Source organism: Enterococcus sp. GPZ-007 (assembly GCF_059374735.1).
On sequence record NZ_JCAFYN010000021.1, the window covers coordinates 1 to 57,671 of the forward strand.

At 41.4% G+C, this 57,671-nt stretch carries 61 protein-coding genes and 3 riboswitches (1 of these 64 running past the window's edge); of the genes, 55 read left to right on the top strand and 6 right to left on the bottom strand.

Annotation, left to right across the window (positions count from 1 at the left end; translation table 11 throughout):
- From AC4J95_RS11835 to grdD, 10 genes are all read left to right on the top strand, one after another.
- Positions 1-624: GNAT family N-acetyltransferase (locus AC4J95_RS11835; RefSeq protein WP_494550059.1), on the top strand; the 624-nt coding region annotated here is incomplete at its 5' end.
- Positions 617-1,552: a phosphotransferase family protein gene (locus AC4J95_RS11840; protein ID WP_494550060.1), complete on the top strand. Its 936-nt coding sequence runs from the start codon at positions 617-619 to the stop codon at positions 1,550-1,552. The genes AC4J95_RS11835 and AC4J95_RS11840, both read left to right, overlap by 8 nt.
- A gap of 1,015 nt (positions 1,553-2,567) precedes the next feature.
- Positions 2,568-2,673, top strand: a riboswitch (glycine riboswitch).
- Between the two features lie 391 nt (positions 2,674-3,064).
- Positions 3,065-3,451 (top strand): GrdX family protein, encoded by a 387-nt coding sequence (locus AC4J95_RS11845; RefSeq protein ID WP_494550061.1) that lies wholly within the window; start codon positions 3,065-3,067, stop codon positions 3,449-3,451.
- Between the two features lie 40 nt (positions 3,452-3,491).
- On the top strand, positions 3,492-4,778 hold the full coding sequence (locus AC4J95_RS11850) for a glycine/sarcosine/betaine reductase component B subunit (protein WP_494550062.1): 1,287 nt from the start codon (positions 3,492-3,494) through the stop codon (positions 4,776-4,778).
- Between the two features lie 23 nt (positions 4,779-4,801).
- Entirely contained in the window at positions 4,802-5,275 is a 474-nt protein-coding gene (gene grdA / locus AC4J95_RS11855) for a glycine/sarcosine/betaine reductase complex selenoprotein A (protein ID WP_494550063.1), read from the top strand.
- 18 nt (positions 5,276-5,293) lie between these two features.
- On the top strand, positions 5,294-6,595 hold the full coding sequence (gene grdB, locus AC4J95_RS11860; RefSeq protein ID WP_494550064.1) for a glycine reductase complex selenoprotein B: 1,302 nt from the start codon (positions 5,294-5,296) through the stop codon (positions 6,593-6,595).
- 59 nt (positions 6,596-6,654) lie between these two features.
- Positions 6,655-7,623: an NAD(P)/FAD-dependent oxidoreductase gene (locus AC4J95_RS11865; RefSeq protein ID WP_494550065.1), complete on the top strand. Its 969-nt coding sequence runs from the start codon at positions 6,655-6,657 to the stop codon at positions 7,621-7,623.
- The gene (gene trxA / locus AC4J95_RS11870; RefSeq protein WP_494550066.1) at positions 7,620-7,943 is read left to right on the top strand and encodes a thioredoxin TrxA; all 324 of its coding nucleotides are present in this window, start codon (positions 7,620-7,622) and stop codon (positions 7,941-7,943) included. The genes AC4J95_RS11865 and trxA overlap by 4 nt, the downstream gene beginning before the upstream one ends.
- A gap of 176 nt (positions 7,944-8,119) precedes the next feature.
- Positions 8,120-9,655: a glycine/sarcosine/betaine reductase complex component C subunit beta gene (gene grdC / locus AC4J95_RS11875; RefSeq protein ID WP_494550067.1), complete on the top strand. Its 1,536-nt coding sequence runs from the start codon at positions 8,120-8,122 to the stop codon at positions 9,653-9,655.
- A gap of 11 nt (positions 9,656-9,666) precedes the next feature.
- The gene (grdD, locus tag AC4J95_RS11880; RefSeq protein WP_494550068.1) at positions 9,667-10,827 is read left to right on the top strand and encodes a glycine/sarcosine/betaine reductase complex component C subunit alpha; all 1,161 of its coding nucleotides are present in this window, start codon (positions 9,667-9,669) and stop codon (positions 10,825-10,827) included.
- 33 nt (positions 10,828-10,860) lie between these two features.
- Here the strand turns inward: grdD and AC4J95_RS11885 are convergent, their stop codons facing one another.
- On the bottom strand, positions 10,861-11,316 hold the full coding sequence (locus AC4J95_RS11885; RefSeq protein ID WP_494550069.1) for a hypothetical protein: 456 nt from the start codon (positions 11,314-11,316) through the stop codon (positions 10,861-10,863).
- A 207-nt stretch (positions 11,317-11,523) separates the two neighbouring features.
- On the opposite strand from AC4J95_RS11885, the gene AC4J95_RS11890 reads away from it, so the two are divergent.
- From AC4J95_RS11890 to AC4J95_RS11905, 4 genes are all read left to right on the top strand, one after another.
- Positions 11,524-13,794: an ATP-binding cassette domain-containing protein gene (locus AC4J95_RS11890; protein ID WP_494550070.1), complete on the top strand. Its 2,271-nt coding sequence runs from the start codon at positions 11,524-11,526 to the stop codon at positions 13,792-13,794.
- Positions 13,795-13,992: 198 nt separating this feature from the next.
- Positions 13,993-14,268 (top strand): hypothetical protein, encoded by a 276-nt coding sequence (locus AC4J95_RS11895; RefSeq protein ID WP_494550071.1) that lies wholly within the window; start codon positions 13,993-13,995, stop codon positions 14,266-14,268.
- On the top strand, positions 14,249-14,467 hold the full coding sequence (locus AC4J95_RS11900; RefSeq protein WP_494550072.1) for a hypothetical protein: 219 nt from the start codon (positions 14,249-14,251) through the stop codon (positions 14,465-14,467). The genes AC4J95_RS11895 and AC4J95_RS11900 overlap by 20 nt, the downstream gene beginning before the upstream one ends.
- Before the next feature lie 108 nt (positions 14,468-14,575).
- Positions 14,576-15,442, top strand: a complete 867-nt coding sequence (locus tag AC4J95_RS11905; protein WP_494550073.1) for an arginase family protein — start codon at positions 14,576-14,578, stop codon at positions 15,440-15,442.
- A gap of 30 nt (positions 15,443-15,472) precedes the next feature.
- Here AC4J95_RS11905 and AC4J95_RS11910 read toward each other — a convergent pair whose 3' ends face one another.
- Positions 15,473-15,910: a VOC family protein gene (locus tag AC4J95_RS11910; RefSeq protein ID WP_494550074.1), complete on the bottom strand. Its 438-nt coding sequence runs from the start codon at positions 15,908-15,910 to the stop codon at positions 15,473-15,475.
- Between the two features lie 24 nt (positions 15,911-15,934).
- On the bottom strand, positions 15,935-16,663 hold the full coding sequence (locus AC4J95_RS11915) for a DUF2087 domain-containing protein (protein ID WP_494550075.1): 729 nt from the start codon (positions 16,661-16,663) through the stop codon (positions 15,935-15,937).
- 132 nt (positions 16,664-16,795) lie between these two features.
- Here AC4J95_RS11915 and AC4J95_RS11920 point away from each other — a divergent pair, with 132 nt between their 5' ends.
- The 5 genes from AC4J95_RS11920 (at position 16,796) to AC4J95_RS11940 (ending at position 21,539) form a co-directional block, all read left to right on the top strand.
- On the top strand, positions 16,796-17,704 hold the full coding sequence (locus AC4J95_RS11920; protein WP_494550076.1) for a DUF2268 domain-containing putative Zn-dependent protease: 909 nt from the start codon (positions 16,796-16,798) through the stop codon (positions 17,702-17,704).
- A gap of 62 nt (positions 17,705-17,766) precedes the next feature.
- A riboswitch (TPP riboswitch) is annotated at positions 17,767-17,858 on the top strand.
- Between the two features lie 156 nt (positions 17,859-18,014).
- Positions 18,015-18,671, top strand: coding sequence for a thiaminase II (tenA, locus tag AC4J95_RS11925; protein WP_494550077.1), 657 nt, complete (start codon positions 18,015-18,017; stop codon positions 18,669-18,671).
- Between the two features lie 114 nt (positions 18,672-18,785).
- Positions 18,786-20,471, top strand: a complete 1,686-nt coding sequence (ilvB, locus tag AC4J95_RS11930) for a biosynthetic-type acetolactate synthase large subunit (protein WP_494550078.1) — start codon at positions 18,786-18,788, stop codon at positions 20,469-20,471.
- A complete protein-coding gene (gene ilvN / locus AC4J95_RS11935; protein ID WP_494550079.1) occupies positions 20,458-20,958 on the top strand; it encodes an acetolactate synthase small subunit in 501 nt (166 codons plus the stop codon). The genes ilvB and ilvN overlap by 14 nt, the downstream gene beginning before the upstream one ends.
- Before the next feature lie 8 nt (positions 20,959-20,966).
- Positions 20,967-21,539, top strand: coding sequence for a TetR/AcrR family transcriptional regulator (locus AC4J95_RS11940; protein WP_494550080.1), 573 nt, complete (start codon positions 20,967-20,969; stop codon positions 21,537-21,539).
- 47 nt (positions 21,540-21,586) lie between these two features.
- On the opposite strand, the gene AC4J95_RS11945 is transcribed toward AC4J95_RS11940, so the two are convergent.
- Entirely contained in the window at positions 21,587-22,039 is a 453-nt protein-coding gene (locus AC4J95_RS11945; RefSeq protein WP_494550081.1) for a precorrin-2 dehydrogenase/sirohydrochlorin ferrochelatase family protein, read from the bottom strand.
- Positions 22,040-22,065: 26 nt separating this feature from the next.
- Positions 22,066-23,577, bottom strand: coding sequence for an amino acid permease (locus AC4J95_RS11950; protein ID WP_494550082.1), 1,512 nt, complete (start codon positions 23,575-23,577; stop codon positions 22,066-22,068).
- A gap of 581 nt (positions 23,578-24,158) precedes the next feature.
- Positions 24,159-24,330, top strand: a riboswitch (cobalamin riboswitch).
- Between the two features lie 115 nt (positions 24,331-24,445).
- Between AC4J95_RS11950 and AC4J95_RS11955 the strand changes: the two genes are divergently transcribed.
- The 36 genes from AC4J95_RS11955 to AC4J95_RS12130 all read left to right on the top strand — a co-directional run bounded on the left by AC4J95_RS11955 (position 24,446) and on the right by AC4J95_RS12130 (position 56,910).
- On the top strand, positions 24,446-24,946 hold the full coding sequence (locus tag AC4J95_RS11955; RefSeq protein ID WP_494550083.1) for an ECF transporter S component: 501 nt from the start codon (positions 24,446-24,448) through the stop codon (positions 24,944-24,946).
- 21 nt (positions 24,947-24,967) lie between these two features.
- Entirely contained in the window at positions 24,968-26,038 is a 1,071-nt protein-coding gene (gene cobD / locus AC4J95_RS11960) for a threonine-phosphate decarboxylase CobD (RefSeq protein WP_494550084.1), read from the top strand.
- Positions 26,029-27,018, top strand: coding sequence for a GHMP family kinase ATP-binding protein (locus AC4J95_RS11965; RefSeq protein ID WP_494550085.1), 990 nt, complete (start codon positions 26,029-26,031; stop codon positions 27,016-27,018). Before cobD ends, AC4J95_RS11965 begins: the two co-directional genes overlap by 10 nt.
- Positions 26,909-28,264, top strand: a complete 1,356-nt coding sequence (locus AC4J95_RS11970; protein WP_494550086.1) for a cobyrinic acid a,c-diamide synthase CobB — start codon at positions 26,909-26,911, stop codon at positions 28,262-28,264. Before AC4J95_RS11965 ends, AC4J95_RS11970 begins: the two co-directional genes overlap by 110 nt.
- Positions 28,261-29,214 (top strand): adenosylcobinamide-phosphate synthase CbiB, encoded by a 954-nt coding sequence (cbiB, locus tag AC4J95_RS11975; protein WP_494550087.1) that lies wholly within the window; start codon positions 28,261-28,263, stop codon positions 29,212-29,214. The genes AC4J95_RS11970 and cbiB overlap by 4 nt, the downstream gene beginning before the upstream one ends.
- A gap of 16 nt (positions 29,215-29,230) precedes the next feature.
- On the top strand, positions 29,231-29,881 hold the full coding sequence (locus tag AC4J95_RS11980) for a cobalt-precorrin-8 methylmutase (protein WP_316401747.1): 651 nt from the start codon (positions 29,231-29,233) through the stop codon (positions 29,879-29,881).
- Positions 29,881-31,002 (top strand): cobalt-precorrin-5B (C(1))-methyltransferase CbiD, encoded by a 1,122-nt coding sequence (gene cbiD, locus AC4J95_RS11985; RefSeq protein ID WP_494550088.1) that lies wholly within the window; start codon positions 29,881-29,883, stop codon positions 31,000-31,002. The genes AC4J95_RS11980 and cbiD overlap by 1 nt, the downstream gene beginning before the upstream one ends.
- Entirely contained in the window at positions 30,993-31,610 is a 618-nt protein-coding gene (locus tag AC4J95_RS11990) for a cobalt-precorrin-7 (C(5))-methyltransferase (RefSeq protein WP_494550089.1), read from the top strand. The genes cbiD and AC4J95_RS11990 overlap by 10 nt, the downstream gene beginning before the upstream one ends.
- Positions 31,600-32,154, top strand: a complete 555-nt coding sequence (locus tag AC4J95_RS11995) for a decarboxylating cobalt-precorrin-6B (C(15))-methyltransferase (RefSeq protein ID WP_494550090.1) — start codon at positions 31,600-31,602, stop codon at positions 32,152-32,154. Before AC4J95_RS11990 ends, AC4J95_RS11995 begins: the two co-directional genes overlap by 11 nt.
- A gap of 4 nt (positions 32,155-32,158) precedes the next feature.
- On the top strand, positions 32,159-32,926 hold the full coding sequence (locus AC4J95_RS12000) for a cobalt-precorrin-4 methyltransferase (protein ID WP_494550091.1): 768 nt from the start codon (positions 32,159-32,161) through the stop codon (positions 32,924-32,926).
- Positions 32,919-33,971: a cobalt-precorrin 5A hydrolase gene (locus AC4J95_RS12005; protein WP_494550092.1), complete on the top strand. Its 1,053-nt coding sequence runs from the start codon at positions 32,919-32,921 to the stop codon at positions 33,969-33,971. Before AC4J95_RS12000 ends, AC4J95_RS12005 begins: the two co-directional genes overlap by 8 nt.
- Positions 33,956-34,681, top strand: a complete 726-nt coding sequence (gene cobJ / locus AC4J95_RS12010; protein ID WP_494550093.1) for a precorrin-3B C(17)-methyltransferase — start codon at positions 33,956-33,958, stop codon at positions 34,679-34,681. Before AC4J95_RS12005 ends, cobJ begins: the two co-directional genes overlap by 16 nt.
- Complete coding sequence (gene cobK, locus AC4J95_RS12015) at positions 34,678-35,418, top strand: precorrin-6A reductase (RefSeq protein WP_494550094.1); 741 nt, start codon at positions 34,678-34,680, stop codon at positions 35,416-35,418. The genes cobJ and cobK overlap by 4 nt, the downstream gene beginning before the upstream one ends.
- A 4-nt stretch (positions 35,419-35,422) precedes the next feature.
- A complete protein-coding gene (cobA, locus tag AC4J95_RS12020; protein ID WP_494550095.1) occupies positions 35,423-36,844 on the top strand; it encodes a uroporphyrinogen-III C-methyltransferase in 1,422 nt (473 codons plus the stop codon).
- 4 nt (positions 36,845-36,848) lie between these two features.
- On the top strand, positions 36,849-37,631 hold the full coding sequence (locus AC4J95_RS12025; RefSeq protein ID WP_494550096.1) for a sirohydrochlorin cobaltochelatase: 783 nt from the start codon (positions 36,849-36,851) through the stop codon (positions 37,629-37,631).
- Entirely contained in the window at positions 37,624-38,346 is a 723-nt protein-coding gene (locus tag AC4J95_RS12030) for a cobalt-factor II C(20)-methyltransferase (protein ID WP_494550097.1), read from the top strand. The genes AC4J95_RS12025 and AC4J95_RS12030 overlap by 8 nt, the downstream gene beginning before the upstream one ends.
- Positions 38,343-39,092: an energy-coupling factor ABC transporter permease gene (locus tag AC4J95_RS12035; protein WP_316401735.1), complete on the top strand. Its 750-nt coding sequence runs from the start codon at positions 38,343-38,345 to the stop codon at positions 39,090-39,092. Before AC4J95_RS12030 ends, AC4J95_RS12035 begins: the two co-directional genes overlap by 4 nt.
- Positions 39,079-39,378 carry an energy-coupling factor ABC transporter substrate-binding protein gene (locus AC4J95_RS12040; RefSeq protein WP_316401734.1) on the top strand — a complete coding sequence of 100 codons (300 nt, stop codon included), beginning with the start codon at positions 39,079-39,081 and terminating at the stop codon, positions 39,376-39,378. Before AC4J95_RS12035 ends, AC4J95_RS12040 begins: the two co-directional genes overlap by 14 nt.
- Complete coding sequence (gene cbiQ / locus AC4J95_RS12045) at positions 39,365-40,042, top strand: cobalt ECF transporter T component CbiQ (RefSeq protein WP_494550098.1); 678 nt, start codon at positions 39,365-39,367, stop codon at positions 40,040-40,042. The genes AC4J95_RS12040 and cbiQ overlap by 14 nt, the downstream gene beginning before the upstream one ends.
- 21 nt (positions 40,043-40,063) lie before the next feature.
- A complete protein-coding gene (locus AC4J95_RS12050) occupies positions 40,064-40,888 on the top strand; it encodes an ATP-binding cassette domain-containing protein (RefSeq protein ID WP_494550099.1) in 825 nt (274 codons plus the stop codon).
- Positions 40,888-42,375 (top strand): cobyric acid synthase, encoded by a 1,488-nt coding sequence (locus AC4J95_RS12055; protein WP_494550116.1) that lies wholly within the window; start codon positions 40,888-40,890, stop codon positions 42,373-42,375. The genes AC4J95_RS12050 and AC4J95_RS12055 overlap by 1 nt, the downstream gene beginning before the upstream one ends.
- Positions 42,372-42,938, top strand: a complete 567-nt coding sequence (locus tag AC4J95_RS12060) for a cob(I)yrinic acid a,c-diamide adenosyltransferase (protein WP_494550100.1) — start codon at positions 42,372-42,374, stop codon at positions 42,936-42,938. The genes AC4J95_RS12055 and AC4J95_RS12060 overlap by 4 nt, the downstream gene beginning before the upstream one ends.
- 27 nt (positions 42,939-42,965) lie before the next feature.
- On the top strand, positions 42,966-43,910 hold the full coding sequence (gene hemC / locus AC4J95_RS12065; protein ID WP_494550101.1) for a hydroxymethylbilane synthase: 945 nt from the start codon (positions 42,966-42,968) through the stop codon (positions 43,908-43,910).
- Between the two features lie 10 nt (positions 43,911-43,920).
- The gene (locus AC4J95_RS12070) at positions 43,921-44,604 is read left to right on the top strand and encodes a uroporphyrinogen-III synthase (RefSeq protein ID WP_494550102.1); all 684 of its coding nucleotides are present in this window, start codon (positions 43,921-43,923) and stop codon (positions 44,602-44,604) included.
- 66 nt (positions 44,605-44,670) lie between these two features.
- Entirely contained in the window at positions 44,671-45,402 is a 732-nt protein-coding gene (locus AC4J95_RS12075; RefSeq protein ID WP_494550103.1) for an AIR synthase related protein, read from the top strand.
- A 6-nt stretch (positions 45,403-45,408) separates the two neighbouring features.
- Positions 45,409-45,996, top strand: coding sequence for a bifunctional adenosylcobinamide kinase/adenosylcobinamide-phosphate guanylyltransferase (gene cobU, locus AC4J95_RS12080; protein WP_494550104.1), 588 nt, complete (start codon positions 45,409-45,411; stop codon positions 45,994-45,996).
- Positions 45,993-46,754 (top strand): adenosylcobinamide-GDP ribazoletransferase, encoded by a 762-nt coding sequence (cobS, locus tag AC4J95_RS12085; RefSeq protein ID WP_494550105.1) that lies wholly within the window; start codon positions 45,993-45,995, stop codon positions 46,752-46,754. The genes cobU and cobS overlap by 4 nt, the downstream gene beginning before the upstream one ends.
- Positions 46,751-47,323 (top strand): histidine phosphatase family protein, encoded by a 573-nt coding sequence (locus AC4J95_RS12090; protein WP_494550106.1) that lies wholly within the window; start codon positions 46,751-46,753, stop codon positions 47,321-47,323. Before cobS ends, AC4J95_RS12090 begins: the two co-directional genes overlap by 4 nt.
- 298 nt (positions 47,324-47,621) lie before the next feature.
- The gene (locus AC4J95_RS12095) at positions 47,622-48,515 is read left to right on the top strand and encodes an LCP family protein (protein ID WP_494550107.1); all 894 of its coding nucleotides are present in this window, start codon (positions 47,622-47,624) and stop codon (positions 48,513-48,515) included.
- 171 nt (positions 48,516-48,686) lie between these two features.
- Positions 48,687-49,553: an LPXTG cell wall anchor domain-containing protein gene (locus AC4J95_RS12100; protein WP_494550108.1), complete on the top strand. Its 867-nt coding sequence runs from the start codon at positions 48,687-48,689 to the stop codon at positions 49,551-49,553.
- Positions 49,554-49,739: 186 nt separating this feature from the next.
- Positions 49,740-50,888, top strand: a complete 1,149-nt coding sequence (gene hemW / locus AC4J95_RS12105) for a radical SAM family heme chaperone HemW (RefSeq protein ID WP_494550109.1) — start codon at positions 49,740-49,742, stop codon at positions 50,886-50,888.
- 121 nt (positions 50,889-51,009) lie between these two features.
- The gene (hrcA, locus tag AC4J95_RS12110) at positions 51,010-52,050 is read left to right on the top strand and encodes a heat-inducible transcriptional repressor HrcA (protein WP_316401720.1); all 1,041 of its coding nucleotides are present in this window, start codon (positions 51,010-51,012) and stop codon (positions 52,048-52,050) included.
- A 33-nt stretch (positions 52,051-52,083) separates the two neighbouring features.
- Positions 52,084-52,641, top strand: a complete 558-nt coding sequence (gene grpE, locus AC4J95_RS12115; RefSeq protein WP_316401719.1) for a nucleotide exchange factor GrpE — start codon at positions 52,084-52,086, stop codon at positions 52,639-52,641.
- 50 nt (positions 52,642-52,691) lie between these two features.
- The gene (gene dnaK, locus AC4J95_RS12120; RefSeq protein WP_494550110.1) at positions 52,692-54,521 is read left to right on the top strand and encodes a molecular chaperone DnaK; all 1,830 of its coding nucleotides are present in this window, start codon (positions 52,692-52,694) and stop codon (positions 54,519-54,521) included.
- 149 nt (positions 54,522-54,670) lie between these two features.
- Entirely contained in the window at positions 54,671-55,831 is a 1,161-nt protein-coding gene (dnaJ, locus tag AC4J95_RS12125; protein ID WP_494550111.1) for a molecular chaperone DnaJ, read from the top strand.
- Between the two features lie 89 nt (positions 55,832-55,920).
- A complete protein-coding gene (locus tag AC4J95_RS12130) occupies positions 55,921-56,910 on the top strand; it encodes a plasmid pRiA4b ORF-3 family protein (protein WP_494550112.1) in 990 nt (329 codons plus the stop codon).
- A 101-nt stretch (positions 56,911-57,011) separates the two neighbouring features.
- Here AC4J95_RS12130 and mprF read toward each other — a convergent pair whose 3' ends face one another.
- A protein-coding gene (gene mprF, locus AC4J95_RS12135) for a bifunctional lysylphosphatidylglycerol flippase/synthetase MprF (RefSeq protein ID WP_494550113.1) crosses the window boundary here: on the bottom strand, positions 57,012-57,671 show its final stretch. It continues 1,920 nt past the right edge of the window; 660 of the gene's 2,580 nt are visible here — the last part of the coding sequence; its start codon lies beyond the right edge, outside the window; the stop codon is at positions 57,012-57,014.

The window sequence follows — 57,671 nt, forward strand, 5'->3', positions numbered from 1 at the left end:
AATCGTTCACCTAAACGGATGGTAATCGCCAAGGAGATTCCGGATTCAGCAACGATCTTGAGAGGAGTGATTATTTTGGCAGACTTGGTTTTATTTAATAGTGAGCAGCTATTTCCAAAAAAAATAACAATTCAGCGCTTGGTAGATGTTGATTTAGAGATTGCAGCGCAGGTGATCCGAGAAAGCTTTGCGACTGTCGCCGATGATTTTGATTTAACGATCGATAAATGTCCAACTAATGGCGCCTTTACGCAAGCCAAATATTTAAAAATTGATTTGGAAAAGGGCAATCAACTTTTTGGTCTTTATTTAGGGAAGAAAATGATCGGCTTTTTTGAGTTAGTTTACAGCGAGGGGAACCAAGCGACATTGGAAAAGGTCGCCATTATCCCGCCGGAACGTGGCAAAAAATATGGCGAATTCATATTGGATAAGGTTCGGGAAATTGCCAAAAACGACCACATGGAACGAATTGATATCGGTATTATCAAAGAGAATATCCGCTTAAAGGAATGGTATCAAAGGAACGGCTATCAAATTGTTCGTTCCCAAAATTTTGCACATCTGCCTTTTGAGGTATTGTATATGCAGCTAAACTTAAATAACGAGGTGTCTAGTGGATAAATTAGAAGTGAAAACTAAAATAAAGCAGGTGTATCCTGATTTGACGATCAACTCATTGGAATTTCTAGGAGCAGGGTTTGATAGTGAAGCATTCTTACTCAATCAAACCTATGTTTTTAAATTTCCTCGTCATACAAGAGCAGCTAGAAATCTTTATAAAGAAGCGCTCATTTTAAAAGAAATTAAAGATCAGTTACCGCTTAAGGTTCCAGAAGTTTGCTTTATCGGAAAATCAAGTAAACCTAATCAATTAGAATTTGTCGGACATGAAAAAATCGCGGGCGTTCCTTTGGATGCTGAAATTTTAGCGACCTTATCCGAAGAACGTAAAGATGAATTGGCTCATGAACTGGCTGACTTTTTTAAAGCATTGCACAGTATTAACTTAGCGACCACTATCGACGATCTTCAGGTGAATAAAAAAGCTAAGGCGGCCCACGAATATGACGTAATTAAACAGGCGGCGTATCCTCTTTTGAAGGAAGCAGTCCAACAGGAAATTGATGATGTTTATCAAAGAATATTACGCCATGACTTTCACTATAAAAAATGTTTGATCCACAATGACTTTGGTGCCAGCAATGTCTATTATGACCAAGAGACGAATCGCATTTGCGGATTGATCGACTTTGGGGATATTGCGATTTATGATCGTGACATGGAATTCATTTGCCTTTTATTCGATTACGAGGAAGGCTTTGATCAGGACTTCGTTAAAAAAATGATGGAGTATTATGGAATTGATGCTGTAGAGCTACAAAACAAGTTAGACTTCGTTGATTTTTATAATCAGCTTGAAAATGTATATTTGGGCAAGGAATTTGGCATGGAGGATTTGTTTGAAGAAGGCATTGCTGAGATTCAGAATGGTTTGAAAGGCTTCAAAGAGAATATCCTTCTTGAAGACAAGACGATCTATTATATTTGATTCGTTCTTTTCATGCTCTCCGAAAAATTAAGTATCGTTTTGTCATTAAATAAAAAACTAGAGTGTACGTATTAAGTATAATAGGTTGCTAAACTTTTTTGATCAAAGAAAAAGTTCAGCAGCCTATTTTTGTTCACTTATTGTAGAAGTTCGAATTGTACCTGCTGTAGCTCGAATAATTGCTGCTATTTGGATTCTATTAAGTAATCATTTTTTATTATGAAGAAATTGGTTCTCAACTTCAGATTTTACATTAACCTCATAATTGTTGTCATCTTCAACACGAACACGATTAGTTTGACGAATTTTGCTAGTTTAAATGATTGCAACCAAGCAGAACAATGCTAAATTTAGCAGATGGTATGGAAATACTTCGAATGGTTCGAAAAACTCCAGTAGTTAATAAAAAGATGATACGCAATTTAGGTATCAGAATTTTTTTATTTTTCATTGATCTAGTTCAAAAAGAAAATAGTCAAATTTTTTTTCGCTAAGCTCCTTTTTGGGAGCGCAATTTGTTCATTTGTGAAACCGCCCATTAATAAAATAGGGCCTTTGACAATAGGTATTTGGGAAATTATAGTTAAAGGGTATTAAAACTGATAGACGAAGATCACCTTCAAAACCTCATTGATAAGACTTGAACTATATCCGCATAAGAATCTTTTTAAGGATTAATAATCAGGTGGCAAAATTGACTCTCTAGTTTTTTCTAAAGAACAAGCTGTAAATCTAACTAAAGGGCTCATTTTCGCTAAATAAGTTTTAGGATAACTGAAAAAAATGATTTTAGATGACTAAGATTTTTGTTATTCAATGATTTGAATCTTCAATAGAATTACTAATGATAGGTCTAAAACAAGACAACCACGGCAAAACAACTAGCGTTATGTTTTTTGCTAGATTAGCAACCATTGAATGGTTGTCATTTTTCTCGAAAATACAAAAAATCTCGGCTTGTAATCCTGGGAATAACTTGTTACCATCTAATTGAAGTAAGCGTTTGCATCTTAATAAGAAGATTGCGGGAGAGTGCAGAAATTACTGCCACCGAAGGTATAAGCTATGAAACAAGCTGATCTCATAGTGAACATCTCAGGTAAATGGACCGTAATTGGATCAAACTCTGAAGAGCAGAAATGCGCCGAAGAAGCAACCTCTGAACGGAGGGAATCTTTCAGGCTAGTGACAGGGGACAATGGCACAAGGTGTCGTTGTTCCCTTTTTTTGCGAGTTTCACTTTTCGCAGTAATTATTGCAGCTACACATTCATAAAGATTTAGGTTGTCTAAGATACTGAGCGCTTTAGTGAAATCGTATGCGAAACGAGAATCTACTTCATTTTTCACGGTTTTTGAAAAATGAAGTCCATACCTTCGAGGTAGCTGCGAGTTGCCTTTTATACCTTTTCGCAGTGGCTATTGCAGCTACACATTATTAGGAAATTTGGTTGTCCAAGGCACAATAAACACATCTCATGTGAAAAACATTACAAAAGGTTCGGTGACGAAAATGAACGTAATAACAAATAACCCGATGGTACAAGAAAAAATCGAAAATCTCTGCTCTATTTGTTTTGTAGAAGGGTCATACGGAGCGGTATTGGATCAGGTCAAGCAGCAAATCGTTAACGATCATGTTTGTTTGTTATCCCATCCGTTAAGCGGAAGTATCAAGCCAAATGAAACCTATTATAAGACGATTTTTGTAACAGAGACCACCTCTCAGTACATCGATATTGAGAGTTTAGAATATATCGAATCAGCGATAGCCGTCTATGAAAAATTTATCAAAAATAAGCAGCGCCCTGATTGGTCCTTAGCGGTGCTCAAAGATTTTGCTTTTGTAGATTTTTATATCGCGCAGAGTACGTTGGAAAGGATGGGGGTGAAAGGATAGTATTCAACGATCTGCAACCAATTTGAACTGAGGTGAATAAATGAAACTCGAAATTGGAAACATCGAAATCAAAGAAGTCATTTTAGGCGAAGAAGAAAAAATTGAAAATGGCACGTTAATGCTTGATCCTGCGAAAATTAAAGAACTCGTATTGGAAGATGATCGTTTAGCGAGCTGTGAAATCGAAATCGCCAAACCGGGTGACAGCGTTCGCATCACACCAGTAAAGGATGTGATCGATCCAAGATGCAAGGTTGATTCAGAGACAGGGATCTTTCCGGGGGTCATCAATAAAGTTGATGTCGTCGGCAGCGGTCGTACCCATGTATTAAAAGGCTGCGGGGTCATGACAGTTGGTAAAATCGTCGGCTTCCAAGAAGGAATCGTCGATATGCAAGGGCCTGGTTCTGAGCTGACGCCATTTTCACAGTTGATCGAAATTTGTTTAGTATTAAAACCACAAGAAGAGTTAGATCCTCATTTATACGAAGAAGCGGCACGTTTTGCCGGACTAAAAACGGCTGATTATATCGGCAAGCTGGGCGAAAAAGTCGAGCCCGATAGCATTGAAACGTTTGAAACGTTGCCGTTGTTAGAACAGATCCAACAATATCCTGATCTGCCAAAAATCGGTTATGTGTACATGCTGCAAACACAGGGGCTACTTCATGACACTTATGTTTATGGAACGGATGCGAAGCACATCGTACCAACGATCCTCTATCCAACAGAAGTGATGGATGGCGCAATCATCAGCGGAAATTGTGTGTCTGCATGTGACAAGAATACAACCTATCATCATTTGAATAATCCAGTCATTGCTGATCTATACAAACAGCATGGCAAGGAGATCAATTTTGTCGGTGTGATTGTAACAAATGAAACCGTTTATTTAAAAGACAAACATCGTTCGAGTGATTTTGTCGCGAAATTGACTGAATACATCGGTTTAGATGGTGTCATTATTTCGCAAGAAGGCTTTGGAAATCCTGATACAGATTTGATCATGAACTGTAAGAAAGTCGAAGAAAAAGGAATCAAAACAGTTATTGTAACAGATGAATATGCTGGAAGAGACGGTGCTAGCCAGTCCTTAGCAGATGCGGATAAATTAGCCACTGCAGTAGTCACTGGCGGAAACGCAAATGAAACGATCCAATTACCAAAAATGGATCGTTTGATCGGACAATTAGATTATGTGGATGTTATCGCAGGCGGCTTTGACGGCAGCTTGAAGGATGATGGCACGATTGAAGTTGAAATCCAGGCAATTACCGGTGCAACCAATGAATTAGGTTTTAACAAAATGTCTGCAAAAGGCGTTTAAATCATACTAGGGAGGAAATACTAATGACTTTAGATTTAAAAAACAAAAAAGTCTTAGTGATCGGCGATCGAGACGGTATCCCGGGACAAGCGATTGAAGCTTGTATCGAAGGTACTGGGTCAGAGGTAATATTCTCATCAACAGAATGTTTCGTCTGAACGGCCGCTGGGGCAATGGACTTAGAAAATCAACGTAGAGTAAAAGAAGCAGCAGAAAACTTCGGAGCAGAGAACGTGGTCGTTCTGATCGGTGCTGCCGAAGGAGAAGCAGCAGGATTAGCTGCTGAAACTGTGACTAACGGAGACCCTACGTACGCAGGTCCATTAACCAATGAACAGCTAGGTTTAGCTGTATATCACGCTGTAGAGCCAGAATTTAAAGAAGTTGTCGACTCAGATGTTTTCGAAGAGCAGATCGGCATGATGGAAATGGTTTTAGATGTTGATGACATCATTGAAGAAGTATCTGAAATGAGGAATCAATACGGGAAATACTAATTAGTAAAGGAGCGTCTTATGACTAAGTTTAAAGTTGTTCACTACATCAACCAGTTCTACGCTGGTATCGGTGGTGAAGAAAAGGCGGATATCCAACCATTCTCCAAAGCCGAAGTAGTAGGACCAGGTCTTGCTTTCATGAATTCATTTGGCGATGAAGCAGAGATAGTCGGCACCGTAGTGTGTGGCGACAGTTTCTTTAATGAGAACTTGGATAGTGCCAAAAAAGATGTATTAGATCGTATCAAACAATTTGAACCAGATATCGTTATTGCAGGACCAGCGTTTAATGCCGGCAGATACGGCATCGCTTGCGGCGAGGTTGCCCAAGCAGTCATGACGGAGCTAGGTATTCCAGCTGTGACCGGGATGTACGAAGAAAATCCCGGCGTGGAAATGTACAAAAAAGGTGCTTATATCGTACCGACTAGAAATAGTGCGGCCGGCATGAGAAAAGCAGTGCCTGTGATTGCGAGTCTTGCGTTGAAATTGTTGAAGGAAGAACAAGTTTCACCAGAAGAGGACAGCTACTTTGTTCGTTATCGGAAGAATTTTCAGGATGAGAAACGCGGCTCAGCTCGAGCTGTCGATATGCTGGTACGTAAATTGAAAAACGAAGAATTTACGACCGAATATCCAATGCCTGAATTTGATAACGTCGCGCCAGCCACCACGATAAGTGATCTGTCTAAAGCAAAAATCGCGCTTGTGACTTCTGGTGGAATTGTTCCTAAAGGCAATCCAGATCGGATTGAATCAAGCAGTGCCTCGAAGTATGGAACATATTCCATCGAAAACGTGGATACATTAACTGCAGATTCATATGAAACGGCTCATGGCGGCTATGACCCTTCTTATGCGAATCAAGATCCAAACCGGGTATTGCCATTAGATATAGTGAGAGAAATGGAAAAAGAAGGCGTAATCGGTAGTCTGCATAATTACTTCTATACAACTGTTGGAAACGGAACGGCTGTTGCCAACGCTAAGAAGTATGCGGCTGAGATTGCTCAGAAATTACTAGCAGATGGTGTCGATGCAGTTATTTTGACATCCACCTGAGGAACCTGTACTCGTTGCGGTGCAACGATGGTTAAGGAAATTGAAAAAACAGGCTTGCCTGTGATTCACATCTGTACAGTCGTTCCAATCTCGCAAACTGTTGGCGCGAATCGAATCGTTCCAGCGATTGCGATCCCTCATCCTTTAGGTAATCCAAGCCTAAGCTTGAAGGAAGAACAAAAACTGCGTCGCGGTATCGTTGAAAAAGCTTTGAAGGCGATGACGACACCAGTAGACGAACAAACTGTATTTGAATAATCTTTGACTGCCTGAGTGAGCCTTCATTCAGGCAGTGATTGAGGGGAGAGCATGGAAATATGTACGATGTGATTATTATCGGCGGCGGACCGGCTGGATTAACCGCTGCAATATATAATGCCAGAGCGCGTTTAAAAGTATTACTTTTGGAAAAAACAAAACTAGGCGGACAAATCGTTTCAACCCATGAAATCGCGAACTTTCCGGGTTCAGTCAAGCCGACCGAAGAAGAAACCTCAGGACCGGAATTGATCAAACGCATGGCAGATCAAGCGCAGCAATTCGGCGCGGAAATTCAATTGCGCAAAGAAGTGACTGATTTAGAGCTTGCTGGAAAAGTCAAAAAAGTCACCTGTAAGGATGGTAGTTTGTACGAATCTCATGCAGTTATTTGTGCCAACGGCGCCTTTCCAAGAGAAATCGGCTGTGACGGAGAACGTGAGTTAGCTGGAAAAGGCGTGTCTTACTGCGCGACTTGCGATGGCGCCTTCTTTGAAGACCTGGAAGTTTATGTGATCGGCGGCGGGAATTCCGCAGTGGAAGAAGCGATGTTCATCACGACCTTTGCCCGCAAAGTTCACATCATCCAGAACTTGAGCAATCTGACTGCGGACGCGATCGCCGTCGAACAAGCTAAAGCCAATGATAAGATTGATTATATTTTTGATTCAGTCGTGGAAAGCATCGAAGGCGACGGTATGGTAGAAGCGATGACGATTCGCAATACGAAGACCGATGAGCTGACACGTTTTGAGGCGGATGAAGAAGATGGCTTATTTGGTATCTTTGTCTTCATCGGCAATGTCCCAAGCACGAAGCTGTATAAAGGAAAGATTCCGTTGAACGATTATGGCTATATGATTACTGATGAAGCAATGTGTACACAAGTTGAAGGCGTCTTTGCGGCTGGTGATATGCGGCCAAAAGTACTACGTCAAGTTGTAACCGCTACCGGAGATGGTGCGACTGCCGCCTTCTCAGCACAGAAATATGTTGAAAGAATTAAAAGGGAGGTACCAACCACATGATTGAATTAACTGTTGATAGTTTTGGTGCAGAAGTTTTGGAACAAGATAGCCCAGTATTAGTCGACTGGTGGGGTGAAACCTGTGAAAACTGTCTAGCTTTGATGCCTGATGTGGAAGAACTGTATGAACAATACGGAGAACAAATTCGCTTCACTAAATTTAATACCTCACAGAAAAAAGTTCGTCGTTTCTGTATCCAACATAAAGTTTTAGGTTTACCAGTCATTTCGATTTATCAAAATGGTGAAAAGGTTGATGAAGTAGCCAAAGATGACTGTACTAAAGACGCAATCGAAGACATGATCAAAAAATATATTTAACAGTGTTTTTTAACGGGATTGTTTTGAAAACGGATCGCTGGTTTTGAAAATACGTGGTTATGCATCTGTAGCAGCAGAGTGGTATGCGCAACGACGAAATGATTTTCAAATTGGAGATCCGTTTTCTGAAGTGGAACGATCTCAGTTTGTGAGAATGATAGACGAGGAGAATGTCCATGAATTATTCGACTTTAAGAGGGGCGAGCTATGTCCTTGTTCATACACCAGATATGATCGAGCATAACGGAACGACCCAAACAACAGAAAAAATCACGACCCCTGACAGCCCCTACCTAGCCAATCTATACGATAATTTGCGCAGCTATGATGAGGTGGTCAACTATGCACCAAATCAGACCTATATCGGTAATTTGAGTTATCAAGCGTTGAAGGACTTGCCTCAGCCTTGGGTTAATCAACCATTCGAAGGTCAGCGTGAAGGCAAATTCGGCGAAATTATGCCGGAATTGGAATTTTATGGTCTATTACAGATCGCCGATGTATTTGAATTGGTCCATTTAGAGGAAAGTTTTGCGGTAAAAGTTCGTGAAGCATTAAGTGTCCATCCTTTATTCAAAGACGATGTTGAAAAAATTAAAGAAGGAAAAACACTGGAGTGGATCGAAAAGGATCTGGCTGATAATCATGCAGAAGCGTTATATTATGAACGTCAGCTGGTTGGTTGTGTGAGTCCGGCGCATCAGATCGATGTGAATTTGAATGCTCATGTGATGCTGGAAAATCTAGTGGTGAAGGCTAGCGGAGTGTTGGCTTTGCGTCAATTGATTGACAAGCATCAGCTTGATCCAAAAGAGATTGATTATGTGATCGAGTGTAGTGAAGAAGCTTGTGGCGATATGAACCAGCGAGGCGGCGGGAATTTCGCCAAATCGATCGCTGAATTATGTGGCTGCGAACATGCGACAGGTTCAGATATTCGCAGCTTCTGTGCGGGTCCGACCCATGCATTGATCACAGCGGCATCTCTGGTAGCGGCGGGAACGCATAAAAATGTGGTACTGGTAGCTGGGGGAGCGACAGCTAAATTAGGAATGAACGGTAAATCTCACGTAGGCAAGGGCTTTCCGATTTTAGAAGATGTCTTGGGCGGTTTTGCGGCTTTAATCAGTGAAAATGATGGTGTGCATCCAGTTCTGCGGCATGATCTAACGGGCAAACATGAAGTCGGCAGCGGATCAAGTCCGCAGGCTGTAACAACGGCACTGATCGCTAGCATTTTAGAAAAAGCTCAATTAACGATCAAAGATGTCGATGTCTATTCAGTCGAAATGCAAAATCCTGATATTACAAAACCAGCCGGCGCGGGCGATGTTCCATTAGCCAACCTAAAAATGATCGGCGCAATCGGTGTACTGCGTAAAGATATCGAGAAAAAAGATCTGATGGCCTTTGTTAATGAAAAATCATTAGTAGGCTGGGCTCCAACCCAAGGACACATCCCAAGCGGCATTCCTTATTTAGGTTTTGCGGCAGAGGATTTGGTCAGCGGAGAAAAGAATCGTGCGATGATCGTCGGAAAAGGCTCGCTTTTCTTAGGGCGGATGACGAACTTATTTGATGGTGTCTCGATCTTGCTCGAACGCAACAGCGGCAAAGTGTCGGAAGAAAATCAACAAGACTTAGAAGAGCTGGTGAAACGCGAAGTTGCGCAGGCATTAAGAAGCTTTGCTGCCAATCTTTCAGTAGAATAGAGGTGGAGCCAATGTCTGATCAAGTAAAACAAACAGTCAAAAAAGTATTTGAAGATTTAGCCACTAGTCTTGAAACAGGGCGCATGGAATCCAGAATCAAGATCGGCTTAACCATCGACGGCAGCGAGCTTGGTATGGAGGTTATGAAACAGGCGGCATATGTGATTAAGCAGAAAAACCTCTTTGATGTCGTTTTGATCGGTAGCGATGTGGAGTGGGCAGCGGATTTTGAGCATTATTCAACGACTAGCTGTCAAAAAGAATCCTCGGAGCTGATGGAAGAATTACTCGACAGCGGAGAATTGCAGGGCTGTGTGACCTTGCACTATAGTTTTTCAATAGGTGTCTCAACAGTCGGTAAAGTAGTTACACCGGCATTAGGTCGTGAACTTTATATCGCTACCACCACTGGCACGACCAGCGGTGTCCGAAATGAGGCTATGGTCCTGAATGCGATCAATGGTATCGTTGCGGCCAAAGCTTGCGGTATCAAACAGCCAACTGTCGGTATTTTAAATGTTGAAGGTGCGAAGATCGTTGAACGCTCATTAACTGCTCTGCAAGAAAATGGCTATGAGCTGGCTTTTGGCGAGAGTCAGCGTGAAGATGGCGGGAAAGTCCTGCGGGGCAATGATTTGTTGTTAGGCAGCGTCGATGTCGTGGTTTGTGACAGCTTGACTGGAAATATCCTGATGAAGCTTTTTTCTGCTGGTTCAAGCGGCGGGAATTACGAAACATTAGGAGCTGGTTATGGTCCGGGAATCGGACGGAATTATGATCGCAATATCTGTATTATTTCTCGAGCCAGCGGCGTTCCTGTAATCGCCAATGCCTTGGAATATGCGTATGAATTGGCAAAAGGCAAGCTTGGAAAAATCAGCCAAGCGGAATATCAAAAAGCAGATCAAGCTGGATTGAAGCAAATTTGTGCAGAGTTGACTGCGGTGCCAACAGCAGAAGTGGCGAAAGAAGTTGAACCGCCTGCTAAAGAAATTGTGACAAGTGAGATCGCCGGTATTGAGATCATGGAACTAGAAGATGCGGTGAAGGCGCTTTGGGAAGTCGATATTTATGCCGAAAGCGGCATGGGCTGTACTGGACCGATCGTTTTAGTCAACGAGAAAAATTTATCAGCTGCGCAAGCTGAATTGAAGAAAGCTAAATATTTATAGAAGGAAACCAGCTCACCGAAATGGGCTGGTTTTTTAGTATATCAAAGTAAAAAGTTGCTGGCTGTAATCATGATATGAGTTAGTGCAAACAGAGCAGCGAAAGAAAACGCCAAAGCATTTCGCAGTTTCCAGGCCGCCAGTAGGAAAAAAGATTGATGGAAATACAGCCATCCCAGTCAGCATCATTCCGTTAGTAATCCCGCTAAAATAAAATCCCCATAGCACAAAATAAATCATTAACGAAATCAAAGCGCTGAAGTCTAGAAGCGATTTTTTACGCATCAGCCTTCGATTTACGATAATACAAAGTGAAATCATCATTCCAAAACGTCCAATGTTTTCAAGTAGATTCCAGAGCCAGAAACCAGCCTCATTGTGATTCAGAGGATTGATAGGCGGTGTGATAAAAAGAAAGACTAGATTTGGAAGCATCACTAAACAGACAGCTGCTAGTCCAAGAACTGAAAAGCCGATTCGATAGTTTTTCATAGCGTACCTTTCTCTAAGAAAATGTTTTAGTTAATTATAGAGGGAATAACCAACCAGGACATCCAACTTAAGAATTAAATTTTGCTAGAGATATACTAAGTATAGCTATTAAAAGACTTTAATCATTCTAAAGAAAAAGATTTGATTCTCTCCTTGACTCTCCAGTTGCGGAAGACTTTAGACTAGATGGGTAAGGGGGGGAATCAGATGAAACCATTAAGATTAATCGGTCTCACACAGAACAATTTGCAGCATCTCTCATTGGAGATCGAGAAGAACCAGCTGATTGTATTTACAGGGGTGTCAGGTTCAGGAAAGTCCAGTTTGGTCTTTGACACGATCGCGGCGGAAGCCCAACGGCAAATGAATGCGAACTACTCTGCGTTCGTACGGAATCGGATGCCTAAGTTCCTCAAACCGAAAGCGGAACGAATCGAAAATCTGAATCCGGCGATCGTGATCGATCAAACTCCACTGGGCGGAAATCAACGCTCAACGGTGGGAACAATCACCGAGACCTATTCTCTACTACGTTTGCTCTATTCGCGAATTGGTCAACCACACATCGGATCTGCTAGTCAGTTTTCCTTTAATCATCCTCAAGGAATGTGTCAGAAGTGTTCCGGACTAGGACGCGTTAATCAAATCAACCTAGATAGACTAATCGACCGGGAAAAATCATGGAATCAAGGAGCGGTCATGGATACCCGATATGCAGTCGGTAATTGGTATTGGAAACAGTATGCCGCGGCGGACTTTTTTGATAACGATCAACCGCTGAAGGAGTTCACAACAGCTCAATGGAATCAATTAGTTTATGGGCATCCCGAAAAAGATACGACACCCGTCAATCCGAAGCTAGAAGGAATCTGCCGGAATTATGAACGAATTATTTTGAAGCGCGACCTATCTGGTCACAGTAAAATGTACGAAGAAAAGTTGAAAGAATTATTGTTTGAAGCTCCGTGCCCAGATTGTGAAGGGCGTCGATTGAATAAGGAAACATTATCGGTGAAAATCAATGATTGTTCGATCGCAGATTGTGTTCGAATGGATATGAACGATCTGTATCAATTTTTAGATCATCTACATTTTCCAGAAGTGAACGAGGTTATCAGTGAGCTCAAACGACAGGTGATGCGACTGATCGATATCGGCTTGGATTATCTGCAATTGGATCGTCAGACGCCGACCCTGTCAGGGGGCGAGGCGCAGCGAGTGAAACTAGTGAAATATATGGGCAGTTCTCTAAATGGAATGTTTTACATTTTTGACGAACCAAGTACGGGGATGCATGCGCGGGATGTTTCTCGAATCAATCGGCTCCTGCAAGATTTACGTGACAAAGAAAATACAGTATTTGTTGTCGAACATGATCCAGATGTGATCGCGATTGCCGATGAAGTGATTGATATTGGACCGCTAGCTGGTAAACAAGGCGGAGAGATTATCTTCCGTGGAGACTATCCAGCACTGCTTCAATCAGACAGTATAACAGGAAAAGAAATTTGTCAGACACTGCCGATCAACACACATCCTCGCAACTGGCATGAAAAAATGACGATCAGGGATGCTGACTTGCACAATTTAAAAAAAGTGACAGTGGATATACCAAAACATGTTCTGACGGTCGTGACTGGTGTCGCCGGCTCAGGAAAATCGACACTGATCACAAAAGTTTTACCGGAACAATTTCCAAACGAGATATCCATCATCAATCAAGCACCGATCAAAGCGACGAATCGCGCCACGCCAGCAACTTTTCTAGGAATCTATGACGAGATTCGACGAACTTTTGCTAAAGCAAATAATGTCCCTGTCGGTATGTTCAGCTTCAACTCGACTGGTGCTTGTCCTGCTTGTCATGGAAAAGGGGAGACGACCGTCGAACTGGTTTTCATGGATCCGATCGTCAATGAATGTGAAGCTTGCGGCGGAAATCGTTTCTCTGATGAAGCGTTGAGTTATCGTTTGAAGGGCTTCACGATTTTAGATGTGCTAGCCATGACGCCAAAAGAATTACAAGATTTCTATCACGAGATCGGCAGTAAAAAAATGAACGAGAAATTACAGGCGATGATCGAGACAGGGTTGACTTATTTACCGATCGGACGAAACTTAGCGACGCTTTCTGGCGGTGAACGTCAACGTTTGAAATTGACTAAAGCGATCACGCAAAATGAATCTGTTTTTGTCTTAGATGAACCGACAACCGGTTTGCATCTATCAGATATCAAGAAGTTGAACGGGCTGTTTCAACGGATGGTGGATAAAGGAAACACCTTGATTATCATTGAACACCACAGCGAAATCATTAAACAGGCTGATTGGGTCATCGACATTGGACCCGATGGCGGTGTCAAAGGTGGAAATGTTGTTTTCAGCGGTGTGCCTGAGGATCTACTTGAGAGCGGCACGATCACTGGTGAGTATTTAAAGAAAAGTAGTGAAATGATTGAAAATTCGATCTCCTGCTGATACAGCGGGAGATTTTATGATCTAAAAGCGTCAGAAAATATTAACTAAAAGAATAGTTTAGATTAATTATTATTTAAACGCCGGAAGTTCAACGGAGAGTAAGCCCGTTGAATTTTCTTTTATTTTTTAAAAGTTGTTGGAGTAGTTTTGACGTTTCACAGTGTCTTTTTTTGTTATACTTAAAAGGGGATGATTGTGATGGATCGGCTAAAAAACATCTGTTGCTATGCACCCATGATGGTGTATGCAACACCTGAAGTTGAAGCGAAAGTGGATAAATTATGTTTAGAAATGGTGACGCTCGCAGCGAAGGGCTGGAGTGTGGACCAGTTATATTATCATGCCTTGGGTCAGGGCAGTCAGATCAAGGGCATTGATATGGTATTATCGGCAGATTCTAAAGGGTTAGTCATAGTTTTCCGGTCAGAGCAAGAAAGACTGGAGGTGGAAGAATATGTCAGTGAATACTTTTAATCTAAGCATCATTCATCAAAAAATGTGTGATGAATTCATCGCAGATATTTGGATTCTTGCCATCCAAAAATGTATGGACCTACAAGAAGCCTTCGCTAACGGTAGAAAAGATGAACATCTTGAATATTTCTATAACTTGATTGATGAAAACGACGAAATGTCTTTATACTTACACGAAGAATTAGGACTAGATTGCTAGTTCTAATTCTTTTTTTGTAATTGCTTCCAATAGATGAAGGCTAGTATACTGATGATAATAAGTAGTGTAGCCAGTTTTGTTTCAATCAAAATCAAGGAGGAACGTTTTATGAGCAAAACCCTCAGATTGGTATTTCCCCAATGGCAGGGAGGAAATAATCCAAATTATGTTTTTGGTTCTGAATTGTTGAGCCACATCGTTCCGCAAAGTAGCAAGGCAGAGACGATTCAGGTCACTGTCGATAAGAATCTCGAACAAGAGCTATCGCTTGAAAATGGTGTGATCGGTGAGAGCAGTCTGCTAAAACAATTGGCAGAAGCCGCAAAAATCTTAGAGGAAAAATCACCAGAGAAAGTCATTACTTTAGGTGGAGATTGCTCCATATCTCAAGCGCCTTTCGATTATTTGCATGGAAAATATCCTGATTCACTGGGAATATTGTGGCTAGATGCTCATTCGGATATGTCGACGATCAACGACGGTCCAAAAGGGCACATGCATGTGTTGGGAAATCTTTTAGGATATGGTGCTCCGCAGTTCGCTGAAAAAGTTCAGCATCCATTTGATGTGGAGCAGGTAATGTTGGCAGGATTAAAATACAAGGAGTTACGGCCTTGTGATCATCAAGTAAATGATCTGAAGATGAATTATCTCACACCTGAGAAATTTGCAGAAGACAGTCAGCCTTTGATTGATTGGATTAATCAAAACCAGTTTAAGCATTTAGCAATTCATTTTGATTTGGATGTTCTGTCGCCTCAAGCCTTTCGTTCGATCAATCCAGGAAAGCCTTACCTAGATATCGATCAATTTCCTGCACCAGTTGGAACCATGACATTGGAACAAATTACGCGCATCATTCAGGATGTTTCCAAGAAAGTCGAGATCGTAGGCTTTAGCATTGGTGAGCATTTGCCGTGGGATGCGATCAATTTACGGAAGGCGTTGGCGGAAGTGGAAATATTTAGGGAATAGAAAAAGTCAGTGCTTGAGCGCTGACTTTTTCTATTCATGATCATCGTTATTAACGATCTCATATTTAATTCCATCCGGATCATTAAAGAAGAGGGCATAGTAATTTGGTCCATGCTGTGGAAAAATCTGCGGTTCATCTAAAATCTCAGCCCCGAGTGTGAGAACCGTTTGATAGATTCGATCGACTTCACTTCTAGAAGCTGCTCGAAAGGCAATGTGATGAACAGCTCCAGGTTTTCTGCGATGAACGGTCTCATTTTGGTATTCACTCAGAGCGGAGCAGATACCAAAATCATAGGAGCTATCGAGGTATTCGATGACGTTCATATCCAGCTCTTCCAAATAAACTTTGATTTTTTTACTTAAATCAAACCCCAGAGCTTCCATAAATCCATCATAAAAACCTTCGACCAAATCAATATCCTTCACTGTGACTTGCAAATGATCAATCTTCATTGGTGATACCATGGTTAAACCTCCGTTCCAAAATAGTTATATTTTCCAATAGGTCGTGCCGTCAACAGTTCGACCTAAAATTCCATATTCAATAAGATAGCGTCTGATCGTGACATAGTCGTCGAACATCTCAGAAATGATCTCATTAATTTCCTTTTCAGTATATTGCTTTTCTGTCACAAAGTTTTCCGCCAGCTTTTGAATCAAAATGATCCGCTTTTTCTCCTTTGTTGGTATTTGAGTCGCCTTACCATTCTCATCGAGAAAAACACTGAAGACTTTTTCTCGCTCAGTTTTAGTGGAGACAAAACGTTCATCTGAATCAATTAAGGAGTTCGCAGTAAAATCAATGTGCTCCTTTTCATCAATTGATTCCAGTAAGGCCAGAAGAATTTTCGCTTGGCGTTTCTTTTCCTTAAATTTGAAGCGATGATTTCTTACAGCTGAAGTCGTAATGTTCAGCTGATCAGCAATTTCCTGATCATCGAATCCTTTAGAAAATAAAGTCAAAAAGTTTTTTTGTGTTTCGCTTAATCCCGTTTGATTTTTATCAAGATTTACCAAGGCGTCGAAAGGACCATCATGTTCGTGCTTCAAATGATAAATCATCGCGCCTTCAGCTCGGGCTAATTGGCTGTTTGATTCACTGATTGGATAGACAAAACGATCATCAAAGGTTTGATCACAATACAAACATTTAAAAAGAAATTCTCCCTTTTTTGAATACCCCTTTTTGATTTCTTCAATCGTCAATTCACTCTTCATAATTTCTCCTCCTATAAATATGCTAACATAATTAAAATATGTTTGCAAATATAGTTGCAAATCGAGAATGATTATTTTCTTGACCTTCACGCAACGGCAACCCTTATGATAAGAATCAGGGAGGGATTTATCATGAATGATTTTAAAGTGACAATCATCGATTCACTGTCTTTTTATGAACGGTGCTTGAAAGAACAGGTAGACGAAAATGCTTTTCGTTACGAAATAATGCAGCCGCTCGAAGAAATGTGGCAGTATCTGAATGCACCGCTTACTCCAAAAACTCCAGGAGGATATGATGTAGTGATGGCTTCAGAGATGTTAGGCATTTGGACACCGCGCAAAAATACGAGTCTGATTGAATCAAATGTAGCATCGCTGAAGAAAACTGAGATATTCTCAGAATGTCGCCAAGTGTTAAGAAAGAGCGCTCAATATTTTAGTGAGATCGGCTATGAGATTCCCGTCGATGAATTCATCGTAAATATTTTATTGGGGGATCCAGAAAATAGTGTCTTGATGGCGAGTGAGGGCTATAGTGGATTTGGCGGGATACCAGGTTATATCCTGTTGATCGTTGTGCCAAATGAGTTCAATCGTACTCGATTAAAGTCGGCTTTGGCTCATGAATTTAACCATAATGTCCGTTTTACTTATGAGCCTTTCAATCATGGGGATATTAGTGTTGAGGACTATTTAGTTATTGAAGGGTTGGCGGAAGTTTTCGCTGAGGAGCTTTACGGAATCGAGCAGCGGGGACCGTGGGTACAGGACTATGACGATGAAGAGCTGGAGTACACAATCGCGGTGATGAAAGATGGTCGAGAAGCACGCGGCTTTGATCAAGTTTCCGCGTATATGTATGGTGATGAAGTCGCACGAGAACAAGGCTATCAACCAGTAGGCCTTTCAAGGAACGCCGGTTATACGATTGGTTATCACCTTGTAAAAGATTATCTAAAAAACACCGGTACAACAATTGCCGAAGCGACTTTGACTCCTAGTGAAACGATCGTAAAAGAGTCTAAAATATTTGATTAAGTAGTGAGGACTTAAAATACCAGTCGTTTTTCTAAAACAGGTATGCTATACTTTCACTAATTGAATGACACTAGGGGTGCTTTTGAAGCTGAGATTATACCCATTGAACCTGAAACAGTTAGGACTGGCGCAGGGAATGTGTGACGTAAAGAAATGTGCACCCGACCGCTTTTTTGTGGTCGGGTTTTCTTATGCATGTTTTTTAATGTTAGAGCCTCCTTTTCATTCTAAAGAGAATAAAGGAGGTTTTTATGTTGCATTAAGAAAGTTTGTTGTTGGTTGGATTAGATTTAATAAAAGGAGCAGTTTAATGACATTTACAGAACTTGCAAGAAAAGAAGCAGCACGTTATTGGGATGGAAGTTTCGAGCATCCCTTCGTTCAATCGTTGGCAGCTGGAAAGCTAGCACCCGAGATTTTTCGTTATTATTTGTTACAAGATCGCTATTATCTTGAACATTTCAGTAAGCTATACAGTCTCATCGCCGAACAAACAGAGGATCAAGCGGTTCAAACTCAATTAAGAGAAAATGCGGAGAACCTTAAGTTAGGCGAACTGGCGATTCGTGAGGAATTCTTTTCAGAATTAGCAATCAGCGATAAAGAAATCCTAGAAACAGCAATTGCACCCACGGTTTATCACTACGTTTCCCATATGTATCGTCAACTGATAGACGGTACACCAAATAGTGCTTTTGCGGGAATGTTGCCTTGTGCTTGGCTTTATCAAGAAATCGGAATTCGCTTGATTGAGGCGGGATCGTCCCATCCGTTGTATCAGCGTTGGATCGAGACCTATGCGGGTGAAGCAGCAGCTGAAGGAATAAAGAAGGAACGCGCACTCTTAGATCGTTTGTATGAAGAGAGTTCAAAAGAAGAGCAGCAACAGATGATCGAGGCATTCGTGATCAGTAGCAAAATGGAATATGCCTTTTGGGAAATGGCAGTGAATTTAGAAAAATGGTAACTCTAAGAAGATCGTTCGGAAAAGAACGGTCTTTTTATGTTGAAAACGATTGACAACAGGCAATTGCAAATGTAGAATGCAAGTCAATACTTGCATTAATAGGAGGCGTGTAAAATGATTTCGGGAGCTGAGTTGGTTGTTAAGGCATTAGTTGAAGAGAAGGTTGAAGTTTGTTTTGCTTATCCGGGTGGGCAGGCGATTGATTTGTTTGATGCGCTCTATCAGAGAACAGAGTTTCGTGTCGTTTTGCCACGGCATGAACAAGGTTTGATTCACGCGGCGGATGGTTATGCCCGCTCTACTGGGAAAGTCGGCGTTTGTATGGTTACCAGCGGACCAGGTGCGACCAATTTAGTCACGGGTATCGCTACAGCCGGGTATGATTCATCTCCACTAGTTTGTATTACAGGTCAGGTTTCAACACAACTGATTGGAAAGGACGCTTTTCAAGAAGTCGATATGGTGGGAATCTGCCGTTCAATTGCCAAATACGCAGTGACAGTCAAGAAACGAGAAGAATTAGGAACGATTTTGAAGAAAGCTTTTGTGATTGCCCAGTCAGGCAAACCGGGAGTGGTAGTGGTGGATATTCCCAAAAATATTCAACAAGAGCTTGGGTCAAATGACTATCCGGAAGAGGTCGAGATCCGGGGCGGTCGAAAAAATCAAACTATTCCTATTGAAAAATTGGAAGAAGCGGCCGGAATGTTGAACAGCGCTCAAAAGCCTGTTTTGCTGATTGGCGGCGGTGCTCATCGTGGAAGAGCTCATAAAGAATTATTGGCATTCATCGAAAAATATAACGTGCCAGTCGCTACTACGATCATGGGCAAGGGAGCATTGCCCAGCGATCATCCAAATTATATTGGCAATGTCGGAATTCACGGCAGCTATGCAGCGAACCAAGCGATGACGAATAGTGATGTGCTCTTTGCTTTGGGGACTCGGCTAAATGATCGCGTAACTGGAAATGCTGCAAGTTTTTGTCCTGCAACAAAATTGATTCACTTGGATATTGATCCAGCAATCATTGATAAAAATGTTGATTCCTCAATCAGATTAGTTGGGAATATCAAGGATACTCTGCCAAGAATCACTCGTTTGCTCCATACATCAGACCGCAGAGAGTGGTTAAAAGAGATCAAAAAAATGAACGATGCTTTGCCTGTTCACATGAATGAAACGGGATTGACACCAGAGACGATCATCAAAAAAATCAATCAACATTTTACCAACGCGATCGTGGTTACAGATGTCGGGCAAAACCAGCTTTGGACGACTCAATTTCTTGAGGTGACGAAAGATCGACAATTATTGACTTCAGGCGGATTAGGAACAATGGGCTTTGGCTTCCCAGCATCGATTGGGGCAAAATTGGGAAATCCTGAGAAGGATGTTTTAACGATCACTGGTGATGGCGGGTTTCAAATGAATCTTCAGGAGCTTGCTACGGTTATGCAGGAGAAGATTCCGATCATCATCTGTATTTTTAATAACGGAAGTTTGGGGAATGTCCGTCAGTGGCAGGAGATGTTTTATGAAAAACGTTATTCCTACACGATACTGAAAGAGAAGGACCGCCCATACGTGCCAGACTTCATCGCATTAGCTCACAGCTATGGAGCAGACGGGCTGAGAATCACGAGTGAAGAGGAAATTGATGGTGCCTTCATGCTAGCAAAGAAGAACCAAAATGAAACCTTTGTACTAGAGTTCATACTGGAGACAGAACAAAAAGTCATGCCAATCGTTGCTCCGGGTCAAAGCTTAAAGGAAATGATAGTTTATGAAAAGGACTGAACAGAAATGGCTAAGCGTTTTTGTTGAAAATGAAATTGGCGTACTGGCGAGAGTCTCTGGATTATTTTCAGGGAAATTGTATAATTTAAATAGTTTGACTGTTGGCGAAACAGAATCGAAAGATATTTCACGAATGACGATCAGTCTTTTTAGTGATGATCGTACATTTGAGCAGGTCAAGCATCAGTTAAGTAATATGATCGAAGTGATCCAAGTCATTGATTATACCAATATCCCGATTCATGCGAAAGAAGTGATGTATATTAAGCTTCCTTGTCATGAAAACTCAGAAAATGAAATTATTGCGCTAAAGCAAAGATTCGCATTTTCAATTATTGATCGCTCAGAAGAAAAGCTGCTGCTGGAAAGTGTAAACAGCGAGCTGCAGAATGATCAATTAATTGATCAGCTCCGTCAGTGCATCACTAAAGAAATCGAAGTGATTCGGGGAGGGAGTGTGGCGATCGCAGGGCTTACGAAGGAGTAAAAACTTGTATGAAAAATACCCGTACGAATATCATGGCAGCAACTAGAAAATTAATAGTAGAAAAAGGCTACAGTGATATGACAACAAAGGATATCGCAAAAGAAGCGCAGGTGAATGAGGCGACGCTGTTTCGGCAATTCGGCAGCAAGAAAGAATTGTTGTTGGCGACGTTAAGAGAGGCGGATTGGGTTCCTTCTGTGAACAAAAACATTATTAATCGTTTTCAGTGGGATTTAGCCAAGGATTTGCGACTGATAATGGAGGAATATCTGAAACAAGTAACACCGGAAATTGTTCGCTTTTCACTAGGACTTCGTGCGCAAGAAATTTACGAAGAAACGATGCCTTATGTGAGAAAAATTCCGGCTGCCTTCATTAAATTGCTGGCGGATTATTTCATCGAAATGGTGAGAAAAAAAGAGATTGAAATCCGTGATCCGAAAGAATCAGCGGAGGTTATTTTCTCCAGTATGATCGGCTTTGCTTTTCTGCATGCCTATTCCAGTAGTGAACAATATGAACGAGAAGCAGCAAACTTTATATCTCATTCGACGGAACGCTTCATCCACGGGTTGAAATAAAAAATGCTCGAGTGCGCCAATAAATTATTGGTACGCTCGAGCGCTTTTTAATCTAAAGAGATTCCTTTTAAAAGACCACGAATCTTTTCTTTCAACAACTTTGTTTTCTTTGGGTTTTCTCCACCAGTAGTCAATGCAATGCCAAAATCTTTTTCCTTGATCAAAGCCATATTGAAAAAATTGCTGTTGCTTTGGTTCGTTGTATCATTCACAAGCTGACGCGACGTCGTTTCGTTCAAAATGGCTTGGTTGACTGCGGCGTTATCAGTGCAAATAAAAATTACCTGGAAACCGTTCGTATCACCATATTGAAAAGATCGTTCCCGCAATATCACTAAACCATTCTCTTTGGCGTTTATCAGAGTTTCTGAAAATTTTGGTGCGATAACTATCGGTTTCGCACCTGCTTCCATCAGCCCGCAAACCTTTCGCGTGGCTATTTTTCCGCCGCCGACCACTAAGATCGAAAACTGCTTGATATCGATTAAGATGGGGTACATAAGCCTTCGCTCCTTAGTAAATGATTTTAGGGATTGTCGCTGTTCTGTTTAGAAAGATTCGTTAAGGCTTTCTTCTGTTCAAAGCGAAAATAGATAAAGTGAGATAGCACACCAAAGAATGCCGGTCCTAACAGTAAGGTTGAGAAATTAAGGTAATTTCCTAATTTCAACGGTTCATAAATTTGAAAGGCGATTGCGGCAAAAATACAAACACAGACACTTATGGAAAAAAGATAGTTTAAGGAATTACTTTTGATAATCAACGATTCCTTCTGGATGATCCGCTTTCTTAAAGAGAAAGGGAAGCTGGCGGCTACGATAAAGTAAGGGATCGCTCGCGAAACATTTGTCATGTAAGTCAATTGATTAAATAACTCAGACAAGAAGGTATTGCTAAATGAAAGCAGGCCAATAAACAATGAAATAAGCAAGGCTTGGACCCAAAGCGCATTCTCCGGCATTTGATTCTTATTCAAGGCGGAAAACTTCGGCCAAAATATTTTCGGAGTACTCTTGATCAAACTTTTTAATGGTCCGTAGCTTATCGAGCTAAGCAGACTTAGGTAAGCCAAGCCCATTGTCAGCGCTGTGTAACGGATAAAAATCTGCGTTAATAAATGAGTTGAACCAGCAGAGAGATTGAAGCTGACTGCTAATGTTTTTGCCAATTGTTCCATTACACCGTACATAAGATTTCCAAGATGCAATGAAGTGGAGTTCCGCAGGCCTTCAATGTTGTTTGCACAGCTCCAAATAACGATGCCGCTGACATATAATAATAACACGATAAACGAACTGATAATCACTGCCCGCGGGAATCTGCTGCGGCTTTTTTTGGTTTTGTCAGCGAGACTGGCAATCGTATCCAATCCGCCAAATGCAGTGATAGAAAATATGAAAAAGGGCAATTGCGATAATAAGCGACTGGAAGAACCATGGAAAAAGCTTTGTACGGTAAGGCTGTGATTGATATTTGCCATAACCTGACCGGGATTCCTAAAAATCAAAATTAAATTGCCAGCAAGAGAAAGTATCAACAATCCCACCATCGCATAGCCGCTAATGTGCAAAAATCTAAAAATGACTTGGAAGCCGCGTTTGTTCATCCAAGTGATAAAAATAACTGCCAGGATAGAGAATAACGCCAACCAAATCTGTGGAGGAATTCCAAACCAATCGATGGTCGCAGTGATATCCCGTCCAAAGATCAGGATGGAGATCGGAATCAAAATCTTCATGAATAGACTGATCATCCAAATGAAGTAGCTGCTGTACCATAAAAAGACGGTAGTGAAGGCGGCTTTAGGCGAGAGTGATTCCTTTAACCAATCATAGATCGCTCCTGAACGATGGGCGTATTTTTTGGTATATTGGGCAACGATCAGCGCATAAGGAATAAAATAGAACAGAGCACTGATGAAAAACCAAATAAGTGATTGACTTCCAAGCATGAAAAACGCTGAGATCATACTAGAAAATGAATACACGGTGGTGGTAATGATTAAGATCAAATTTTGTGAAGAATTCTTTTTAGTCATCGTCTGCTCCTGAAGGTCTTTTCTCCATCTTATTTTCTTTCAAAACAAAAGACAAGATGAAATATAAATCAAAAAGAATTGATTTAGTAAAATAGGATTGCTACAGAAGATCGAGATGACTGATAAATCAATGATTATGAGATCGTGAAAAGGATAATAGCAATATCTTGCTTTTTTTAATACGAAATAACAAAATTTGGCTGAAATATGCCGATTGAATATAGGGGAGTAGGATAAAAAAATGAGGGCACTATTGTTGAAGTTGATCAAGAGAATGGATTGGAAAATTTTTTTTACTGTAAGTAGTGAAGTTAGATGTCTAGCTGTCTTTATGACAACTCACCCCTAACTGAATTGAGTATAGGGGCTTTCTATTAAAAATCATTTGCATCTAATTGAGATGGAAAAGTCTCCAGTTGCTTGTTTTTGAGATCGGGTTGCACATATGACTAATTTCTTTAGCTTTTTCAATCGATTTTGTTTCTGGTTTTCAGTATAGTAAAATATTGCTCTCTCTTTTATAAAATTAGCACAATGTGGCTGATTTTTAGAAAAACGTCAAGATTGACTGGAAACGTTTGCTATAATAATGGAAACTGAATAATTAATAACTGAACAAGGGAATGAGGTGAAAATCCTCAACAGCCCCTTTCTACTGTATATGCGGATGAACTCTCAGAAGCCACTTTTCGGGAAGGCGAGAAAGTAAGTTGATGCAAAGTCAGGATACCTTGCTCAGATATTTAAATAATTGGATTGGGAAGATTATTTTGCTGGCTACTTATTTGGTGTGTTTAGACAAATAAAAAAACGCGGCGAGACCATCTTTACTGGACTCGTCGTGTTTTATTTTTTAAGGAGGGAATTTATGATGAAGTATTCAACAAAGAAATTGGCAACATTGGCACTCTTGCTAGCGCTATGTGTGATTGGTGCAAACATCAAAATTTTAGGTTCGATCGCACTGGATTCTTTTCCCGCATTTATTGGAGCAATTATTTTGGGACCGGCCGCAGGCGCATTCTTAGGTTTTTTCGGACACATGATCTCGGCTCTGCTATCCGGCTTCCCTAATACTTTACCGATCCACTTGATCATTGCAGTTTTGATGGCGGCTTGTATGTTCTTCTATAGCTGGACCCGTAAAAAACTGCAAAAGAACAAAATAGTGGCATCAGTGGTCTCGATGCTTGTAGGTTATGTGATCAATGTACCATTAGATCTGCTTCTGCTTTATCCTTTGATGGGACCAGTCGTATTTATGCTTTTCGTACCGTTGACCCTCGCAACCGTCGTGAATTTGGGATTGTCTGAAATGGTGATTTTAGGAATTCCTCAGAAATATAAAGAAGCGATATTTCTAAAATAATCTAGAAGCGGAGTCGTAGTTATGGCAGTTAAGCATGGTGGAAACATTCAAGAAATCAGTGAAATCTATCAAATGGACAAGGACCGTTTGATAGATTTTAGTGCAAATATCAATCCGTTGGGTATTCCTGAGGGGGTCAAGGGGGTTCTTACTAAAGGTATCGAGGAGCTAGTTCATTATCCGGATATTCGATATCGTTCGTTAATCCAATCAATTGCTACTTTTCACGAGCTTCCAGAAGAATTTGTTTACCCGGCCAACGGTGCCGCTGAAGCAATCTTTATGCTGGGAAGAACATTCAAGGTAGACAAGCTGCTTTTGCTGGCACCGACATTCATGGAATATGAGGCGGCATTTAGCCAGCAGCAAACAGAATTTTGCTATTTCAATTTAGAGCAGCGAGATTTTCAGTGGTCAATTTCAGAATTGATACAGTCAGCAATAAAGCAGCAGGCAACGGGTATTTGTATTTGCAATCCGAATAATCCAACGGGGCAATTGCTGAAGCAGAGTGAACTGAATGAATTATTCGCATTTTGTCGAGAAAATGGAATGGTATTAATAGTAGATGAAGCTTTTGTTGATTTTACAAGAGAAGAAAATTCTCTTATTTCTTCACTTAAAGACTATTCGAACTTGTTCATTTTTCGATCAATGACAAAAATGTTTGCGATTCCCGGCTTGCGTTTGGGTTACTTGCTTACAAGTAATCGAGCGATCCTAGCTGATATCGAAGAGAAAACTGTGCCATGGCACATTAATACATTTGCTGATCTTTCAGGTCAACAAGCGTTGAAAGAGGAACAGTTTATTAAAGACAGCCAGCGATATACTGCACAGGAACGAGATTTTTTGGAAAAGGGCTTATCTGCTTATAAAGAGCTGGAGTTATTTCCCAGCCAGACAAATTTTCTTTTCTTTCGTTATCTTGGCTCCGGCTGTCTACAAAAAAAAATGATTAAAAAAAATATTCTGATTCGAAACTGCAACAGCTTTAAAGGCCTGACCCAGAAATATTATCGGATAGCGGTTAAGTCAAGAGAAGATAATCAGGCATTACTCCAAGCATTGGAGGCGATATTATGCGAGTGACTGCTTCCTGTCCCGGTTCATGCGGGGAACTTATTCAAGGCTGGTTCGGAGATTCGCAAAAATTAGTTAGTTATGGGATCAATCGTTTTTCACGGGTGACAATCAGTTCTGAAAAAAATCCTGAAGCGTCCAAACCAAAAGTTGAAGAGGCTTTAAGACAAACATTGACATATTTAGAAGTTTCAAGCAGAGAAGCTGATAATTTTTTGCTTGAGATTGATTCGGATTTACCTGTGGCTAAAGGAATGGCCAGCAGTACTGCGGATATTGCTGCGACTTGTCAAGCTGTCGCTGGTTATTATGGAAAACAGCTTTCCAGGGATGAAATAGTCGATATTTGCTTAGCCATTGAGCGAACAGACAGCATCCTTTTTCCAACGCTCACTTTATTTGAACAAAAGAATGGTTCAGTTAGAGAGAGCAGCGGGTGGGCACCCCATTTTTATGTGATCGTTTTGGAGCCAGAAGAAACATTAGCAACAGATGTTTTTCATTCAGTGGAAAATGATCGCCTATTTTATCAACAGCGAGAACGTTTTGCAGAAGTGTTTCGGCATTACCAACAAGCGGTCAAAGATAAGTCACTGCAAAAACTGGGTGAAGCGGCCATGCAAAGTGCTGTACTAAATCAGGAGATTTTACCCAAGCCTTATTTTGCAGAGCTACTAAAACTTCAGCAATGTCATCAATGGCTGGGGATTAATGTTGCTCACAGCGGTTCAGTAGTCGGGATAATGATTGAGACGTTAGCAGAAATTCCTGCAACATTAGCTGTGATTCAGCGTTCCGAACTGTCTCGCTGGTATTCAAAAGTGAAGGTTCATGAAAGCTGTTATGAAGGCGTACAACTGATAGAAGCGAGGGGAAAGAATGAAGAAGCTGATGATCGCAGCCGTCTCCAGCGGCTCAGGAAAAACGACGATCACACTTGGATTAATGAAGCTTTTGCAAAATCGAGGCTTTCAAATCCAGCCTTATAAGGTTGGTCCAGATTATGTCGATACCGAATATCATACGCGAATTACAGGCAAACCTTCTCGCAATTTAGATATGTTTTTAGTTCAAGATAGTACCCGTTTACAACTGCTATTCGAAAAGGAAGCTCAGCACGCCGATATTTGTGTGATTGAAGGAGTAATGGGGCTTTTTGATGGATTAGGTGTGGACAAAGATTTTTGTTCTAGTGCTGGAGTCGCTAAGCAGTTAAATTGTCCAGTCCTGCTGGTAGTCAACGGACAATCAGCTTCAACATCGGTAGCAGCTGTCGTAAAAGGTTTTGCCGAATTTGATCCTGACTTAATGATTTGCGGAGTGATCATCAATAAGGTTGCTTCTGAAACCCATTATCAGCTGATCAAAAAAGCTGTGGAAACCTATACGAATGTTCCAGTTTTTGGTTATTTGAAACGAGAAAAGGGTGTAGAGTTGCCTTCCAGACAATTAGGGCTGGTACCTGACCGAGAAATCAGCGATGCCACAGAGAAGATTCAACAAGTCGCAGAGTCTTTGGATCGCACCTTTGATCTTAACGGGCTTTTTGAGAAACTTCCCAACGAAAAGGTATCTTACTCATCGCCAAATTATCCGCAATTCTCTGGGATTAAGGTAGCCTACGCCTTAGATGAAGCGTTCCATTTTTATTATCAAGACAATCTTGAGTTATTGACAGCTTATGGCGTAGAGCTGATTATCTTTAGTCCAATGAAGGATAATCAACTTCCTGCAGCGGACCTGTACTATTTTGGTGGCGGTTATCCAGAGGAGTTTGCTCAAGAGCTTTCTGAAAATCAAGAGATGCGTCAGAGCATCAAAGAAAAGCACGAGCAGGGAGCATTCATATTAGCCGAGTGCGGCGGTTTGATGTATTTAGGTTCAGGTTTCAACAGTGGCGAGTACTATTATCCTATGGTGGGAATTTTTGCTGGAGTTAGTGAAATGACTTCGGGCCTGCGAAAATTCGGCTACTGTTACGGAAAACTGGAGCAGGATACGTTAATCGGAAGAAAAGGAACGACAGTGGTTGGACATGAATTTCATCATTCGATTTTTACCAGCCAAGAGCCGACTGTTTTAGAAATGACTAAAAAACGTGATGGAGAAGTAGTGAAACGCTGGACAGGCGGTTACCAGCTGAAGAATACATTTGCCAGTTATATGCATCTCCATTTTTATCAAAGTGCGGACTTTTTGTTGAATATGTTGGAGCAAGTGAGGACGGGCCTATGATTCATTGGATTATCACCGCATTTATTTTGGATTTATTGATCGGCGATCCTTATAGCTGGCCCCATCCGATCAAGGTGATGGGAAACTTTATCGCATGGTTTCAGGAACGATTCACACAAACGAAAAATGATCAGGAAAAATATCGTTGGGGTGTCATCTTATGGCTCATCACGGTATGCGGGTCGGGACTTGCAACTTACGGAATTTTACGAATTGGTTTTCTAATCCATCCTTTTCTTGGAACATTCTGTTACGTCTATTTGGCATACACTACACTGGCGACGAAAAGCTTAGCGCTGGAGGGACGAAAAGTTTATCAGAAGCTGATGCACGATAGTTTGGATAATGCCCGTAAGCAAGTAGGAATGATTGTTGGAAGAGATACCAATGAGTTATCAAAAGAGGAAATTACGAAAGCAACCATCGAAACAGTGGCTGAGAACACGAGTGATGGTGTGATTGCTCCGCTGCTATGTCTATTTCTTGGCGGTCCTACGTTAGCAATGATGTACAAGGCAGTCAATACACTGGATTCGATGGTGGGCTATGTGACACCAAAATATCGGGCAATCGGCTGGTTTTCTGCAAAAATGGATGACCTTTGGAATTTTATTCCGGCTCGCTTGACATGGCTCTATTTATTAGCAGCGTCGAAGGTATTACGGCTAAATACAGCGAATGCTTGGAAGGTTGGGAAAACGGATTGTCGGAATCATAAAAGTCCTAATAGCGGTTACCCTGAAGCAGTCGTAGCCGGCGCGTTAGGAATTCAACTTGGCGGAACACATCTCTATCATGGCGTTGAGATTTATAAACCAACGATTGGTGTTTCTCTTCGTACGGCCAAGCCGCAAGATATTTTGACGGCGAATGCATTGTTGTATGCGACGGCGGTTCTTAGTTTGATCGTATTCAGTATCGCAGCAATTATTATCAATTATTATTTTTAAGAGAAGGGGCAGACAAGTGGACTATATAAGAAATCCTCAAATGATTGAAACAGAAAGCTTCAAGATTATCCAAGGAATTATCGACCAAGATTTTCCGAATTTTGTTTATTCCAGTCCAACGGAAGAGCAGATCATTAAGCGTGTCATCCATACGAGTGCCGATTTCGATTATTTGAAAAATCTGGTCTTTTCGAATGACGTGATCGTGGAGCTTGAGAAATTTTTCTTGGCAGGAAGCGGAACGATTTTTACAGATACGACGATGGCTCTCAGCGGTATCAATAAACGCGTTCTAGACAAGCTGGGCATACGTTATGAATGTTATATCGCTGATCCTGAAGTCGCCGAACAAGCGAAGATCAAAGGGATGACCCGCTCAATGGTGGGGATCGAGCGCGCGGCAACGATTGCTGGTCCAAAGCTTTTTGTCATTGGAAATGCACCGACAGCGATTTTTAAATTGTTGGAGCTGATTGAACGGGGAGAGCTGGAAGCTGCTGCTGTCATTGGTGCTCCTGTTGGTTTTGTTGGAGCAGCTGAATCAAAAGAGGCATTGTTTGAGAGTGACGTTCCGGCGATCGTAGCCAGAGGACGCAAGGGCGGAAGCAACGTAGCGGCTGCGATCATCAATGCAATGCTGTATCAGCTGGTGGAAAGGGAAAACTGATGGAAGAGTTTGTTTTCTATAACGGCAAGAAATTACGTAAGGGGTATACGACCGGCTCTTGCGCGACTGCTGCCGCGACTGCCGCGACGGCTTTCTTGTTCGATGAAGAAGCTTTCGAGGAAATTCAAATCGAACTGCCTAGTAAGGAAAATTTATTGATCCCGATCGCTGGGCTTGAAGCAACCGAGGATGGCTGTCAGGCCTTCGTTGTGAAGGATGGCGGCGATGATGTTGATGCTACGGACGGCATGATGATTGGGGTAAAAGTAGTTAAGACTTCTGGCCATCAAATTATCATTGATGGCGGAAGCGGAATTGGCCGAGTCACCGAAGTCGGATTACAGATTCCTGTCGGAGAGGCGGCGATTAATCCGGTGCCGCGAAAAATGATCGAAGAATCGGTTCGTAAAATCATTGGGCCCAAGCAGGGGGCTAAAATCACTGTTTTTGCACCAGAAGGAGAGGCAATTGCGAATCAAACAATGAATCGACGTTTAGGTATTCTGGGGGGAATCTCGATTCTAGGAACAACTGGTATCGTCACACCGATGTCCGAGGAAGGCTGGAAGCAGTCGATCTCCTTAGAGCTAGAAATGAAGAAGAGTCAAGGGCATCGTTCAGTGATCTTGTGTCCTGGAAACTACGGCGAGGATTTTGTTTTGAATACCTTGAAATTGAGCGGTGATAGGATTGTTTCTATGAGTAATTTTGTCGGCTATGTTTTAAAAGAGGTCCAGCGCTTGGAATTCGAAAAAGTCTTGATGGTTGGGCATTTAGGCAAGCTGATCAAGGTCTCGGCGGGCATCTTTTCTACTCATAGCAAAGACGCCGATGCTCGTACCGAAATTTTGATCGCAAATCTTGCTTTGCTGGGTATGCCTGTCGCGCAATTGAAAGAAATCCAAAAATGCTTAACGACTGAGGCGGCTGGAGAAATTATTGCCGACACGGGGTATGAAGCGGTCTATCAAGTCATCGCTGATAAAGTAAAGAAACGCTCGGAGGATTTATTAAAATACCGAAAACATGAGCCAAGGATCGAAGTGGTACTCTTTTCTTCCCAAAGAGGTTACTTAGCTTCAACCCTACCGTTGGCGTTGTTGAAGGAGGAATGGCGATGATCACAGTCGTTGGTATCGGACCAGGAGGAACGCCAGAGTATTTGTTTGATGGCGTACAAGAAGCCCTCGAAGCGGCGGATTTGATTATCGGCAGTGAGCGGCAACTAGAAATCGTTCCGATAAATAAAAAACAAAATTGCCAGCGGCTTCCACGTAAATTGGACGACTTGGAAGAGCTTTTAGCAAATTGTAAAGAGGATCAGATCGTTCTTTTAGCTTCAGGCGATCCACTAACATACGGCATTGGAAAATGGCTCATCCAGCGTTTGCCCGCAGAAGAACTAAATATCCTTCCAGGGATCAGTTCGCTGCATTATTTATTCAATCGATTGAAGCTTCCGATGGAGGATTGCTACATTACCAGCAGTCATGGCAAAATGCCGGATTATTCGTTGATTTTTCAATTACCAAAGGTCGGTATGGTGACAGACAAGACGATCGGACCCTATCAATTAGCGCAGGAAGCAGTTCAACGAGGGAAGAATCCAACGTTTTATATCGGAGAAAATCTTAGCTATTCCGATGAGAAAATCAGATGCTGCAAAGCTGATGCGGTTCCCGATGAGGACTATCAAATGAATGCGGTGGTGATAATCAATGAAGGATGATTGTTTTATTCGCGGCGCGGTTCCCATGACGAAGGAAGAGGTTCGAACCGTCAGTCTAGCAAAGCTGCAATTAAGTGAAGCGGAGAAGTTTTTGGATATTGGGACAGGGACAGGAAGCATTGCAATCGAAGCGGCTCACCTATATCCGCAGCTGAAGGTTACAACGATCGATTCAAATCAAACCGCATTAGATGTATTAAAGCAGAATCAGACAAAATTTAAACTGGAAAATATCCAGAGTATTCTTGGCAAGGCACCAGTTGAACTGGCAGAAGAATTTGATGCGATCTTTGTTGGCGGCACAGGCGGGAACATGAACGAGATATTGTCTTGGAGCTTTCAACGGTTAAAGGTTGGTGGTCGTTTAGTATTAAATTTTATTTTATTAGAAAACGCCTTTGAGGCAATCGATTGGCTGGAGAACAATCAGCATTCCTTTCAAGCAATTCAAATGCAGGCCAGCCATTTTACCAAATTAGGGCAAGGACATTATTTTAAGCCACAAAACCCAGTGATTATTATTGAGACGAGAAAAGAGGAGTAAGCGTATGGCGAAGGTACATTTTGTTGGTGCAGGACCGGGCGATCCGGAATTGATTACATTTAAGGGATATCAGCTGTTGAAATCAGCCGATGTTGTGATTTATGCAGGTTCACTTGTGAATCCTGAATTGTTAAATTATTGCAGAGAAGATTGTAAGATTTTCAATAGTGCATCAATGGATCTAACCGAAATCATTGACGAGATGGAGCGGGGCGTTCAGGTCGGCAAAGAGGTCATCCGCCTGCAGACAGGTGATTTTTCCATCTATGGTTCCATTCGCGAGCAAATCGAAGAACTAAAAAAACGCGACATCGAATTTACTTGTACCCCAGGTGTTAGTTCCTTTTTAGGCGCAGCCTCTAGTTTAGGGGTGGAATACACGGTTCCAGAGGTTTCTCAAAGTGTAATCATTACTCGCATGGCTGGCAGAACACCAGTGCCAGAAAAAGAAAGCCTGCGTTCTTTTGCTCAGCATCAAACTTCGATGGTGATTTTTCTCTCCGTTCAAGGAATTAAACAAGTGGTTGAAGAATTATTGGCAGGCGGCTATCAACCAACGACACCGGTTGCGGTTGTCTACAAAGCTACTTGGCCGGAAGAAAAGAAAATCGTCAGTACTTTAGAAAAAATTGCTGAGCAAATTGAAGAAGCCGATATTACGAAAACCGCTTTGATTATGGTGGGGGAATTTTTAGGAGACGAGTTCTATTATTCCAAACTATATGATGCCAATTTTAAGCATGAATATCGCGATGTGAAGAGCGATGACTAGATCGGCAATTTTGGCTTTGACTACCGCTGGGATCAAATTGGCTAAAGAGCTGCGAGACAATTGGGATCCTGAGGTGCCGATTTTTGTATCGGAGGATCAAGTGGAAGAAGGGCTGCTGCTTTTTCCTACCGGGAAATTCAAAACCGGTATTCAAGCATTGTTTAAGGAATATGACGCACTCATTTGCATTATGGCGACTGGGATCGTAGTTCGCAGCATCTCTGAAGTGTTGGAGGATAAGCGAAAAGATCCCGCGATTATTGTCATTGACGAAAAAGGCCGGCATACGATCAGCCTTTTATCAGGGCATATTGGCGGCGCAAATCAATTGACGCTGGAAATCGCTGCAAAATTGAACAGCTGCCCGGTGATTACGACTGCCACGGATGTGCAAAATGTAACTGCGCTTGATCTGCTGAGCAAAGAAATAAATGCTTGGTATGTCGATTTCAAAGAGACGACCAAAAGAATCAATCGTCTTTTAGCAGAGCATCAAAAAGTTGGATTGATTCAGCGGGAGAAGCGGGTGAAGGATCTTCGGGGGCTTACTTTGCTCCAAGAAAATGATTCATTTGATCCTTATGAGGCAGTCCTGCTGATTTCGGACAAAAATGAAGATCTGATCTCAGATAAAGTGATTCAGATCGTCCCGAGGAGCTATGTCTTAGGCATCGGAGCAAAAAAAGGGATTGATTTTTCAATTATCAAGGAAGAATATCTTAATTTCTGCCAATCAGTCGATATCCATCATCGCAGTATCCGAAAAATCGCCAGTATTGATTTAAAAAAGACAGAAAAGGGTATAAAACAATTAGCAGATTGGTTGGAAGTTCCTTTTGAAACCTATTCATCTGCAGAATTAGCAATTGTTTCAGAAAAATATCCGCAGTCAGCCTTTGTAAGAGAAGTAACGGGTGTAGGAAGTGTTAGTTTGGCGGCGGCTGATTTAGCGAGTAATGGACAAGTGGTGACAGAGCGTTATGCGAATCAAGGTGTCACCTTTGCGTTGGGAAAGGATGAAGACGGCACATGTTGTACGTTGTAGGATTAGGACCTGGTGAAAAAGAAAAAATGTCGCTTGAAGCCCTCGAAGTGATCAAAAAAGTCGAAGTAATTGTGGGCTATACGACTTATGTTCGCCTGATCAAAGAATTAGTCGGCGAAAAGGAAATCGTCAGTACAGGGATGAAGCAGGAAATTGATCGTTGTAAAAAGGCGATTGAACTGGCGAAAGCTGGTAAAGATGTCGCGGTTATTTCCAGCGGAGATGCTGGAGTCTATGGAATGGCTGGCTTGATTTTAGAGCTGACCAGTCAAATGGAAGAAGAGATTCCGGTGAAAGTTATTCCCGGAATTACAGCCAGCATTGCTGGGGCAGCACTATTAGGAGCCCCGTTAATGAACGACTTTTGCCATATCAGCTTGAGCGATCTGATGACGCCATGGGAAATGATTGAAAAACGGTTACATGCAGCGGCCAGTGCGGATTTTGTTATTTGTCTGTATAATCCTCGCAGCAAAGGTCGTCCCAATCATTTAGCCAAAGCGTTTGCAATTATTCAACAATATAAATCAACGAATACGATCGTTGGTTTGGCTAAAGATGTCGGTCGAAAAAAAGAGCAGGCCATTCTTACCACAATCGCTGATTTGGATGAAACGCTGGTAGATATGACGACAGTTGTTTTAGTAGGAAATAAGGAAACCTATATCTCTGACAACCGAATGATCACTCCGCGAGGGTATCAATTATGATCCTGTTGCTTGGTGGTACCTCTGACAGTCTGAGAATTGCAGAAGAATTAAATAAAGGTCATCAAGATTTCTATTTATCTGTTGTTTCAGATTATGGCGAAAGCTTAGCCGCGACGATGGTAAAGCAGGTCATTAAGGGCCGCTTAACGACAGCGGAAATGATCAATTTCATTGAGCAGCACCAAATCACTGAAATGATTGATGCCACTCATCCTTATGCGGTCGAAGTGTCGCAGAATGCGATGGCAGCATGTGCTCAGACAGGAAGAAAATATTATCGTTTTGAACGGACGTCATTGATTTCTGAAGACATGCTGACCGTGGATTCAGTAAAAGCGGCTTGTGAGCAGGCTTTGGAATATCCAGGCAAAATCTATTTAACAACTGGAAGTAAAACATTACAGGAATTCCTTCGCTATCTGCCAAAAGAACGAATTATCGTTAGGGTATTACCAACAGTAGAAGTAGTAACTTCGATTGAAAAGCTGGGACTCACTACGGATCAGATTGAAGCCATCAAGGGTCCTTTTTCGAAAGCGTTGAATCGTGAGCTGCTGATCCATAATCAGGCAGGCGTGATGATCACCAAAGAAAGCGGTCAAGCAGGCGGCTTCTTAGAAAAGATTGAAGCCTGTAAGGAATTGGCTATTCCTTGCATTGTGTTGACTCGGGAACAAATAAACTATCCAGATAAGTTTTCTTCCATTAAAGAGCTTATTGATCAAGTAAAGGGGTAATGAAATGATTGGACAAATTGCCTTAGTTGGCGCAGGTCTGGGTGACCCGGAATTACTGACTGTTAAAGGATTGAGAAAAATCAAAGAGGCAGATGTAGTGGTGTACGATCGCTTGATCAATCCAGCAATTCTTAATGCTTGTAAAGTCGATTGCGAGAAAATCTACGTTGGTAAAAAACCTAATTATCATCCTGTCCCGCAAGAAAAGATCGAGGAGATCATGATCGAAAAAGCGCAGCAGGGATTGAATGTGGTGCGACTAAAAAGTGGTGATCCTTATGTTTTTGGTCGCGGGGGCGAAGAGGGAGCTTCGTTAAAGCATGCCGGTATCACTTTTGAAGTCATTCCCGGTATTACTTCTTCGATCGGCGGATTGGCTTATGCTGGGATTCCCATCACCCATCGTGATCTAGCAGCAAGCTTCCATGTCTATACTGGACATTTGAATCATTCTGATCAAGAGGTCGATTGGGCAACCGCAGCCAAAGCAGAGGGGACATTGGTTTTTTTGATGGGAATGTCGAGCCTGAAAAAAATCACTGAGCAGCTGATCCGACACGGAAAAGATAAGGAAACGCCCGCAGCTATTATTCAATGGGCCAGCCGTAAGCAGCAAAAAACAGTGGTGGGCACATTAGAAACGATCTTTGAAAAAGCTCGTACAGCTGAACTTCAACCGCCAAGCTTGATCGTGATCGGAGATGTCGTGGCGCGTAGGACAGACTTGAATTTCTTTGAAGAACGTCCGCTTTTCGCCATCAGTATCGCGATTCCGTTTACAAAGAAGAAAAAAATGGCGAGTCGTTTAACCGACCTGGGCGCGGAAATCATTGAGCTGCCGCCTAGCAGTAATCAGATGTTTGTAGGAAAAATCGATTTTTCCAAGTCGCAACAAATTGTTTTCACTGATCCAGCGAGTATCGACATGTTTATTCAATCAATGACGGAAAACAGGATCGATTGGCGGAAATTAGCAAAATGGCGTTTTATTACAGTTGGGCATCATACCGGCGGCGTGTTGAAAAAATCCGGGATTCAAGCCGATGCGGATTTTCCTGATTTGGCTCATTGTTTACAAGATTTTACAATATCTTCGGACACCTTATTTATCGGCGATTCATCGATGATTGACACTTTGGAAGAGCAAGCTATTGCAGGAGAAAAAGTACTCAGTCATGAAGAGAAAATCATTGCTGAAATTCCTGATCTGTGGCAGCAGACCGATTACATGTATTTCCCGAATTCAAAATCTGCCCGACTATTTTTAGCCGCTCTGACGGATATGGAATTGACAATACTCAAGCAGAAAAAAATTATCGTTATGGGTAAAAAAACCAAAGAGGTCTTCGAACAGCTTCAAATTTCGGTGATCCAAACAAAAGAACCTAGCTATGAAAGTGTTGTAGAAAAAATAAAGAGGAGATGAACCGATGAAACCAGCGTTAATAGCAGTGAGTTTTGGCACTAGCTACCCAGAAACGAGAGCAAAAACAATTGAGGCTGTCGAGCAGAGGCTAGCAGAAGCTTTTCCGGAATACGATGTTTTTCGCGCTTTCACTTCTAATAAAGTCATCAAGAAGATCAAAGAGCAAGAAAACACAACGATCTTAACAGTAGATCAGCAAATGCAGCAATTGATCGACGACGGCTACGAAGAGATTTTTGTTCAGCCGCTGCATATCATTCCCGGCAGCGAATATTCCAAAGCACTGCATCAGGCGATGAAATATAAGGATCAATTGAAGCTTATTAAAGTGGGAAAACCGTTGCTTAGCAGTATTGAGGATTATCAAAAGGTTGTAGCGTGGTTGGAAATTTTAGCAGAAGATCTGAATGAAGAAGAAGCGCTCGTCTTGATGGGGCATGGCAGTCAGCATTCGGCTTTTACCGTCTATGCTTGTTTGGATCATATGTTAATGGAGAGACCGATCTTTGTTTGTGCGGTTGAAAGCTATCCTGAGATTTCGCTGCTGATTGAACGACTTCAGAAAAGTAGTTATACAAAAATCAAACTGTATCCGCTGATGCTGGTAGCGGGTGACCATGCCACAAATGATATGGCTTCAGATGAAGATGATTCTTGGAAATCACAGTTGGAGCAAGCTGGTTTTACTGTTGAGGCTTATCTCAAAGGAATGGGTGAAGCACCAGAAATTCAGCAGCAGTTTGTGGAGCATGCCGCTGCGATGATAGAAGGGACGACAAATGGCTAAATTTTATGGAGTAGGAACAGGTCCAGGCGCTTCTGACCTATTGACAATTCGCGGTAAAGAAATCATTGAAATGGTGGATTGCCTGTACACGCCTGAACCGAAAAGGGGCGGAAAAAGCTTAGCATTGAAAATAGTAAGCCCTTATCTAAGAAAGGAGTTGACGATCAAACAGCGCCATTTTCCAATGGTGAATGACTGGGCGGAGAAGCGCAATGCTTGGAATGAAATAGCAGAAGAGATTATGACTGATGTTAAGAATGGTTTGAATGTCGCATTCGTCACTTTAGGGGATCCAATGGTTTACAGTACGTACAGTTATCTATTGGAACGAATGACTGATCAAATCGAAACAGTGACCATCCCGGGAATTTCCTCCTTCTGCCAGATTTCGAATGATTTACAGATTCCATTGGTCATTGATGAAGAAAGCTACGCGGTTTTACCGGCAACTGCTGACGAAGCGGTTATTCGTACCGCATTAGAGGAAATGTCTACAGTGATTTTAATGAAGGTTTCTATCGCACTGCCTAAGATAGTGCAGCTGCTAACAGAATTAGATTTATTGGAGCAAACGGTTTTAGTCAGTGATTCTTCGATGGCATCAGAAAACATAATGATTGGACTCAATGAGTTAAGTGATCAGGACCAGCTGTCGTATTTTAGTACCATGATCGTTTATAAAAACAGAACATTGAAAGGAAGTAAGAAAAGATGAAAGCTAGAGTGAAAACAATTAGAAGAATTCTCTTCGCTGTGCTTCTTCTGATTCTGATCGTGCCGCAAAAAGCGCACGCAATGCACATTATGGAAGGTTTCTTGCCTCTTGGTTGGTGTTTGTTCTGGTATGCAGCATTTATCCCATTCTTTATTTATGGCTTGATCAGCATCAGAAAAGCGGTGGCTGACAATCCGCAAAACAAAGTCCTGTTGGCTTTTAGTGGCGCGTTCATCTTTATTTTATCCGCGCTGAAGATTCCATCAGTGACTGGATCGACTTCTCATCCAACGGGCGTTGGAATCGGAACGGCGCTCTTTGGTCCAGGAGTCATCAGTGTTTTAGGAACCATTTGTTTATTGTTCCAAGCATTGCTGCTGGCGCATGGCGGAATAACTACATTAGGTGCGAACGCTTTTTCAATGGCAGTTATAGGGCCATTCGTTGGATATGGCGTTTATCTTCTTTTGAAAAAAGCGAATGTATCTAACTCAATTTGCTTGTTCTTATGCGCTTTTATCGCTGATTTGGCGACTTATTTCACAACTTCACTTCAGTTGGGTCTTGTTTTCCCTGATCCATCCTCAGGTGTTTTCGGCGCGATCATGAAATTTGTTGGTGTCTTCATGTTGACCCAGATTCCGATTGCTATTGCGGAAGGCTTATTGACTGTTGTTGCGTATAACTTGATCTCAGCTAATTTTCCCTTTCAAGAAAGAGGTGTATTGAACGATGGAAAAAAATAAGTCCAATACTAAATTGAATATTATTCTCTTATTAGCAGTTGTGGCTTTAATGGTTGGTGCGCTATTGATTAATCAAAATGGTGAATACGGCGGTTCGGATGGTGAAGCAGAAGCAGTAATTACTGAGATCAATCCAAGTTATGAGCCTTGGTTCGATTCACTGTTAGAGCCTAAAAGCGGCGAGATCGAAAGCTTGCTGTTTACCCTCCAAGGAAGCTTAGGCGTTGGAATCATCACCTACATCTTGGGTTATTACAAAGGAAAGAAGAAAAATGCTATTAATTGATAAGATCGCCTATGAAAACCGTTTGCTTGATCTTTCCCCAACGCGAAAAGGGCTCATGTATCTTTTATTATTACTCAGCTGCTTCTTAACCACTCCAGTGATTCAGGCGGTGATCAGCATCGTAGTCGGCGCAGCGACAATCTATGTTACTAAAGTTACAGTCAGAAGATATTTCAAATGGTTGCTGATTCCTGCGCCATTTCTAGTGATCAGTATTCTTACGATCTTATTTTCTATCAGTTCTCATTCAGGAGGCTTCATTTTTGATATCCACCTGTTTAATCATTTTATCGGAATCACTCAATCTTCATTAAATATGGGGATCAAGTTGTTTTTCCGCTCTGCCAGCTGTTTGATTTGCACGTATTTCTTTATTCTGACTGTGCCTTTTCAACAGTTGCTACTCGTGATGAAGAAAGCCCACTTTCCGGCATTGCTAATTGAATTGACGATGCTGATGTATCGTTTTATTTTCATTTTTGCTGATGAATTTTTGATTATTAAACGGGCTCAGGATATGCGTTTTGGTTTCAAGGGACTTAGGAATAGCTATCAATCTTTAGGAGTTTTGATCAAGATTCTGTTTTTCCAAACCTTTGATCGCTTCAACAAGATGGTTCTTTCACTAGAAATGAAGTTTTTTGATGGCGATTTTCCACTTTAACTATCGAAAGAAGGTGCTTAAATGTTCAAGGTATCAGACTTATGCATCAGTTATGAAAACCAAACAGATGTCTTGCATCATCTTTCTTTGGATTTTAGCGACCACCAGGCTGTCGGTGTCATCGGAGCCAATGGATCAGGAAAATCGACTTTATTTGCTGCAATTGTCGGTCTGCTGAAGCCCAGTCATGGAGAGGTTATCTATAAAAGTCAGCCCTTAGATTACAAAAAGGCGGCACTCTATCAGTATCGGCAAGAAGTGGGGATCGTTTTTCAGGAGCCTGATCATCAAATTTTTTACTCGATCGTAGAAGACGATGTTGCCTTCGCCTTAAAAAACTTAGGTATTGATCAGGCACAGATTCAAGCTAGGATGGATGAAATCTTTTCCTTATTAAATATTGAACATTTAAAAAAGAAGCCGGTTCAATACTTGAGTTATGGTCAAAAGAAAAAAGTAGCGATTGCCAGTGTCCTGATGCTGAAAACTAAATGGCTGTTGTTGGATGAACCGACAGCAGGCTTGGATCCAGCAGGCAGGTCCCAGATGATAGAGATCATTTGTCGTCTATTGCAGCAGGGAACCAAAATTATTTTGTCGAGTCACGACATGGATCTAATGTATGAGATTTGCGATTATCTATATGTCATTGATAAGGGAACGTTGATCAAAGAAGGCGGCTCCGATCAGGTCTTTTTGGATGAGGAGTTGCTCAGAACAGCGGGGCTGGAACAGCCTTGGCTAGTCAAGGTTCATCAACAGTTAGGGTTTCCGCTGGTTAAAAATCAAGCAGAATTTATGCAAATAAAATCGAAGGTAGGTGAAGGCGATTGGGAAAAAGTCTGATGATTCAAGGCACAGCTTCAGATTCAGGAAAGAGTATCCTAGTGGCTGGTTTATGCCGAATTTTCCATCAAGATAGTTTAAAGGTGATGCCTTTCAAATCACAAAACATGGCACTGAATTCCTACATTACGTTAGACGGGAAAGAGATGGGCAGAGCTCAAGTTTTTCAAGCAGAGGCTGCTGGAATAGAGCCAGATGCACGAATGAATCCAGTTCTATTAAAGCCAACCTCTGACCGTAAATCGCAGGTCATTTTCAATGGGAAAGTTCTTTGCGATATGGACGCGGTTGAATATCATGAGTTTAAACCACAGCTGGTGGAGAAAATATCGGCGTTGTATCAGGAACTGCAGCAGGAAAATGATGTGATCGTACTTGAAGGAGCAGGCAGTCCAGCCGAAATCAATCTCAATAGTCGAGACATTGCTAATATGGGGATGGCAAAAATCGCTGACGCCCCAGTCCTTTTAGTCGCAGATATTGATAAAGGCGGGGTCTTTGCGTCAATTTATGGCACGATCCATTTACTGGAGCCAGAGGAAAGAGCCCGAATAAAAGGAATCATCATTAACAAGTTCCGGGGCGATATCGCCCTGTTAGATCCGGGCTTAAAAATGATCGAGGATTTGACCGATATTCCTGTCGTCGGCGTTATTCCCTATGTACAACTGAATATTGAGGATGAAGACAGCGTTGCCTTATCAAAGGTCAATCGTTTATATAATCCGCAAAAAGAGCTGGATATTGCCGTGATCGGATTATCAAAAATGTCTAACTTCACAGACTTTAAGAGTTTGGAAAGCGAGCCGGATGTGTCTGTCCGCTATGTTTTTCCTAACGATCAGTTAGGCAGTCCGGATATTCTTATTTTACCAGGCAGCAAAAATACGTTGGAGGATTGTCTTTATCTGAAAGAGTCAGGTATGGCTAAAGAAATTCAGCGGGTTCGTGACGAAGGAAAAATGATTTTTGGCATCTGCGGCGGCTTTCAATTGCTTGGAAAGATGCTGCATGATCCGAATCAAGTCGAGTCTAGTCATGGCAGTCTTGAGGGGTTAGGATTATTGAATACAGAAACGTATTTTGAATCAGGAAAAACCACCACCCGCGTGGAGGCAGAAGCTGAAGATGAACGGATCAGCGGCTATGAGATCCATATGGGCAGGACCGAAAATCTTGAAAAGCAGCATTTTGCCCATATTATATCTGCCAATGGACAAACGATAGCAAAAGATGATGGTGCGGTCAGTTCTGATCAGAAGGTCATTGGCACTTATCTTCATGGGGTTTTTGATAATAGTGCGTGGCGAAGAAAGCTGTTGAATCAGGTTCGAGCCGCTAAGGGATTAGCGCCTATCGAAGAAATCGCCATGCCCTATCATGAATATAAGAATCAACAATATGATAAGCTGGCGGATTTAATTCGTGAAAATTTGGATTTGGACAAAATTTATCAAATTATGGATCAAGCGGAGGTAAAAGTATGAACATCTATACACGTTATGGAGATCGAGGACTCACCAGACTGGTCGGCGGGGGAAGGGCTAAAAAAAATGCGCCCCGTGTTCAGGCGTACGGGTCGATTGATACATTAAATGCGCAGGTAGGGCTGACTGTCGCTTCGCTTGATCGAAAAGAAGCGTTGTATGCCGAACTGATTCAGGTTCAGCAATGGATCTTTGACTGCGGCAGTGACTTTGCCACACCAGAGGAGAAACGGTCTTATAAGGTCGAACCTCAAGTGATTGCTTGGCTAGAGGAAAAGATCGATATTTATTGGGAAGAATCACCAAAAATTGATCGCTTCGTTTTGCCTGGCGGGACAGTTACTGCAGCAAATTTGCATCTTTGCCGCTGCTTTACTAGAGAAGCAGAGCGTAATGCCGTAGATCTTTTAGAACAAAATGAAGCAGTTAATGGAGAAGCGTTGAAGTTTTTGAATCGCTTATCCGACTACTTTTTTGCTTTGGCTCGTTGGGTCAATGGGCAAGCTGAGCAATCAGAAATTTTTTATGAAAACAGTGTGTCTGTTTTTAATAGGAAGAAATAAGGCTCTCCGAGTGAAAGAAGGAAGAAAATGAAAAAGCTGAAAGTTGGAACACGAGGCAGCAAGCTTGCTACAACGCAAACAAAACAAACGTTAGCCATTTTTCAGAGCCACTTTCCAGATGTGGAAGTTGAACTGGTAAAAATCAAAACAAAAGGCGATCATTTAGCGACCCATAACTTGCAGGCAATTGGCGGGCAGGGCTGCTTTGTCAGAGAACTGGAATATCAGCTGCGTGCCGGCAATATTGACTTTGCCATCCACAGCTTAAAAGATATCCCTACCACGATTCATGAGGAATTAGCGTTGGCCTGTGTAATGAAACGTCATTCGCCAACCGACGCGCTGATCATCAGAGAAACAGGCAAAACCTTAGAAACATTACCTAAAAATGCCGTCATTGGCACCAGCAGTCTGCGTAGAAAAGCTCACATTCTGCATGCGCGTCCAGATTTTAATATTCAGCCGATTCGGGGAAATATTGACACGCGTATTCGGAAAATGAACGAAGGCCAATATGATGCGATCGTACTGGCTTTAGCTGGTTTGGAACGTCTAGGCTTGGACAAAACGGTCTATCATCAGGAATTGTCGCCAGAAGTGATGCTTCCAGCAATCGGTCAAGGGGCGATCGCTTTGGAATGTCGAAAAGATAATCTTGAAGTGCTGCAAATGCTTAAAAAAATGGAACACGTTGAAACGAGGATCGCTGTGACTGCCGAACGTGCCTTTTTGAACAGTATGGACGGCAGTTGTACGTTCCCTGTTGGCGCATACAGTCTGCCAAAAGAGGATACCTATGAGTTAACCGGAATGATCGGCAGCGAAAACGGGAAAATCATTCTGAAAGAAACGATGCAAGGAGACGACCCGGTGGTTTTAGGGAAAGCTGTAGCAGCTAAGATGGTTGAGCAAGGAGCAATTACGTTGATTGAGGAGTGTAAGAACGATCAAAAAGAGACTTTTATACACTAGAGAAGCAGCTATGCCTGCTGATGTTCACCAAAAGTTCAGAGATAAAGACGTTGAAGTGATCACTATTCCGATGAATCGAACCGTCTTTCAGCCTTATGAAAGCTTAGAACGCGAATATGATTGGATTTTTTTTACTAGTGCAAATGCCGTGAAATACTTTGACTTTGCCCAATTGAATAAACAGGCAAAGGTATTAGCTATCGGCAACCAAACGACCAAGACTTTACAAAGCTTAGGTATAAATGTTGATTATCAACCCAAGGAAGCTTTCTCTGAGGGCTTGGTGGAGGAATGGCTCAGATATATAAATCATGAGCAGTGTGTATTTTGGCCGCACTCATTCAAAGCGCGACGTGTGATCTACAATGCATTGACGAGTCAAGGACATGTGGTTTTGGAACAAGTCATTTATAAAAATGAATTTTTTCCAGAAGATCAAGAGCGTCTTAAAAAACTGCTGCTCAATGAAGTGATCGACTATGTACTTTTTGCTAGTCCTTCAGCGTGGCAGTCTTTTTCTCAAGCAGTGAAAGAAGTTAAGTCGCTACCGGCTGATTTTTGGTCCCGCTTGAAGATTGCGGCCATCGGTCCAGTGACTGCAAAAGTAATTCAAAAAGAACAACAGGTGGCGATTCAGCCGGAAATCTATGATATGCCGCATTTGTATAAGTGCTTGCTGCATGAAATAAGTTAATGAGTGTTCGTTTAATTTTCCCTAGAATAATTAATCATAAGAATGTGGAGCGAAGGAGTTTTGGTTTTGACAAACAAATATCGTGATCTTTCTATTTTACCTGTCTCACATGAAAAGTGGCTGGTGATCGCTTGCGACTCCAGCGCGGGAATCGGAGAGAAGGCTGAGGATGCGGTGAGGATCGATCCGGCAGTGACAGCGGCTTTTTGTCTACGGGTTCCCTTGATGGAGCTAATTTGTTACGGGGCAACGCCGATCGCGGTCATCGATCTGATCGGTAACGAAAAGGAGCCCACAGGCGATCAAATGTTGAAGGGGATTAAAGCAGAGCTAACTAGAGCGGAGCTTTCAACAATTTCGCTGAATGGCAGTACAGAAGAAAATATGCCGACTAAGACGAGTAGTATTGGAATCACAGTGATTGCTGAAATTACAGCAGGAAAAGAAAATTTTGTGCTGCAAGAAGCCTGCAGTTTGTTACAATTAGGTGAGCCCTGTGTCGGCGAGAGGGTCGTGAAAAATCAGCATACGATTTTTTCTTATCCGCTAGTGAAGAACTTGAGACAGGAAGTCGGTGTTTTGGACATGCTCCCTGTCGGATCAAAGGGAATTCGGTATGAAGCGCAGCTAATGACGGAGAAGTCTAATTTTCAAGTGGAGTTTCTTACTGAAGATGATCTCGATTGTTCAGCAGGTCCGGCAACGGTCATCCTATTAGCGGTAAGACCAGAAGAAGAAGCGGATATTTTAGCTCGATACACTGATTTGAAAAAAATTGGTGAATTTAAGAAGAGGTGACAAACCATGGGAGAAATTACTTTAGTCACAGGCGGAGCGCGCAGCGGTAAATCAGCTTTTGCAGAAAGTCTGTTAGATACTGAGGCAGAGATCAATTACATTGCAACGAACTGTTCTACCCAAGATGATGAAATGGCAACTCGAGTAATGCTTCATCAGCATCGTCGCCCTAAAAATTGGCAAACCACTGAAACCTACTTAGTTGTATCCGATGTGATCGAACAGTCGAATGTATCCGCACATTTGTTAGACTGTGCTACGATGCTGACGACGAATTATTTTTTCGAATTAATGAAAGAACGGTTCGGAAATGATTTTACTGTGATCGATGAAGAGGTCACGAAGCTTTCTGAAAAGGAAAAGATGGCGATCGAAGCTGAAATTCTTAATGAGTGGTACAAAATCCTCAAAGCCGCGAAAAAAGCACAATCGGATCTTGTCGTAGTGACAAACGAGGTGGGACTTGGGATCGTTCCTGAGAATGCTTTTACCCGCTGGTTCAGAGATGTTTTAGGATTGGTCAATCAATCTTTAGGAAAGGAAGCGGATGCTGTCTTTTTAGTGGTAGCTGGTATCCCTATGAAGATTAAATGATTGATAGCATAATCTTGTATTTTCAATTTTTTACGCGAATACCGATTCCTGTGGCGGTCGAAGAACCTGAAGAAAAAATGCGTTCAGGCGTCCGCTTTTTTTCGCTGTTTGGATTAATGCTTGGATTTATCGAGGCTGTCGCCTATTGGCCGCTTCAGTATTTCTTTAGTCCCAGCATCGCGTGGATATTCATCTTATTTTTTGATGTGATGTTGACGGGTGGTTTTCATCTGGATGCATTGTTTGACATGGCTGACGGCTTATTTTCTTCACGGGACAAGGATCGCATGCTGGAAATTATGAAAGACAGCCGAGTAGGGAGCAACGGTGTGTTGGCCGTCGTTTTTTATTATTTATTTATGATCTTTAGTTTTGTTGTGCTGCTCCCTCAACTGAGCACTGTACTCCAAGCTGTGATTGTCTTACTGCTGAATCTGGTAGGAAAAAACGGGATCAGTCTTTTGTTTTATCAAATGCAGTATGCGGGAAATAATACTCAGGGCTTAGGCACGACTTTTTTGAATGTAAAAAATCAGCATGTTGTCATTAGCCAGCTTTTTTCTTTTCTTGTATTACTGCTCTTTTTAAGAAGAGTCGGTCTCGTTTGCTTTATCGTCAACGTGGCAGTGACATTTCTTTACCGGAAATTGGTCATAAGTAAAGTTGGCGGCTTTAATGGAGATACTTTAGGTGCGTGTTCTCCAATTTCTCAAGTCGTATTTCTATTGACGTTAGTTGTAATGCGAGGGTCTTTATGAAAATTTATCTGATTAGGCATGGAGAAACGGATTATAATCGTCAACATTTATTTTACGGAAAAACAGATGTCTCACTAAATGAAACAGGCGTACAACAGAGCTATTTTCTGAAGGAAAAATTAGCGGATATGAAGGTTGATACGCCTGTTTATACGAGCAGCTTAAAACGGACGATCGAGACAGGCAAATTGATTTTTCCAAACCATTCGATGATTTCGTTGAAGGAGCTGGATGAAAAGGATTTTGGATTGTGGGAAGGCTTGAACGCGGATCAGATCAATAAAGAATTTCCGATGGAATGGAACAAATGGCTACTGTCACCTTTTGAGGTTACGCCGACGAATGCGGAAAAGTTTTCAGACTTTCAAGATCGTATTCTAAAATGCGTCAGAGAGATTCTCCAAAAGAAACAAGATTTCATACTTGTGGGTCATCTTGGTGTGCTGCGAGTGATCCTGAAGAATTGCTTTCCCGCGTATAAATTTTGGGAAATCGCATTGGAACAGGGAAACTACACGATGATAGAGGTCAAAGAGTCTGATTTTAAAATAATTGCATGGAATAAATAGAACGTCTATTTCATAAAGTATTAATGGAAATAGAATCGCGCTTCTAAAATGTTGCCGTAAATTTGTAACTGTTAGAAAATCATATCGAATAGATTACAACAAACCGTTTAATCCAAACGGTTTTTTTGTTCTTTACAATAAAAGTTTATTAAGGATGAGAAAAAGTGGCTATAATGACTATTTTTAGGCTAAACTAGAAAAATAATTGATTTGAGCTTTTCAATTCTCACCCAAACAAGTAGATAACCGTACAATCGGGGTTGAATGACTATCTCGTTGCCTAAGAAAGGATTATTGAATGAAAGTTTACAAGCGTATCTTATTGATCGTTTTAGGAATATTGCTGGTTTTTGAATGCTATTTAATTTTTTCCTTTGTTCAAGGATATGAATCTACAAAGCATAACCTCCCGAAGCAAAAGGTCGCTTTCAATGGAGAAGAGGCGCCAGATGAAAATGATTTGAATATCTTGATTATTGGCACCGACTCTCGAGGTGAAGATCGAGGCCGCTCGGATTCCTTGATGATCGCGCATTATGATCAAAAAAGCCAACAGCCGAAGTTAATATCGATTATGCGCGACAGCTATGTTGATATTCCAGGCTATGGAAAAGATAAGATCAACGCCGCCTACTCATATGGTGGAATTGAACTAGTTCGTAAAACCTTGAAAGAAAATTTTGATATACCTATTGAGTATTACGTTACGATCAATTTTGATCATTTTAAAGAAGCAATCGATAGTTTGTTCCCGAAAGGAGTGGAGATCGATGCTGAAAAAGATCTCGATTTAGACCAAGTTTTTATTAAAGCCGGCAAACAGAAGATGGATGGCAACACGCTATTGCAGTATTCGCGCTTTAGAGAAGACGAGGAAGGGGATTTTGGCCGTATTCGACGACAACAGCAAGTACTTTCCGGAATCTCGCAGCAAGTCACCAATGTTACTTCATTAAGTAGATTACCGAAAACAACTGGGAAATTATTAGGTTATGTGGATACCAACTTATCTGAAAGTACGATTCTAAGTGTCGGAAAAGATTTTGCTCTAGGCAATACCAAAAAAATCGAAACACTCGCAATACCAATCGATAAATCTTGGGAGTTCAACAACAACACACCCAGCGGAAGTGTATTGGAGTTAGATACAGCGGCAAATACTAAAGCAATCCAAAAGTTTTTGACCGAATAGTTGAAATACCGCTTTATGACGATGTATTGGAATAAATAGGTTCATTCTTTAATGGATTAGATAAAAATATAGGTATTCAAGTGTCATTTTTTAGACAAATTGTCCATTTTGTTTATTAACACTTTTGAATGATTATAGTTATAATCTTCATTGAGAGGAATGAATTTAACAATGAAGAAATTAGTTCTAATAGTATCATTTGTCCTACTAGCTCACAGTATCTTTCAGTTTGCTACAGTGGTAGACGCAGACACGATTGAGTTGGGAACAGAAACAACTAATAGTGAAAGCCCAGTTGGTGACTTAACAAATAGAAAGGCTGAAATTGATGAAGCGCTAAAAACGGCGCAAGAACAATTTGAAACTCGCCAAAAACAAATAGCTCAAGATATTATCAATACTCAACAACGTTCACAAAAAAGGCACGAGGATCTTCATAATGACTTTAAAACAATTCAGAATCAAATGGATCAGATCCACAGCAACTTTCAAACTCATTTCAATGAGGTGACGGGACGCGTTCAAGAGGATCATACAGCGATTGAAACACAATGGACACAAGCTAAAGAGCAGTTAGATCAAGCAAGAGCAGATTTCAACAAAAAAATCGCTGATGCTAAAAAATTACAAAAAACTTTGGAGGAAGATCGAAAGACGATCGATCAAAACCTCTCAACTGCCAAGAATAGCGCACAATCGGTGCATGTTCAGTTAACGGATGGAGCTCTGAATGCAAAAAAAGCTGTTTCCGATGTGCAAGATCGTTCAGAAGATATCAATGGAACTGTCAATCGGATCAAAGCAATATTAAATTCTGCAGGTGAGGATCTTTCAACGGATGGGTCAAGAGTAACACCAGTTGCAGCAAAAAAAGTAGTGCAATCAAAAGAAGCTGCTTCGTCACAACAGGAAAATACAACAGAGCAAGCGAAGGAATATCCTAAGACAAATGATCAATCGAATATTTTCCTTTCATTGCTTGGCTTTGGGATTATTGGAAATTTGGTGCTTTATTACTTGAGGCAAAATCATAATTAGTGAAAGATTTAAGAGTAGATATCCTTTTAAGAAATCAAAAGGGATATCTTTTTTTTTAATCTGACTCCTTCTGGGGCAAATGTAAAAATTTCGATTATATCAAGTTGAAATAGTGTGGTGTAGACTCTTGTTGATGTGATTTGTGTTAGAATACGTCTGTTACTACTACTTGAAAAGAGGAATAGGATGACAAAATCTACTTCGGCTTATGTCCACATTCCATTCTGTGAACATATCTGTTACTACTGTGACTTCAATAAAGTTTTTCTTGAAGGGCAGCCTGTAGATGAATATATTGAAGCGTTGTTGAAAGAGGCGCGCTTATCGTTGATACAGAATCCGGTGAATAAAATGGAAACACTTTATGTCGGCGGCGGTACGCCGACATCATTAAATGCCGAACAATTTGATCGTCTGCTAAGCGGGCTGCGAGAAATTCTTCCGTACAATAATGGAGAATTTACAGTAGAGGCGAATCCTGGTGATTTGTCTGCAGATAAATTGGATGTGATGAAAAATTATGGTGTGAATCGTTTATCAATGGGCGTCCAAACTTTTGATGATCGGCTGTTGAAAAAAATCGGGCGTAAGCACACCGCGCAGGATGTGTATGATACGATTCGTTTATTAGAAGAGAAAAATTTTTCTAATGTAACGATTGATTTGATTTATGCGTTGCCAGGTCAAAGTTTAGAAAGCTTTCGCGACACGGTTGAACGAGCATTAGCGCTCGATTTACCTCATTATGCGTTGTATTCTTTGATTTTAGAGAATCAAACGATGTTCATGAATTGGGTACGGCGAGGGAAGATGCAGCTGCCGGAGCAAGAACTAGAGGCACAGATGTACGCTGAGACGATTGAAGCGATGGAAAAAGCAGGACGTAAGCAATACGAGATCAGTAATTTTGCAAAACCTGGTTTTGAAAGTCAACACAATCTAGTTTACTGGAATAATCAAAATTATTTTGGGCTTGGAGCAGGAGCCAGTGGTTATCTTGGAGATCGGCGCTACAAAAATCGCGGACCGATCCAGCATTATCTGAAGTCATTGAATGACGATCAATTGCCAATGCTCGAAGAGGAATACTTAACTCAAAAGGAACAGATTGAAGAAGAGATGTTCTTAGGCTTAAGAAAAATTTTAGGTGTTGAAAAATCGGTTTTTGAAGCTCGTTTTGGTCAAAGCATCATGGAAATTTATGGCGATACGGTGGAAAAATTAAAACGGCAAAAACTACTGGTAGAGACAGATTCAAGAGTTTTTCTAACAAAAGCAGGCTTATTTCGAGGAAACGATGTTTTTGAAAAATTTCTGTTGAATAAAGACAATTAGCACTCTCGTTGTGAGAGTGCTAATTTTTTATTTTTTTCGCTTGACTTCTATAGCGGATGTGGTATATTAATAATCGAGTTAGCACTTAAAAAGAAAGAGTGCTAACTAAAGGATGAGAAGAATGTTAACTGAAAGACAAAAACTGATTCTCAGCTTGATCATCCAAGACTTTACCAACACGGGTCAACCGGTCGGGTCAAAAAGTTTGATGGAAGAAGGCGTAAAAGCAAGTTCCGCAACTATCCGCAATGACATGAAGGCATTAGAAGAATTGGGTATGTTGGAGAAAACTCACTCTTCATCAGGACGGATTCCTTCAGCTTTAGGCTATCGTTATTATGTGGATCATCTATTGACGCCAGCTAAGGTGAGTAATCAAGAAGTAGATCAAATTCGCAGATCCTTAAAAAAAGATATTCATGAGATCGATGATATCATTCAACAGTCTGCCAAGATACTTTCGCAAGTTACCAGCTACACGGCGTTTTCGCTCGGCCCCGAAATGAAAGATCGGACATTGACTGGTTTTCGAATCGTTCCGTTGAATGATCGGCAAATATTGGCGATTATTGTCACAGATAAGGGAAATGTCGAGAGTCAAGTTTTTCGAATACCGGAGAATGTTGCCAGTCAAGACTTGGAGAAAATGGTCCAAATTATCAATGATCGTTTAGTCGGTCAGCCTTTGGTGAGCGTTTACCAAAAACTGAGGACTGAAATTCCAATGATCTTACATCGCTATTTCCAAACGACTGAGGGAATCAGCCACTTGTTTGATGTGATTTTGAATGATGCCTTTGAGGATAAAGTGTTTGTAAGTGGACGAATGAATATCTTGAATTTCAATCCCGATCAGGACCTCAATCATGTGAAATCAATGTATTCATTGATGCAGAATTCAGATGAATTGACGCAATTATTGTTGCCTTCTGACAACAATATTCACGTTCGAATCGGAACTGAGATGGAAAATGACTTGTTCGACCATTTAAGCATGATCCAGGCAAATTATGAAATACGCGGACATGGTCGTGGGACGATCGCATTATTAGGTCCAACGTCGATGCCGTATTCAAAAATCTTTGGGTTATTGGAAGTTTTCCGATACGAGTTGACAAATGCATTGGACGATTATTACCGTTCTCTGGATTTGTATCACTAGGAACGATTCCTAAAAAGAAAGGAAGTACGCGCAGTGGCAAAAGAAAAGAAGCGAGAAGTTGAAGAAGAATTAGAAGAAGTTGAGACGACTGAAAATGATTCGACTGAAAAAGAAGCGGAAGGCATTGATATTCCAGAAGTTTCCGAAGTTGAGGAGTTGACTGGCAAGTTCAATGAAATGGAAGATAAATTCTTGCGAGCTCGTGCTGAAATCGCAAATATGTCTAACCGCAACAAAAATGAACGAGAACAATTAATTCGCTATCGTTCACAAGATCTTGGTAAGAAATTATTACCAGCGATCGATAATTTAGAAAGAGCCCTAGCAACGGAAGTTACTGACGATCAAGGAGCCAGCCTTAAAAAAGGGGTAGAGATGGTTCTTGAAAGTTTAACTGTTGCATTAAAAGAAGAAGGCATCACAGAAATCAAAGCTGATGGTGAGACCTTCGATCCGAATCTGCACCAAGCAGTCCAAACTGTTCCTGCAGAGGATGGAGTGAAGCCGGAGACGGTAGTAAATGTCTTACAAAAAGGGTATCAGCTGCATGATCGCGTGTTGCGTCCAGCAATGGTGATCGTAGCTCAATAATGTATTCTACTAAAAATTTAAACATATAATGGAAAAGGAGATTTTCAACTATGAGTAAAATTATCGGTATTGACTTAGGTACAACAAACTCAGCAGTCGCTGTCTTAGAAGGCGGAGAAGCTAAAATCATTACGAACCCAGAGGGAAATCGTACGACACCTTCTGTTGTGTCATTTAAAAACGGCGAAATCCAAGTCGGTGAAGTAGCGAAACGTCAAGCAGTTACGAACCCTCATACGATTTCATCTATCAAACGTCACATGGGTGAAGCTGGTTTTAAAGTGGAAGCAGACGGCAAAAATTATACACCGCAAGAAATCTCAGCAATGGTGTTACAATACATCAAAGGTTTTGCTGAAGATTATTTGGGTGAAAAAGTTGAGAAAGCCGTTATCACTGTACCTGCTTACTTCAATGATTCACAACGTCAAGCAACGAAAGATGCTGGTAAAATCGCTGGTTTGGAAGTTGAACGTATCGTCAACGAACCGACTGCCGCAGCATTAGCTTACGGTTTAGATAAAACAGATAAAGATGAAAAAATCTTAGTATTTGACCTTGGCGGTGGTACTTTTGACGTATCGATCCTTGAATTAGGGGATGGCGTATTCGACGTATTATCTACTGCTGGTGACAACAAACTAGGTGGGGATGACTTTGATAACAAGATCATCGATTATTTAGTTGCTGACTTCAAACAAGCAAACGGTATTGATTTATCTAAAGACAAAATGGCTATGCAACGTTTGAAAGACGCTGCTGAAAAAGCGAAAAAAGATTTATCAGGTGTCAGCTCAACACAAATCAGCTTGCCGTTTATCACAGCTGGCGATGCTGGTCCATTACACTTAGAAACAACATTGTCTCGTGCGAAATTTGATGAAATCACTGCTGATCTAGTTGAACGTACGAAAGCACCTGTTCGTCAAGCATTGAAAGATGCTGGCTTGTCTCAATCAGATGTAGACGAAGTAATTTTAGTCGGCGGTTCTACACGTATTCCTGCAGTTGTTGAAGCTGTACGTAAAGAGACTGGCAAAGAACCTAACAAATCTGTTAACCCGGATGAAGTAGTAGCGATGGGCGCTGCAATTCAAGGTGGGGTTATTACTGGTGACGTGAAAGATGTCGTATTACTAGACGTAACACCATTATCATTAGGTATCGAAACAATGGGCGGCGTGTTTACTAAATTGATCGATCGCAACACAACGATCCCAACAAGTAAATCGCAAGTATTCTCAACAGCTGCTGACAATCAACCTGCTGTAGACATCCATGTATTACAAGGTGAACGTCCGATGGCTGCTGATAACAAAACGTTAGGTCGTTTCCAATTAACAGATATTCCAGCTGCACCACGTGGAATCCCTCAAATCGAAGTAACATTTGATATCGATAAAAATGGTATCGTAAATGTTTCTGCAAAAGATCTAGGAACTCAAAAAGAACAAAAAATCACGATCAAATCTTCATCAGGTTTATCAGACGATGAAATCGAACGTATGGTGAAAGACGCTGAAGCAAATGCGGATGCCGACAAAGCGCGTAAAGAAGAAGTTGATCTACGCAACGACGTTGATGCTTTACTATTCTCAGTTGATAAAACATTGAAAGAATTAGAAGGCAAAGTTGACGCGGATGAAGTGAAGAAAGCTGAAGACGCTCGTGATGAATTAAAAGCAGCGGTTGAAGCCAATGATATCGAACAAATGAAAGAAAAACGTGATGCATTGAACGAAATCGTACAAAACTTAACGGTTAAACTTTACGAACAAGCAGCACAACAACAAGCAGAGGCTGATCCAAACGCAGCTCAAGGCGGCGCGGATGATGTCGTGGATGCTGATTTTGAAGAAGTTAACGATGACGACAAATAATTGATTCGTTACGAAAGGCCAAAGTCATCGCTTTGGCCTTTTTTCTTTCAAGATTGGTGATTCCTTTAGAAAAAATCTAAGAAAAGTATCGTATCGAATTTGAATTGTGATACAATACTAACGATTCTATGAATTATGGAGGGAAGCCAATGGCTACAAAACGTGATTATTACGAAGTCCTTGGGGTACAAAAGGGTGCTTCGGATGATGAAATCAAAAAGGCATACCGCAAGCTTTCCAAACAATACCATCCGGATATCAATAAAGAAGCCGATGCGGAAGAAAAGTTCAAAGAAATTTCTGAAGCATATGAAATTTTAAGCGATCCGCAAAAACGTGCTGCTTATGACCAATATGGACATGCAGGGACCGATCCAAACTTTGGTGCTGGCGGAACGGGCGGCTTCGGTGGCGCTGGTGGATTTGGCGGAGCAGGCGGCTTTGGATTCGAAGATATTTTTGAATCTTTCTTCGGTGGCGGTGGTACGCGTCAAGCAGACCCTAAAGCACCTAGACAAGGTTCAGATCTGCAATATTCGATCAACTTGGAATTTGAAGAAGCTATTTTTGGTGTGGAAAAAGATATTAAATACAATCGTGAAGAAACTTGTCACACCTGTAACGGAAATGGTGCGAAACCTGGCACGCAACCAGAGGTTTGTCACAAGTGTCATGGCTCTGGCTCGATCAATGTGGAACATCAAACACCGCTTGGCCGTGTGATGAGTCGTCAAACCTGTGATGTTTGTCATGGAACAGGGAAAGAAATCAAAGAACCTTGTCCAACTTGTCATGGTTCTGGTCATGAAAAACGTCCTCATACAGTCAAGGTGAAAGTCCCTGCTGGTGTGGAAGACGGCCAACAAATGCGTTTAGCCGATCAAGGTGAAGCGGGAATCAATGGCGGACCTTATGGCGATCTTTATGTGGTCTTCAAGGTGAAACAAAGTGATATCTTTGATCGTGATGGGGCAGAAATTTATTACACCTTGCCGTTAAGCTTCGTTCAGGCAGCATTAGGTGATGAAATCAATGTTCCGACTGTTCATGGCGATGTGAAATTAAAGGTCCCTGCTGGAACGCAAACAGGTGCTAAGTTCAGACTTCGCGGCAAAGGTGCGCCTAGATTACGTGGGAACACAAATGGGGATCAACAGGTGACGGTGAAAATCATTACACCGAAGAATCTGAATGACAAACAGCGTGAAGCGTTGCGGGCATTTGCTGAAGCTGGCGGACAAACAGTAAGTGAACAAAAAGAAGAAGGTTTCTTTGGTAAGATGAAGGATGCCTTTGGCGGAAAGAAATAATATTAGAGGTTCAATCAATTGAGTATTGATTGAACCTCTTTTTTCTTTTACTATTGGTAAGAAGAGAATACGTGTTGAAGGAGGTTCCTATGGATAAGTTAGACAAGTTACTTGATCGTATGACCAGAGACATGATGCATTATTTTATTGCTGGCGGACTCGCTGAACCTGATGGCCTTATTCGCACCGTTGAATTCTTTTTAAGTTTTGTTGATAAAGGAAAATTGGGCAGTAAGCTTTTAGATAAGCAAGTGGTGAAAGAGGCGTTGGTCCACCACATGCCTAAGCACATGCCCCTATTCATCGATGAGAGTTTTTACGCGTATCAAATTCTTCTCGATTTATACAGCGCGTTGTACCATGAGAAAATAATTACTGAAGAAGATTGCAAAGAGATGCATTATTTTATCTATCTGAACAAAACAGCTTTTTTAACTCGGATGAGCAATCCGAATTACTGGTCCAAAACTAAGTTGGCGATCATGGATGAATGGCGTGAGGGGAATTTTGAAGTTGAAGATCCGTATAATGTTGAGCATTATGATTTAGAGGAGTCACCAAGAAAAAAACTTCCTGACAATATCTTGATATTTCCAGAACAGAAGAAGGAGCAGGAAAACGTTACAGGATATATTGTTCGCGTGGATTTGAAAGGATACAGACCACCAATTTGGCGCCGTCTAAAGATTCCAGCAGGTATAACTTACGAACATCTTCATCGTATTTTACAAATTGTCTTTGATTGGGAGAATAGTCACCTTCACGCTTTCTTTATAGATCGTACCAAGATGATTGGCCCCAATGACCTAGAAATGTCGCAATATGCTGAGGAACAGCGATTTATTGCTGAAGATTTCTATGCGGGAGCAAAAATTAACTATATATATGACTTTGGTTGCGACTGGCAACATCTAATCGCTGTTGAAAAGGTCATTACTGATAATGAAGCAGAGTTTCGACATGCTGTTTGTGTAAAAGCTAAAGGAGATACACCGGTTGAAGATTCGCGAGGGAATGAAATCTGGCAATCACTTGATTTGATAACGATGAATGAGCGCCTGGAGCAAGTAGAGTTTTAAATTGCTTAGAGAAGATAACTGTGAAGTATAAGTCTGGGATATTTTTTTCCAGCTTATTTTTTTGAGAGATAAACAAAAAGCAGCTTCAAGTAAAGAAGCTGCTAATCTCTAAAGATAAATCGTTTGAATCCGCGATACTTTTTTTCACCTTGAACAGGGGCGTTATCAGTAATCAGCAGAGCAATCATGACAAAACCAATCCAGCTGTCACGAGAATATAGCACGTATTCAGGGAGCCATTCGTTGGCATATTTATCTTTATATTCTTTTAATCCTCCAAATGAGTAAAAACGCGAGCCGAAATTATAGACCAAATAGGCAATTCGTTCTTGCGTAAAACTTTTCCGTGAAGTTCCAACGTTGGCTAAGGGCGCCATGCCAAGATCGAAATACTCGATCCCCATTACGTCACGCATGTATTGGAATAGATTGATAAAAAGAAAATCCATCGTACCACTTGGAGCTTTTTCTGGACTGTGACGCATCAGGTCGATTGTTCCGATGTTTTCAGTATAGGTTGGCATAAAATTTGCGAAAGCCACGATCTCATCATTACTGTTTTTTATCACGGCAATCGGTGCCCGCTGAAGATAGTCCTCCGAGAAGAAACCAAGAGAGAATCCTTTTTCCTTACGGCCATTAAGCCATTCATCAGAAATTTCTCTCAAAGCAGCCATTGTTTCATTTGAAAATGGAGGCTTGAGAACATCGAACTGGTAGCCTTCCTTAAGTACCTTGTTGAAGCTGGCACGCTGCCCCTT

Bases quoted from the DNA above. Each gene is read 5' to 3' on its own strand.
- AC4J95_RS11890 (WP_494550070.1), top strand. From the start codon at position 11,524: ATGAAACCATTAAGATTAATCGGTCTCACACAGAACAATTTGCAGCAT.
- AC4J95_RS11950 (WP_494550082.1), bottom strand. From the start codon at position 23,577: ATGACTAAAAAGAATTCTTCACAAAATTTGATCTTAATCATTACCACC.
- cobJ (WP_494550093.1), top strand. From the start codon at position 33,956: ATGTTGTACGTTGTAGGATTAGGACCTGGTGAAAAAGAAAAAATGTCG.
- AC4J95_RS11900 (WP_494550072.1), top strand. From the start codon at position 14,249: ATGTCAGTGAATACTTTTAATCTAAGCATCATTCATCAAAAAATGTGT.
- AC4J95_RS12055 (WP_494550116.1), top strand. From the start codon at position 40,888: ATGATTCAAGGCACAGCTTCAGATTCAGGAAAGAGTATCCTAGTGGCT.
- AC4J95_RS11895 (WP_494550071.1), top strand. From the start codon at position 13,993: ATGGATCGGCTAAAAAACATCTGTTGCTATGCACCCATGATGGTGTAT.
- hrcA (WP_316401720.1), top strand. From the start codon at position 51,010: ATGTTAACTGAAAGACAAAAACTGATTCTCAGCTTGATCATCCAAGAC.
- cobK (WP_494550094.1), top strand. From the start codon at position 34,678: ATGATCCTGTTGCTTGGTGGTACCTCTGACAGTCTGAGAATTGCAGAA.
- cobS (WP_494550105.1), top strand. From the start codon at position 45,993: ATGATTGATAGCATAATCTTGTATTTTCAATTTTTTACGCGAATACCG.
- AC4J95_RS12025 (WP_494550096.1), top strand. From the start codon at position 36,849: ATGAAACCAGCGTTAATAGCAGTGAGTTTTGGCACTAGCTACCCAGAA.
- ilvB (WP_494550078.1), top strand. From the start codon at position 18,786: ATGATTTCGGGAGCTGAGTTGGTTGTTAAGGCATTAGTTGAAGAGAAG.
- AC4J95_RS11945 (WP_494550081.1), bottom strand. From the start codon at position 22,039: ATGTACCCCATCTTAATCGATATCAAGCAGTTTTCGATCTTAGTGGTC.
- cobD (WP_494550084.1), top strand. From the start codon at position 24,968: ATGGCAGTTAAGCATGGTGGAAACATTCAAGAAATCAGTGAAATCTAT.
- trxA (WP_494550066.1), top strand. From the start codon at position 7,620: ATGATTGAATTAACTGTTGATAGTTTTGGTGCAGAAGTTTTGGAACAA.
- AC4J95_RS12030 (WP_494550097.1), top strand. From the start codon at position 37,624: ATGGCTAAATTTTATGGAGTAGGAACAGGTCCAGGCGCTTCTGACCTA.
- tenA (WP_494550077.1), top strand. From the start codon at position 18,015: ATGACATTTACAGAACTTGCAAGAAAAGAAGCAGCACGTTATTGGGAT.
- hemW (WP_494550109.1), top strand. From the start codon at position 49,740: ATGACAAAATCTACTTCGGCTTATGTCCACATTCCATTCTGTGAACAT.
- AC4J95_RS11850 (WP_494550062.1), top strand. From the start codon at position 3,492: ATGAAACTCGAAATTGGAAACATCGAAATCAAAGAAGTCATTTTAGGC.
- dnaK (WP_494550110.1), top strand. From the start codon at position 52,692: ATGAGTAAAATTATCGGTATTGACTTAGGTACAACAAACTCAGCAGTC.
- grdC (WP_494550067.1), top strand. From the start codon at position 8,120: ATGAATTATTCGACTTTAAGAGGGGCGAGCTATGTCCTTGTTCATACA.
- AC4J95_RS12040 (WP_316401734.1), top strand. From the start codon at position 39,079: ATGGAAAAAAATAAGTCCAATACTAAATTGAATATTATTCTCTTATTA.
- cbiD (WP_494550088.1), top strand. From the start codon at position 29,881: ATGGAAGAGTTTGTTTTCTATAACGGCAAGAAATTACGTAAGGGGTAT.
- AC4J95_RS12035 (WP_316401735.1), top strand. From the start codon at position 38,343: ATGAAAGCTAGAGTGAAAACAATTAGAAGAATTCTCTTCGCTGTGCTT.
- AC4J95_RS11940 (WP_494550080.1), top strand. From the start codon at position 20,967: ATGAAAAATACCCGTACGAATATCATGGCAGCAACTAGAAAATTAATA.
- AC4J95_RS11970 (WP_494550086.1), top strand. From the start codon at position 26,909: ATGAAGAAGCTGATGATCGCAGCCGTCTCCAGCGGCTCAGGAAAAACG.
- AC4J95_RS11885 (WP_494550069.1), bottom strand. From the start codon at position 11,316: ATGAAAAACTATCGAATCGGCTTTTCAGTTCTTGGACTAGCAGCTGTC.
- AC4J95_RS11955 (WP_494550083.1), top strand. From the start codon at position 24,446: ATGATGAAGTATTCAACAAAGAAATTGGCAACATTGGCACTCTTGCTA.
- AC4J95_RS12070 (WP_494550102.1), top strand. From the start codon at position 43,921: ATGCCTGCTGATGTTCACCAAAAGTTCAGAGATAAAGACGTTGAAGTG.
- AC4J95_RS12095 (WP_494550107.1), top strand. From the start codon at position 47,622: ATGAAAGTTTACAAGCGTATCTTATTGATCGTTTTAGGAATATTGCTG.
- AC4J95_RS11915 (WP_494550075.1), bottom strand. From the start codon at position 16,663: ATGAAGAGTGAATTGACGATTGAAGAAATCAAAAAGGGGTATTCAAAA.
- AC4J95_RS11845 (WP_494550061.1), top strand. From the start codon at position 3,065: ATGAACGTAATAACAAATAACCCGATGGTACAAGAAAAAATCGAAAAT.
- AC4J95_RS12000 (WP_494550091.1), top strand. From the start codon at position 32,159: ATGGCGAAGGTACATTTTGTTGGTGCAGGACCGGGCGATCCGGAATTG.
- AC4J95_RS11995 (WP_494550090.1), top strand. From the start codon at position 31,600: ATGAAGGATGATTGTTTTATTCGCGGCGCGGTTCCCATGACGAAGGAA.
- cobA (WP_494550095.1), top strand. From the start codon at position 35,423: ATGATTGGACAAATTGCCTTAGTTGGCGCAGGTCTGGGTGACCCGGAA.
- AC4J95_RS12100 (WP_494550108.1), top strand. From the start codon at position 48,687: ATGAAGAAATTAGTTCTAATAGTATCATTTGTCCTACTAGCTCACAGT.
- AC4J95_RS11990 (WP_494550089.1), top strand. From the start codon at position 30,993: ATGGCGATGATCACAGTCGTTGGTATCGGACCAGGAGGAACGCCAGAG.
- AC4J95_RS11910 (WP_494550074.1), bottom strand. From the start codon at position 15,910: ATGGTATCACCAATGAAGATTGATCATTTGCAAGTCACAGTGAAGGAT.
- cobU (WP_494550104.1), top strand. From the start codon at position 45,409: ATGGGAGAAATTACTTTAGTCACAGGCGGAGCGCGCAGCGGTAAATCA.
- AC4J95_RS12060 (WP_494550100.1), top strand. From the start codon at position 42,372: ATGAACATCTATACACGTTATGGAGATCGAGGACTCACCAGACTGGTC.
- AC4J95_RS12050 (WP_494550099.1), top strand. From the start codon at position 40,064: ATGTTCAAGGTATCAGACTTATGCATCAGTTATGAAAACCAAACAGAT.
- dnaJ (WP_494550111.1), top strand. From the start codon at position 54,671: ATGGCTACAAAACGTGATTATTACGAAGTCCTTGGGGTACAAAAGGGT.
- hemC (WP_494550101.1), top strand. From the start codon at position 42,966: ATGAAAAAGCTGAAAGTTGGAACACGAGGCAGCAAGCTTGCTACAACG.
- ilvN (WP_494550079.1), top strand. From the start codon at position 20,458: ATGAAAAGGACTGAACAGAAATGGCTAAGCGTTTTTGTTGAAAATGAA.
- AC4J95_RS12130 (WP_494550112.1), top strand. From the start codon at position 55,921: ATGGATAAGTTAGACAAGTTACTTGATCGTATGACCAGAGACATGATG.
- AC4J95_RS11905 (WP_494550073.1), top strand. From the start codon at position 14,576: ATGAGCAAAACCCTCAGATTGGTATTTCCCCAATGGCAGGGAGGAAAT.
- AC4J95_RS11865 (WP_494550065.1), top strand. From the start codon at position 6,655: ATGTACGATGTGATTATTATCGGCGGCGGACCGGCTGGATTAACCGCT.
- cbiB (WP_494550087.1), top strand. From the start codon at position 28,261: ATGATTCATTGGATTATCACCGCATTTATTTTGGATTTATTGATCGGC.
- AC4J95_RS11965 (WP_494550085.1), top strand. From the start codon at position 26,029: ATGCGAGTGACTGCTTCCTGTCCCGGTTCATGCGGGGAACTTATTCAA.
- AC4J95_RS12005 (WP_494550092.1), top strand. From the start codon at position 32,919: ATGACTAGATCGGCAATTTTGGCTTTGACTACCGCTGGGATCAAATTG.
- grdD (WP_494550068.1), top strand. From the start codon at position 9,667: ATGTCTGATCAAGTAAAACAAACAGTCAAAAAAGTATTTGAAGATTTA.
- cbiQ (WP_494550098.1), top strand. From the start codon at position 39,365: ATGCTATTAATTGATAAGATCGCCTATGAAAACCGTTTGCTTGATCTT.
- AC4J95_RS12090 (WP_494550106.1), top strand. From the start codon at position 46,751: ATGAAAATTTATCTGATTAGGCATGGAGAAACGGATTATAATCGTCAA.
- AC4J95_RS11920 (WP_494550076.1), top strand. From the start codon at position 16,796: ATGAATGATTTTAAAGTGACAATCATCGATTCACTGTCTTTTTATGAA.